The following is a 57,671-nucleotide window of genomic DNA, read 5'->3' on the forward strand; positions in this document are numbered from 1 at the left end:
GTTCGTACGAAGTACCTTTTACAGAATCGAGGTTTTCTTATGATCCAGAAACAAAAACCCGAATTGGTCACCACTGCAGCGAATGTGGTGGAAGTTGAGCGGATGTTTTTGGCGGGAGCTGACGCCGTCAGCATCGGCCATGAGCGGTTTGCATTGCGGCAGCCAGGCAGCTTCGAGCCAAAAGAGCTTGCTGAAGCCAAAAAGATTGCTCAATCGCACGGAGGTAAGTTGTATGTCGTGGTCAATGCGTTGCTGCATCATGACGAGGTGTCTGACCTGCAAGACTATCTCAAAGAGCTCGCAGTATTACAAGCAGATGCGATCGTGTTCGGCGATCCCGCCGTCCTAATGACAGCGCGGCAAGCGGCACCTGGGATACCGCTTCATTGGAACACGGAAACGACATCCACGAACTACCGGACCGTCAACTATTGGGCGGCAAAAGGAGCGACACGTGCGATTTTGGCCCGCGAGCTATCGCTTGAGGCGGTGCTTGCAATCAAGCGAAACACCGACATCGAAGTGCAAGCACAGGTACACGGAATGACTTGCATTTTCCACTCCAAACGAGAGCTGGTCAGCAATTACATGCGCCACCAAGGCAAAGACCCTGTACAAGAGCTCCATCACCAAGAGCGCAGCATGTTCGTGAAAGAGGACAACCGCGATGAGCAGCAGTATCCGATTTTTGAAGATTGCCACGGAACGAACATCATGAGCGCAGAAGATATTTGCATGCTGGAGCATTTGCCCACGATGATGCAGGGCGGCATTGACGTTTTCAAGATCGAAGGGATCTTAAAGCCTGTCAGCTACAATGAAACCGTCGTCTCCATCTATCGGCAAGCGATCGACCGTTTGGCAGAAGACCCGAAGGCTGGCATCGACCCACAATGGCTTCAGCAACTAAGTCAAATTCAGGACAAGGATCGTCCGCTCGGTACAGGCTTTTATTTCAAGCAACAGATCTACTAAGGAGGAAACAAACCATGTCCACGCAGATTGCAACTGCCGGATTCCCCAGCAAGAAACAATTGAAAAAGCCAGAGCTGCTCGCCCCGGCGGGGAATCTGGAAAAATTAAAATTCGCGGTGCTGTATGGTGCCGACGCCGTTTATATCGGCGGTCAAAAATTCGGGTTACGCTCGAAGGCAGGCAATTTTTCGTATGATGACATGAAAGAGGGCGTCGCATTCGCCCATCAGCATGGCGCCAAGGTGTTTGTCGCAGCCAACATTATTGCCCATAATGAAGATTTTGACGGGATGGCGGAGTATTTTCAAACGTTGTATCAGCTCGGCATCGATGCCGTCATTGTCGCCGATCCGGCGATTGTTGAGGTTTGCAAGCAGGCAGCGCCCAAGCTGGAAATCCATTTGAGCACACAAGCGTCTACGACTAACTGGCAGGCCGTCCAGTTTTGGGCGGAAGAAGGTATAGCCCGTGTGGTTTTGGCGCGTGAAGTCTCGATGGAAGAGATTCGGCAGATCAAGGCACATACGGACGTGGAGATCGAGGCGTTCATCCACGGGGCGATGTGCATCTCCTATTCGGGGCGCTGCGTGCTTTCCAACCACATGACGAACAGGGACGCCAACCGTGGCGGTTGCGCCCAGTCGTGTCGCTGGAAGTACGATTTGTTTGAAGAGGTGGAGGACGAAGAGGAAGCAGCTCTCCCGATAATCGGGAAAAAAGAGCTGCCGCTGTTTTCCGAGAACGATGACGAGTTTACGATGAGCTCCAAAGATTTGTGCATGATCGAATCGATCCCGGAGATGGTAGATGCGGGTGTGGAAAGCTTGAAAATTGAAGGTCGGATGAAGACCGTCCATTATGTGGCAACTGTTGTCAATACGTACCGTCGTGTGATCGATGCATACTGTGAAAATCCCGATGAGTTCGTCTTCAAGGACGAATGGCGCGAGGAAATTTTAAAAGCGGCGAATCGCCCGGTGACGACAGCCTTCTTTTATGGCAATCCTTCCGAGCAGGATCAGATTTTCGGCGTACCGCCCAAAATGGCCAAGTACGATTTTGCCGGGTTGGTGCTCGAGTACGATGCTGCGACACAAATCGCAACGATTGAGCAGCGCAACCGTTTTGAAGTCGGGGCGGAAGTCGAGTTCTTCGGTCCGAAACGAGATAATTTCGTGCAGCAGGTGACAGAGCTTTGGGATGAAGATGGCAATCAGTTGACAGATGCGAATAAAGCGATGCAAATCGTCAAAATGCGCGTATGCCAGCCTGTTTGCCCATACGACATCATGCGAAAAGAGAAAAAATAAGCGTTCGCGCAATTTGCCAAGAAAAGGCATAGCGCGCCGAAACGTTTTTGTCCAGGTATCCGTCTAACTGATGGGCCGCTTGTTGCCAAAAATAGGCACAAGGGCGAATCGATCAGTGTGGGGGATACCTGTTTTTATGAAAGCGAAAAAATTAGTCAGTGTTTTATGCGGAGTGAGCTTGCTGGCTGCTCCTATCATGAATAGCAGTGCAGCTTCTGAACCTAGCCCTGCAGCGGCAGAGCAGGTTCAATCGACTGAAAAGTTGCTCTCTTCTGCCATGAGTGAATACCGCAGCAACGACAGGACACTAAGTGATGCGACAATAAAAGAGATCATGCGTCAGAAGGAGAGCGTGCTGCCGATCGCGAGAAAAGGGATCTTGATGGAAGCCAATCGACTGCGCTTCCCGATAGCTGACAGTGATGCGTTGTACGATGAGTGGAGCTTTTGGCTTGAGGTTGCACGGCAACTGCACGATGAACGGCTGCTTCCGGATTTGTTACATTGGACCGATGACAGGCGCTCGATCCCCAATCCATTTCGGTTAGGCGAGGTAATCGATGGGGTGCTCCCAGCTGGCAAAGAAGGGACTCTGCTCCCGCTTTTGGATAAAGCTACGGAAGAGGGCGCTGAAGTGCTCCTATCGCTCTATGCAAAACGAGTACAGGTGTCAGCGCAACAAATCCAAGATTGGCTAACAAATTATGCCAAATCGCCGAGCATTGGCGGTATCGTGAGCGTGATCGCTGGATTACCGGACGGACAGGAGCAGCTGAAACAGCAGTTTGGCAAAACACCTGGGGCTCATGAGCTTGATCGGGCCATCATAGGGCGTATCGACTACGGGAAAGATCGCAAGTGGGCAAGCGAAGTGGCGAAAGCGACAGAAGACGCCTATATCGAGCAAACGATCGATATGACGCTGGCTTACCATCACGGCGATCCAGACGCAGTCAAGCGGCTATATAAAAGCGGAGAGAAGGGCGGCTATCAGGTTCTACTGACCGGACCTGTGGAAAAGCTGATCGTCGCGCGTTATCCGGACGGCATGCTGGCAAAAGGGATCAAGCAGTATGAAGCGATCACGGGGAAACCGTACTTTTTCGGTGGCGAAAACGAAGAATGGTACCGTGCAAAAGGAGCGGATTATGATAAGCCGCAGGCGGGAATCACCCAATGGCAGGCGTTTATCCGTGCCTATCCGAACCATCCGGCGGCAGATGATGCGGCTTATCGGCTGGCTCGCTGCTACCAGATCGCAGGCCAATACGATGAGGCGCTGATCTGGTTTGAGCGAGCATTGAAGAGCGGCGATGCTGATATGTGGTACGATGCATCCGGCCAATTTTTGTTTGTGTTGGATGTAAATACAGGGCAGGATGGTTTCGCCAAACTCGAAAAAACGGAAATGCCTGAATGGAAGCAAATTTGGGTTGCCTATTCGAAGGCTGTTGAAACATTGCGAGCGAATCAATTCGAGCAAGCGGCTCGAGAACTGCAAAACCTGATCACACGTTATGATGGCAAGGAAATATTCGCTGACTCTGTTTTGCAGTATGTGTGGTATGACCGTATGGCAGGCGATACATTCTGGTATCATGTCAAACAGCAGCTGACGTCGGTCCGGAAACTTGCGTCGCTTCAGGAAGCAGCTAATCAGGCGAAAGGAGCGGACAGGGCAAGGAAACAATATGAGCTTGCCGCAGCCATTTTTCATGACGAGTTCACGTACTATAACTACCTGTGGCATGGTGAGAGGCAAACCTTTTTTTGGATCGGCCAAATCCGTGAAATGGAATATGACGAATCGCTTGACCGATATATCGGCAGATTCAATCACTTGGTGCAGGCAAAACGACAGTTCGATTTGATCCAGCTCGACCAAGCCGATCCCGAGACAGGGGCAAAAGCACTGTTCTCACGCGCTTTGTGTGACAGCAAGCTGACACAGTACGGGCAGGAAGTAAGCTTTCATAGTACGCGTGCGGCTTTGCTGACGGACCTAGTTGATACAGGCGAGCAATTGCTCAAGCGTTATCCGGATTCAGAATTAGCGGACGACATGCTCTTGCTGATGTATCGTTACAACAACGATGACGCGCTAATACAGCGACTCCTGACCCACTATCCAAAAAGCGATTCGGCTGCAGAGGCGAAAAAGCTTCAGTCCGAAAAGAATACAACAGCAGGCGGTCAGCAGCAGCCAAGTCCGTTTCTAAGCAGGCTGCCGTACCAGCAATTATCGCAGGATGACTGGAAATTACCTGCTACCGTTGCGAAGTGGTATGCAGAGAAAAAGCCTTCAGACAAATTGATGGAAGCGGTCATAGAAGAATCGGGCTGGACTTATTTCGCGATCAAGCCGGAAAAAGGAAAAGTCCCGACAATTAGCGGATTAGAAGTTGACCATAATAATACTTATGTCTACTATTGGCTTTCTGACCCGTCAAAAACGAACGTACGTTCAGACCAAGATTGCGTGCTGATCCGTGTTCCCACCCGCTTTTTGCCTAAAGGGGAGATTCGTTTCCGCCTTGCATAGCGCTGCCGGCGGCGAGCCGGATTGCCTATACATACCGGAAATTACGGATTCATTGGCATGACCCCTTTCCATGTGATTGATTTTCAAATGTGCATGGAGACTAACGGATGGACATTTGGACAAACTACCGAAGAAGTCCTACTTGAGGAGGGGTATCATCATGAACGAGCCAATCATCGTTGCGTGGCAAGCGCGAGACGGATTCCACAGATGGCAGGAATGCGAAAACCAGCATATCGCAGAACTCGCGTTGGAAAATGCCAAAGCGGACGGCGCTCAGCAAAATGTGTGGGTGTTTGAGGTGTCCCAGTCGCATAAAGGTGCTGATGCAGCAAGCTGGGTGCAAGGATGGAACCATACAAACGCGTAATGAAACGATAAAGAAAAAAACGTGCCCTTTCAACCGGTCCGGGGAAAGGGCTGTTTGTTTGCATATGTCCGTATCCTCACCAGAAAGAAGGCTTCACAACCATCAAGCCTAGCATCAGCAGCACGAGGAACAAATACCCGTATAGGGCTCGTTTCAATCGCTTTACGTGCGCAGGTCGTTCGGCCGGTTCTGCGTCTGTCAATGCTCGCAAAATCGGAGAAAAAGCGCGGGCAAAAAAGTAGAGGGAGCCCACAAGGACGATCAGTGTGAGCAAAATCCATGATGTTCGAAAATCCCAGCCACCAAGCCAAATCAGTAAGACCCCGGTGGTGACAAGCACATGGCCCGCATGCTTGGACAGTTGGACACAAAAACGGAACAGGCCGATGAAGACGGCAAGCTCGTTTTTTTCCATTCGCGCGACCTTTTTAAAAAATGGGAAAAACACAAAAAACGGTCCGATGGAAAGCATCGCGCTGAGAATATGGAGAAAAACAATCCAGCGATACATAACCGGACCCTCCTATGAATAATGGTAAGAGTGCAGGACAAGGGATTGCTCCTGCACTAGTTGAAACATTACACGAGGCGGAATTGGTGCACCCACATTTTCATTTGTGGAAGCCAAGGCATACCGGCGTGAAGGGAAAGTATGTATTGTTTGTACTCCTCGACATTGGCGAAGCCTTCGGTTTGCGCATCCGCATCGGTCAGCTCGCCCAGCGTTTGTTCGTAAACGGCATAGACCTCATAGCGCTTTCCTTGCAATTCCATGATTTCGCCCGGATCCGCATAGCGACCGTTGCGACGGGTAGCGGTTTTGGTGCCGTTTAGCACACGTTGTACGTCTTCCTCTTTTGTGACCAGTCGGTCGATGGAACAGGTTTTTGGTGGCAATGGTGTATTCATCGTAATCCTCCTTCGATTGCTTGGAATCATTTGGTCAGAGACCCACTACTGATTGTACACGAATCGCGGACAACTTGCATGCAGCAGAAAAGTAAGGTAGATTTAAAATTATTGAATCGAAAAAAATTTTTTGGGGAAGGGATCTGCCATGAAATTCTCAGAATACCCGTATCAACGTCCAGATCAGAACGATATAGAACGATCCATGAAAACAATGGTGGAAGCATTCTCGAATGCGCAAAGCTTTGAGGAGCAGGACCAGATCTTAGGTGAAATCACCAAGGTTCGCAACCATTTTGAGACCATGCGCGAAATCGCTTCCATCCGACATACGATTGACACCACTGATACTACATACCAAGCAGAACAAGATTATTTCGATGAAGTGCAACCGATTTACCAAGGGCTCGTCACACTGCTGTATAAAGCACTGACATCGTCCCGCTTCCGTCCGCAGCTCGAAGAAAAATGGGGGAAGCAGCTATTCACGATTGCCGATTTGACATTAAAAACATTCTCGGACGATGTCATCGAGGATTTGCAAAAAGAAAACAAGCTCGGAAGCGAATATGTAAAGCTGATGGCATCGGCCAAAATCATGTTTGCCGGGGAAGAGCGCAACCTGTCCCAGCTCATTCCGTTCACAGAGTCTACGGAGCGTGAAACACGCAAAGCGGCGATTGAAGCTTCCTTTGGGTTCATGAAAGAACATGAGACAGAACTGGATCGCCTTTATGACGAGCTGGTGAAAGTCCGCACGCAAATTGCCCGCAAGCTTGGTTACGAAAACTTCATCGAGCTCGGTTATGCGCGTATGACCCGTTCCGATTACGATGCAGCGATGGTGGCCAATTTCCGCGAGCAGGTGCTGACCCATATCGTTCCGATCGCGACGAAGCTAAAGCAGCGCCAGCAAGCGCGAATCGGCGTGGATGCGTTCAAGTTTTACGATGAAAAATTCTCCTTCAAGACCGGAAACGCGACGCCAAAAGGCGATCCTGAATGGATCATCGCCAATGGCAAAAAAATGTATGAGGAACTGTCCCCGGAAACAGGCACATTCTTCAACTACATGCAGGAAAACGAGCTGATGGACCTTGTCAGCAAGAAAGGCAAAGCAGGCGGCGGCTACTGCACCTACATCAGCGAGCATGCGGCTCCGTACATTTTCTCGAATTTTAACGGCACATCAGGCGACATTGACGTGCTGACGCATGAAGCAGGCCATGCGTTCCAAGTGTTCGAGAGCCGGAAGTACACGCTGCCGGAATATGCTTTCCCAACCTATGAAGCATGCGAAATTCACTCGATGAGCATGGAGTTTTTGACATATCCGTGGATGGAGCTGTTCTTCAAGGAAGATGTGGACAAATACAAATTCAGCCATTTGAGCGATGCGCTTGAGTTCATCCCGTACGGCGTTGCAGTCGATGAGTTCCAGCATTTCGTCTATGGCAATCCGGATGCGACACCTGACGAGCGTAAGCAAGCATGGCGCGACATCGAGCGCAAATATTTGCCGCACCGCGACTACGACGGCAACGATTATCTCGAGCGCGGCGGTTTCTGGCAGCGTCAGAGCCATATTTATAAATCGCCGTTCTACTACATCGATTATACGCTTGCCCAAATTTGCGCGTTCCAATTTTGGAAACGCTCGAATGAAGACCGCGGAGCTGCATGGCAAGATTACCTTTCCCTTTGCCAAATGGGCGGAAGCAAATCATTCTTGGAACTGGTGGCGGCGTCCAAACTCACCTCGCCGTTTGAAGATGGCTGTGTCGCATCGGTCACCGGCTTTATCGAAAACTGGCTGAACCAGGTGGATGACGCCAAGCTATAAACATCAAAATCATTCAGCGTGCCAACCAAAAGCGGTTTTGGCACGCTTTTTTGTGTGTAAAAGAAGCTTTTTAATGCCAATCCATGATCGAACAGCCAGGTGCAATGGGGCTGGCAGTTTTTGCGCATACTAAAGTTTGTTGATTTATCGAGTCGTGAGCCATAAAATTGATGTTGATAATCATTATCAATGTAAAGGAATTGAAATACATAACGTAGCATAACCATCGATGGAGTGACGAAAAGGGAGGCTATCACATGGACTATCGCATTGAGAAAGATACGATCGGGGAAATTCGCGTACCAGCTGATAAACTGTGGGCTGCGCAAACGCAGCGCAGCTTTGAGAACTTTGCGATCGGCACGGAAAAGATGCCGATGCCGCTCATCCGGGCTTTTGGCATTTTGAAAAAAAGCGCGGCGAAAGTGAATCTCCAGCTCGGCAAGCTTCCGGCAGAAAAGGCATCCGCAATTATACAAGCTGCCGATGAGGTCATCGCAGGAAAGCTTGATGAGCATTTTCCGCTGGTCGTCTGGCAAACGGGCAGTGGCACCCAATCCAACATGAACGTCAACGAGGTCATCGCCAATAAAGGTAATCAGTTTTTACAGCAAAACGGCACCGATTCGCGCATCCATCCGAACGATGACGTGAATCGTTCACAAAGCTCGAACGATACGTTCCCGACCGCCATGCATGTAGCTGCGCTGATCGCTGTGGAGACCCAAGTGCTCCCGGCCATCGCCAAGCTGCATGCGACATTGCGCGACAAGAGTGAAGCGTTTGAGGACATCATCAAAATCGGACGGACGCACCTGCAAGACGCCACGCCAATCACACTGGGTCAGGAAATTAGCGGCTGGGCCCGCATGCTGGAAAAATCGCAGAATATGATCAGCCAGGCAGCCGAGCAACTGCGCGAGCTGGCGATCGGGGGAACAGCGGTAGGGACGGGTATCAATGCCCACCCCGAGTTTGGTGAACGGGTCGCGGCCGAAATCAGCAGTGAGACAGGGACACACTTCACGAGCGCCCCGAATAAATTCCACGCGCTCACAAGCCATGATGAAATCGTTTTTGTACATGGCGCGTTCAAGGCGTTGGCAGCCGACTTGATGAAAATCGCCAATGATGTGCGCTGGCTTGCAAGCGGACCGCGCAGTGGCATCGGCGAATTGACGATTCCAGCCAACGAACCTGGCAGCTCAATCATGCCAGGTAAAGTGAATCCAACACAGAGCGAAGCATTGACGATGGTAGTGTGCCAGGTCATGGGGAACGACGCGACAATCGGATTTGCTGCAAGTCAAGGGAATTTTGAACTAAACGTGTTCAAGCCGGTCATTATCTACAACTTCCTGCAATCGGCACGCCTGCTTGCTGACAGCATCCATTCCTTCAATGATCATTGCGCAGTGGGTATTGAGCCGAACACCGCTGTCATACGCGGACATTTGGAGCGCTCGCTCATGCTGGTGACGGCGCTCAACCCGCACATCGGCTATGACAATGCGGCAGCGGTCGCCAAAAAGGCGCACAAGGAAGGGACTACGCTGAAGGAAGCTGCGCTCGCAAGCAAGCTGCTCACGGAAGAAGAGTTCGACCGGATTGTACGCCCCGAGCAGATGATCGCGCCGAAGGCAGATTAAGAATGATAGCAAAAAAACTGCACCCTCCGTTCTGGAAAGGTGCAGTTTTCGTTTTATTAAGAGACGGTTGTCGTACGAGTTTCGTTCAATGCTTTTACTGCCTCAAGTAGACGGTCGACCTCTTCTTCGGTGTTATAGAGCGAAATCCCTACGCGGACCAGCCCACCTTGCTCTTCCAGCTGATACACTTCATAAATGCGCATGGCATAAAAATGTCCGCCCCAAACGAACAAGCCTCGTTCGCCCAGGTAAGCCGCTACATCGCCTGAATTCATTCCGGCAACGGTGAAGGAAATGGTCGGAGCGCGCAGCCCATCGCCAAACGGTTGCCCGAAAATCTGGATATGATCCATTTGGGAAAGACCATCATATAGCTTTCGAGCGAGCGCATCCTCGTAATCATGCACCAAAGCCATGCCGGTGAGAAGCTGCTGTCGCAGGGTTGCTCCCACTCCCACAGCTGCGATATATTCGATGGCAGCGGTCACACCGGCAAGCGCGGCGAAATTGGGTGTGCCCGTTTCAATCCGGTAGGGGGCAGCATCATCCTGTGCCCGCAGCTTATCGGTAGGCAAAGTGTCAAGCAGCCCTTCACGCGCGTAGAGGATGCCGACATGTGGGCCATAAAACTTGTATGCAGAGCATAGCAAAAAGTCACAGTCAAGTTCGATGACGTCAATCGGAAAGTGGGGGGCAAAATGGACGGCATCCACGATCAACAGTGCATCGATCGCATGGGTCAACTCGCGAATCGTCGCGAGATCGTTGACCGTCCCGAGCGAGTTGGATGAACATCCCACCGCGACGATTTTGGTTTTGGGGCTTAGTTTGCTTTTGAAATCTTCCATATCGATTCGCCCGTCCACGGTGATGGCGACCGAGTGTACGATTGCGCCGCGTTCCGCAAGCGTTTGCCAAGGGCCTCGGTTCGCCTCATGGTCCAGATCGGTGATGACCACCTCGTCACCAGGTGCGATCGTGCGGGAAAGTGCACGGGCCAGCGCAAAAGCAAGCGAGGTCATGTTGGCGCCAAACGAAATCGAAGCTGGTGAAGGAGCACCCAACAGAGCAGCGGCGGCTTCACGTGTCCGATCAACGATCTGGTCGGTTTCCGCGCTAGTAACGAATGGACCATGCGCATTGGCGTTGCACGTCTCATAATAGTGGGAAATCGCTTGAATCACTTGGCGCGGGACCTGTGTGCCGCCCGGTCCGTCAAAGTAAGCAGCCTGATAACCCGACACTGTGCGGGAAAGGGAAGGAAAATCCTTGCGTAGTTCCATGACAGCAAAAGACATATCGCTTCACATCCTAGCCGATTATAGTCAATCGTCTATTTGTTTCGTCACACTGCACACAAATCCTCTAATTGTATTTCAAATAGTTTGAAAATAATCACTACAGGTTTCAAACAGCGGATAAAGTTCCATACTTACTATTGTATAGACGAAAATAGTTGCGATATAATGGGGGATAGCATTATTTTCTTAGATTTTGCCAGTTCCAGCAGAGTGAATAATCTTGTATGTATATGCAGATTGTTCTTTATCATTATCTACTCGTTTTCGCTAGAGTCCAGGTTGGAGGTACTTTTTTATGAGTCAAGAACAAACCAAAACAGCAGTGTACGACCACCGCGCCATTGAACAGAAATGGCAGAAATATTGGGAAGAAAACAAGACTTTCAAGTTGGTTGATGACGAATCGAAGCCGAAGTTTTACGCGCTCGACATGTTTCCGTACCCATCGGGAGCGGGCTTGCATGTAGGACACCCGGAAGGCTATACGGCAACGGATATCGTTTCTCGATACAAGCGGATGAAAGGGTTCCAGGTGTTACATCCGATGGGCTGGGACGCGTTCGGCCTTCCTGCTGAACAGCACGCTCTCGATACCGGAAAACACCCGCGTGACATTACTTTCAAGAATATTGACAACTTCCGTCGACAAATCAAGTCGCTCGGTTTCTCGTATGACTGGGACCGTGAAATTTCGACAACGGATCCAGAGTACTACAAATGGACACAATGGATTTTCCTGCAGTTGTACAAAAAAGGGCTGGCTTATGTTGATGAGGTCCCTGTAAACTGGTGCCCGGCGCTTGGTACGGTACTGGCAAACGAAGAAGTCATCGATGGCAAAAGCGAACGCGGCGGCCATCCGGTCATCCGCAAACCGATGCGTCAATGGGTACTGCGCATCACCGCTTACGCTGAACGGTTGCTCGAGGATTTGGAAGAGCTGGATTGGGCGGAAAGCATCAAAGAAATGCAGCGCAACTGGATCGGCAAGTCGAGCGGGGCAGAGTTGGATTTCCCAATTGAAGGAACCGACAGCGCTTTGACCGTATTCACAACCCGTCCGGATACGCTGTTCGGGGCTACGTATTGCGTCATCGCACCTGAACACAAGTTCGTGGCGGAAATCACGACCGCAGCGCAAAAAGAAGCTGTCGATGCTTATGTGAACAAAGCGTCGTTGAAGAGTGATTTGGAGCGCACGGATTTGGCGAAGGACAAAACGGGCGTCTTTACAGGAGCGTATGCGATCAACCCGGTGAACGGCGCACGCCTGCCGATCTGGGTAGCGGATTACGTATTGGTTAGCTACGGTACCGGTGCGATCATGGCAGTTCCTGCGCACGATACGCGCGACTGGGAATTCGCGAAGCAGTTTGATCTGCCGATCGTCGAGGTTGTCTCGGGCGGCAATGTCGAAGATGCGGCTTACACATCTGACGGCGCACACGTGAACTCCGAGTTCCTCAACGGCTTGCAAAATAAAGAAGCCATCGAAAAAATGATCGCTTGGCTCGAAGAAAACGGCAAAGGCACAAAGAAAGTGACGTACCGCCTGCGCGACTGGCTGTTCAGCCGCCAACGCTATTGGGGAGAACCAATTCCAATTCTGCACTTGGAAGACGGCACTATGAAGCCGGTTCCGGAGGATCAACTGCCATTACTGCTCCCTGATGTTGATTCCATCGCTCCATCGGGCACAGGCGAATCGCCGCTGGCCAACGTGGAAGAGTGGGTTAACACCATTGACCCGGAAACAGGGATGAAGGCTCGCCGGGAAACCAACACCATGCCGCAATGGGCGGGAAGCTGCTGGTACTACCTGCGCTACATCGATCCGAGGAACGATAAGGAGCTGTGCTCTAAAGAGCTGCAGAAAAAATGGCTGCCAGTCGACTTGTACATCGGCGGTGCAGAGCATGCCGTGCTCCACTTGCTCTATGCTCGCTTCTGGCACAAAGTGCTGTACGATATCGGCGTAGTCGATACAAAAGAACCGTTCCATAAACTGGTAAATCAAGGTATGATCCTCGGTTCCAACAACGAAAAAATGAGTAAATCCCGCGGAAACGTCGTGAACCCGGATGATATCGTTAACGAATTCGGCGCGGATACGCTGCGTATTTATGAAATGTTCATGGGGCCGCTCGAATCGTCCAAACCTTGGAGCGAGACGGGGGTAGAAGGTTCGCACCGCTTCCTGACGCGCGTATGGCGCATGTTTTTCCCGGAAGAAGGTGTGTTGAATCCAAAAATCCAGAACAAAGAAGGCAGCGACAGCTTCAAGCGCGTCCTGCATAAAGTCATCAAAGCCGTGACGAACGACCTGGAAAACCTGCGCTTTAATACGGCGATTAGCCAGTTGATGGTTTTCTTGAACGAAGCAAACAAAGAGACCGTTCTGCCGAAAGCATACATGGAGAAATTCCTCCTGATGCTCGCGCCGCTGGCTCCGCACATCGCAGAGGAGCTGTGGTCCTTGCTTGGCAATAAAAACACGCTCACTTACGAAAACTGGCCTGAGTACGAGGAAGCTTTCACGATCGATAATGAAGTAGAGATCGTCGTCCAAGTGAACGGCAAAATTAGAGACCGTCTGGTGATTCCAAATGGCTTGGATCAAGCGGCTGTAAAAGAACAAGCACTCCAGCTGGAACTCGTAAAAGAAGCGATCGAAGGCCATGAGATCAAAAAATTCATCGTCGTTCCAAATCGTCTGGTTAATATCGTCATTGGGTAGATAGCCGATGCGCTGGCTACTCTGTGTATTCATTGGGGCAAGCAGCTACGGCATCTTGCCCCCTTTCGCGAAACTGGCATTCGCAGCGGGCTTTAGTATTCCGGGCTGTATCCTTTTCTAGCCTGCTCGTCCATGAGACAGTCACCTGCCTGCAATGTGTCGGTGTGCTGGTCATCATGGTCGGGATCGCCGTGCCAGAGCTTGTCGCAAAAAAGAAGGGCGTTGTTCAATTAGAGGTAAATACGTAAGCCTGAGGCAAATGTCTCAGGCTTTTGCGCTTGTTCGACAGAAACGCATGCACGACCCTCTTCATAAAATGAATGCAAGGGGGGAGATGCTATGCTTTCCATTGGAGATATGCTCAGCTTTAAATATCAGGATGCTCGTGGAAAAAGCTTTGAGTATGTGGCGTATGTGGAACGAATCGTCGAAGAGAAAAGCTCCTACAACGTGTACGTTCCCTCCATTAACAAGTATTTTTTTGTCCCATTTTCCATCGCGCAGCCATTGACGGATTCCTCGATCACGACAGAGGATTTATATGCATTGGCACATCTCGCCGTTGATACGGATGATCGGCTGTGGTTTGATGAAATTATGGGTCGAATTGCAAAGACACAATAAGGGGGGAGAAGGAAGGATGGGAGATTGGCTGGTGGGGATTCTATGCAGCGGTCTTGTCGCTTGGGTGGCATGGCGCAAGCAATCGCTTAGTGTTTCCGGGGCAATTTCGGCACTAATCGTCGGGACCATCCTGTTTGCTGTGGGAAGTCTGGCCTGGTTCGGGTCCATGATCTTCTTTTTTGTGTCATCGTCGCTTCTGACCAGATGGAAACATCGGGCAAAGGCTCGTCTCGAGGCAACCTATGAGAAATCCGGTCGACGTGATGCGGGACAAGTCGTGGCGAATGGAGGGTTTGCCACGCTACTCTGCATCGCGTATGCCTGGACACCCGAACCGTACTGGCTCTATCTGTTCGTTGGCGTGATGGCGACCGTAACGGCAGACACGTGGGCGACGGAGATCGGCGGGCTAAGCAGTCAAAAACCATTTTCGATACTTAGCGGGAAGCGGGTGGAAGCAGGGACTTCAGGCGGCATTACAGCGATCGGTTTGCTTGCCTCTGCAGCAGGCGGACTATTGATCGGTGCGGTTTTCTGGCTGTTCGCCTGGATTCGTGGTGACGTGTGGATCATGCATGTCGTAGACGGCTGGCGATGGGTTGTAGCGGGATTACTCAGCGGTACACTCGGTTCCTTGACTGATTCGCTGCTTGGAGCCGCTTGGCAACGTAAAAACAGATGCATGGTCTGTGGAAAAGAGATGGAAGCATCCTTCCACTGTGGACAGGCTACCCGTCAGAGCAGGGGATTCAAGTGGCTTGGCAACGATGCCGTCAACATGGTCAGCTCAGCCGTTGGCGGAGTCGTGGCTTTTCTGCTCATGAATGGGTGAAATTAACATTCTTTCCTGGGAAAGCGCAGAAAGAAGCAAAAACCACTGCGTTTCGACAGCAACATGCAGAGTCCGGATGCCCGTTTTGTCCATTTCATGGAAGCGAATACTGAAAAATTCGTTTATAATGGACCTTAGGCGGACTTGTGCCGATTTTACATAATAGGAGGAATTTCTACATGGAATACATACGCATTACGAGCATTGAAGACCCGTTGTTTGCAAAAATGCACCAATTCATGCAATCGGTATTTCCCGCCGAGGAAGTGTTGGAATTCTCTTTGTGGCAGGAGCCTCTTCAGGACCAAGGGCTTCGCGTTTATGTAGCGGTTCATGAGGGTGAGGTCGTTGGTGCGACCGAATACCGTTATTATCCTACGATGAATGTCGCCATGACCGACTTTACCATCATCGGTAAACCAGGATTGAGCATCGGCCGGTTTTTGGCCAAAAATCGAGAGGCAGATCTGTTGGAATGGGCGAAAGCGAGCGGCCAGACAAGCCTGGGCATGTTCGCAGAAATTTATGATCCTTATCGGGTAGAAGAGCATTCCTTTGGTAAAGTGAAGGCGATGGACCCGTTTGTACGCCGCGAAGTGCTGTCCCATCTCGGCTACAAGCGCCTCGATTTCCCTTATGTGCATCCTTCATGGGAGAACGACGGAACAGCTGTCGAAGGACTTGACCTCGGTTTCATGCCAACGGATGATTCCATGACAGAACTGCCTGCCTCACTCATCGTGACGTTTTTGACGACCTATTACACCGTGCTGTCGAACAAGCCACAAGCATGGCTTGACATGATCGAGTCGCTCAAGCAAAAGGAAACCGTAGCGTTGAAAGGCTTGTAAACTCCTGTGGGCAAACACCTAATGAGCGCGTTTGCATACGATATGCTATCCGCGTAGGATGAATTGCCCTAAGGAGAGATTGCAATGGAAAATCAGGAACGCCACTTTTTTGCAGGAGGGAACACAGCGAAAGGCTTTCGCCATTTCTATGGCTCCATTCTGCAAGGGATTGATCCGCTCTTCCTTTTGACGGGCGGCCCTGTAGCCGGTACGTCCGATATCATTCGCATGGTCGGGGAAGCGGCATTGGATCGAGGTTTGAACGTCGAATGGATTCACACCCCGCTTAATCGGGAGCGGTATGACGGAGTGTTGATTCCCGCACTCCAAATGGGTGTGGTGGATAACTCGGCCCCTTATTGCTATGAACCGGTGGCGCCCGGTGTGATCGAACATATGATTCATGCTGAGTCTGTCTGGGATTCGAGCCGTTTGGCTGTCCACAAAGACGAAATCGTGCGATTGTCCCAAAGCGTGTCAGATTATCGCAGGCAGGCGACACAAACGTTTGCCAAAGCGCTGCAAATCCATGACGATTGGGAGCATTTGTATATTTCCAACATGAACATGGATGCGGCAACTGAGGTGACGCGGGAAATGATTCAAACGCTGCTCGGTGAGGAGACACAACAGCGGTCACCCCGCATCCGCCATCAATATTTCGGAGCTGCGACTTGCATCGGGGCCGTCGATTATATTCAGGATTTGACCAAAACGATAACAAAAAGATACTTCATCAAAGGCCGACCCGGATCTGGGAAATCGACCATGCTGAAAAAAATCGTGTCTGCAGCTGATCAAAAAGGCTACGACGCGGAAGTTTTCCACTGTGGCTTCGACCCGAACAGCTTGGATATGGTAGTCATTCCGGAACGCAGCGTCGCGATCTTTGACAGTACGGCACCACATGAATATTTCCCGGATCGAGAAACCGATGAAATCGTCGACATGTACACGAGAACAATTGTGCCGGGGACGGACGAACGTTTTGCTCGTGAGCTCACGGAAATCAAGAGCAAATACGCGGGCAAAATGGGCGAGGCAACCAAGCTTTTGGCAAAAGCAAATGAACAGCAGGAGCGGTTGATTGCCCTGTATCAGGCTGCCTCCGATCTGGAAGTAACGGCAAATCTGGCCAAACAATTGATTCGCAAAATCGATGAGCTGATGTAAACGCATCAGCTTTTTCTTTTGCACTCCAACGCTGTCTTATATTACAATAAATGGGAAGGTTATTTCGGTTGGACAAGTCAGATTATTCATACGACTCATGCAATGCATGAACTTGAAACGATAGATCGGCGCAACAAGCGCCCATGCTTGAAAAAATGGAGGGGCTCACATGGATCAATCTGCAAAAATGACATCCCGTTTTCCCGTCGATGAGAAAAAACTGATGAACGTTTTGCGCAGTCTGATTGAAATCAATTCGGTGAATCCGTATTTGTCTCATGATGGACCTGGGGAGTCGGAGATCGCGGAATATATCCAAGGTGTCCTCCAAGGTATGAATCTGGAAGTCCATACCCAGCAGCTGACAGATAAAGCGGTCAATGTAATCGGTATCTGGCGGGGAACGGGAGGCGGGAAATCGCTGCTGCTCAATGGGCATACGGACACGGTAGGCGTATCCAACATGCAAATCCCTCCCTTCGTGGCCGAAGTGAGGGAAGGTAGGGTATACGGTAGGGGCAGCTGTGACATGAAGGGAAGTCTCGCTGCGATGATCTTAGCTGTCGACACACTTCAGAGAACGGGTTATCAGCCGGCAGGCGATGTCATCTTGACGTTTGTTGCGGATGAAGAATATAAAAGCATTGGAACGGAAGCGCTGGTCAAAAGCTACAGCGCCGATGCGGCAATCGTGTGCGAGCCCTCCGATCTAACGGCGGTAGTAGCGCACAAAGGCTTTGTTTGGATTACCGTGGAGGTACATGGCAAGGCGGCGCACGGAAGTCGACCAGCCGAAGGGATCGATGCTATCGTGAAGGCAGGGAAGCTGCTGGCTGAGCTAGAGACGCTTTCGCGCGATCTGGAGCGGAAGCAGCATCCGATTTTGGGGGTTCCGTCCATCCATGCCTCGTTGATCTCAGGCGGTACCGAAATCTCCACCTATCCTGATTATTGTCGCATCGAGCTAGAACGACGTACCATACCGGGTGAACAGCTCGTTGATGTGACAGTGGAATTGGATGCGTTGTTTCGTCGCTTAAAAGAAGCCGATGACCAGTTCCAGGCATCCTATGAAATTACGTTTGTGCGCGAACCGTTTGAGATCAGCGACGATGCGCCGATCGTACAGACGCTGCAAAGCGCCTATCGAAATTATTTCGGGGAAGAGCAGCTGATTGCAGGCTTTTCGGGTTGGGCGGATTCCTCGCTGATTCACGAGGCAGGCACCCCTACGGTTATTTTCGGACCCTATGGCGCGGGCTTGCACGGAGCGGTGGAATACGTCGATTTTGATAGCGTGGTTCAGATGACAAGTATATTGGCCGGAGTTATTCGAAGCTTTTGTCAGGGAGAGAAGTAGCAGTGCGGCTTTCGGAATTGACGTAGCGATAATGCGCCTCAGCTGACACAGTTGGGGAGCTGTGGCGCATGTCGTTAGCGGAAAATTCGGCTCATGAGTATGTAACTTTTAGGGGAAATAGCGCGCTACCATGTGATGAGAACACACGCAAAAAAAGACTATTGGGATGCAGGCCACATTAATTCATTGATCGTTAACCTGAAAATATGTCATGATGGAAATACACGACACGATACTACTTATCCTGCTTTTATAGTTCTCAGAGCGGGGCGATGAGAGGAAAGGACAAATATGAGTGAATCAATCCAACGATTGCATGCGATCAACCGCCTTAGCCGAGCTACTTACTCACTCACTTCTGCTGATGGTCGACTTCGAGGTCGAGCCACTCGAATTCCTGGTGCGATTTCATTGGCACATGCACGAGCACTAAAAGTATTAGCAGTCGAAGGGGAATTATCGATAAAGGATTTGGCTACCCATACGGAAACGACTGCTTCTGGCGTCACGCAACTGGTTAATGGTCTCGAAACGAACGGATATGTTGAACGAATTCGTTCGAGTCAGGATCGGCGAACGGTTACGGTTAAGCTTACCCCTAAGGGAATGGCACGTCATCAGGAAAGGGATCTTATTTTAAATCGACTGTTACAGGAATCATTGACTGATTTTACAACAGAACAGATTGAACAAGCTTCGGATATCATTACAAGACTGTGTACCGTTTTTGATGAGCTATGACGCATACCAACGGGAGCAGTCCCAATGTTCCGATATCCCATCGGTGCCTCTACATACAAAAATAAGAGGCCCCAACCTCGATTCATACTGCACATGTGGTTCTACAGCAGAACAACCACGTTCATGCCCTCCCGGACGATTCCGTCTTTGATCAATCCATTTTTCCCACGTTTGCATGGGATATCTCTTTGATGAGATGTTATTGACATCCTGTCACTATGATTCGGATGGACTGCAGGCATGACCGTTGTAAGCGAGTATGACCGTTTATTTCCTTCTTCTACGAATTCAAAGTTGTTTCTGGTAAGCCCCTTTAAACAAAGGGGCTATTTCCTATGGCATGAGTCTAAAATTGATACGATGTCCACCAGAAAATGTATATACAAATTTATTTTGTGAATTGTCAGTTTTATTATTGACATTCCCACGGTAGGTGCTTACTATTTGATTAAGCGCTAATTTATTTAGTACTAAACTAAAAGTGAGGGGCTGACTTACTTGACTCAACGATCAGAAGGACAGAAGTGGGTACTCGACATCGCGCTCGCGCTTGGCGGCTTCGATGCTTTGCATCCGGAGGCAAAACCTACAATGGAGCAGCTCGGCCATGACCACACTGATTTCGACAAAGTATTTGCGATGGTCAAAAGCGGAGCCATGTTGCCGAAAGCGTGGGCTACGATCGCTTCACAAGCGCAAGAGCGAGCAGAGCACTATGAAAAGAAAGGTTTTCAAGCATCAGCTATCGATCTTTATCGAAGAGCAGCGGTCATGTGGGGAAGAGCGCAATACTCTTTCTTTGCAGATGATCCTCGAAAGGCCATTTTCCGCGGTAAGTGCAACGATTGTGTTGCATCCATTTCCCGATTGTCGAATCAAAGAGTGCAGCGGATCGTTTTAGATTTTGAAGGAAAGCAAATTTACGCCATTCTTCATCTGCCTGCAGGAGACGTACAAAATGCACCCGCTGTCATTCTCGCACCGGGGATGGACATGATTAAAGAAGACTATCTGTTTGCTGCACAACAATATTACACGTCCCGCGGTATCGTGGCACTGTCCATCGAAGGGCCTGGTCAGGGGGAGACGGTATCGAATGGCCTAAAAGTAGACCTTACGAACTATGACAGAGCAGCGAGCTGCTATATCGATTTCCTGTCTCAACTGCCCGAGGTAGATTCCACACGCATTGGCTTTTTTGGGATTAGCATGGGTGGATATTGGGGAATGAGGGCTGCTGCACATGATCCGCGAATTGGGGCACTGGTTACGTTTGAAGGGGTGTACGGGGAATTCGAAACGATATTTAATCGTGCCCAACCGAGCTTTAAGGCTAACTTCATGTACATGTCGGGCTTTCATGATGAAGAAACATTTGATGTCCAGCTCGGTTCAAAAATGAAATTGTGGGACATCGCAAGAAAAATCAAATGCCCAATATTTATGGGAATTGGAGAATTCGATGAGCTTACTCGATTGGAAGAAGCGCTGGCATTGTATGAATTACTCCACTCGCCAAAGGAAATGAGAGTGTATGAGAACGAATTCCATCCTCTTGGTGGTGTAGCCGCAGAAATTTTCCGTTTTGGTGCGGAATGGGCAGAACGAGCACTCAATGGTGAGTTTGCATCGGATCGTGATGAGCGTGCTTTTGTTCATCGCAATGGGCGTGTAACGGAAGGTTCGGCTGCACCCACATGGTGGCTTGGGGCGAAACCGATCGAGATTGAGATCGCGGAAAAAACATACACGACAACATAAGGCGATTGCTGTATAAACGAACGAATACATGTACGTTCTGCAACGAACCAATACACGTTTTGATCCAAAGGGAGTGGGTGAACAAATGGGGGAAACGATAACGATTGCGCCTGATTTGTTGGCGATTCTGTCTAGCAAAATAAACAGCATTTCGAAACAAATGTCGTACACGCTGCAGCGAAGTGCCCGATCCAGTGTCATCAGCAGTGCGCGTGATTTTTCCACCGCCATTTGCGATGGAACCGGGGATGTCGTCGCTTTACCAAACGGGTTTCCGGTCCATGTGGCGAACATGAGCGTGACGGCAAAGGCGATCTTCGAGTTTCATCCACCGGAATCGCTAGCACCTGGGGATGCGATCCTAAACAATTCTCCTTATCATGGAAACACACATATGGCGGACCATACGATTATCGTGCCTGTTTTCCATGAAGGCGAATTGATGTTTCTTTGTACGATCAGAGGGCACCAGGCTGATATAGGAAACAGCATCCCAACTACTTATCACGCGACTGCAAAAGATATTTACGAAGAAGGTGCATTGTGCTTCCCGTGTGTGAAAGTGCAAAAAGACTATGAAGATGTCACTGACATTATACGAATGGCACACATGCGGATTCGCGTCTCTGACGTATGGTATGGTGACTACTTGGCCATGATCGGTGCAGCTAGAATTGGCGAGAGAGAATTAACGAAATTGATCGAAAAATACGGAAAAGAAACAATTAAATCGTTTTGTCGAGAATGGCATGCGTATGGGAACAGACGAATGGCGGAAGAAATTAAAAAGCTTCCCGCTGGCACGTGGTACAACGAGTCCCAACATGATCCCATTCCTGGAATTTTGCCAGATGGCTTGCTGGTAAAAGTAAAAGTGACGATCGATCCGAGTGAGGCGGTTATCGAGGTGGACTTTACCGATAACGCTGACCCGATCGCGTGCGGTTTAAACTTATGCGAGGCAACGGTCCTATCCGCTGGGCGTACAGGGGTGCTAAACGTGATCCCAGCTGATTTGCCTCTATGCGAAGGGACATTTAGCCGAATAAAAGTGAAAATGCGCGACAGTGGCGTCGTGGGGAAAGCAAGTTTGCCGTTTTCTTCCTCGATGGCAACGACGAATATTGCAGATCGTGCGATTTTAGCCGTTCAGTGTGCGTTTAATGAAGTGAGCGAAGAATTAGGAATGGCAGAAGGATCTGTCATTCAACCGCCTTCTTTATCCGTGATTTCAGGTTATGATTCGCGGTACGGGCGATCATTTGTGACCCAGCTTATTTCAGGATCAACAGGAGGTATGGGCGTAAATGGGCATGACGGCTATATTGCTTACTGCACCTGCAACGGTGGGATGATGGAGTGGAATTCAATCGAGGTGATAGAACAGAAGTATCCGATCCAATATTTGATGCAAGAAATCATTGAAGACTCCGGTGGTGCAGGGAAATGGGATGGATCTCCGGCAACGAAAGTCATCATGAAGCCGCGAAAAGACAAAGTGACCTTCATCTACGTTTGTGATGGGAAATACAATCCACCTCGTGGCGCGCGTGGTGGTCATGACGGATCACCTGCGAATGCCGCGATGTATCACGTTGCGCAAGGTTTGGAATCCAAGGTGGATTTACCGATGTTCCATAGTATCGAGCTAGGTCCTGAAGAAGCACTCATTTCTGAAATCAGCTCGGGTGGCGGATATGGTAATCCGTATGAGCGTGATCCGGAGATGGTTAGATTTCGGGTAAAAGAAGGCTGGGTATCCCGACAAAAAGCAAAAGACGTATACGGTGTCGTGTTCGAAACGGAGGAGTCGTTCCGAATTGATTACAAGGAAACGGAAGCGTTGCGAAAGGAACGGAAAGGTGGGGTGAATTCATGAGCGTACGAATTTGCACAGATATCGGAGGCACTTTCACGGATATCGTCGTTGTCGACGAAAAGGGAAACGTAAACATCTTTAAGGCACTGACAACACCGGAAGATCGTGTGAATGGGGTTATAGATGGACTTACATTAGCTGCTGAATTTTATGGGAAACCCATAGACGAGTTCATGGGATCTTGTGAATATTTCGGGCACGGAACTACGACCAGTACCAATGCGTTGATTGAGGGAAAAGTAGCAAAGGTTGGTCTGATTTGCACAACAGGATGCCGGGATGTTCTTTTGTTTAGAGAGGCTGGGAAAGATAACCCGTTTCAATGGTACCTGGATTACCCCGAACCGTATGTACCGCGTTCGTTAACGATTCCGGTTCACGAGCGGATCAATGCAGAGGGTGGCATCGACATCCCGCTCCAAGAGAGTGATGTTAGAAACGCCGTACGCAAACTGAAAGAGAATGACGTGGACGTGATTGCAGTTTCGTTACTATGGTCGTTTGTCAATCCTGTGCATGAGCTGCGAATCGGACAAATCATTGAAGAAGAGTGGCCAGGCAAAACTTATACCTTGAGTCATCGGGTAAACCCACGAATACGTGAATACAGAAGAACGGTAAGCACGGTGATCGATGCATCACTGAAACCACTCATCACCAATTATGTAAGCACTTTCGAAAAACGTCTGCGCGAAATCGGATACAAGAATGAACTTTCCTTACTGACTTGCTCAGGGGGAATAACGTCTCCTCAAGAAATGATCGAACGGCCGATCTACAGCGTGGATTCCGGCCCTGCGCTGGCACCGGTATCAGGCAAGTTTTATGCAAAAAAAGAATTGAATAAGGAACATGTCATTACATGCGATATGGGCGGGACAAGTTTTGATGTCAGTCGAATTACCGACGGCGTCATAACTATATCGAATGAAACGATGATTCAAAGCGAAAAGGTTAGCATCTCAAAGGTGGATGTCAAAACCATTGGAGCGGGTGGCGGAAGTATCGCTTGGGTGGATGAAGGTGGGTTAATCCGCGTTGGGCCGGAAGGTGCAGGTTCCGTTCCAGGACCTGCTTGCTACATGAGAGGAGGAGAACGGGCAACTGTTACCGATGCCAATCTCCTACTTGGTTATCTCGATGAAAGTTACTTTCTCGGCGGGACCATGGAAATCGATAAGCGTTTGGCGCAAGAAGCCATACGCAAGCATGTAGCAGAACCTCTCAACTTGGATGTTTTGGAAGCGGCCTATACCATTTACAATACGGCAAACCATATCATGACGGAAGCGGTGCGCGACATCACGGTGTGGGAAGGTGTCGATCCGAAGGAATACGTTGTCGTAGCAGGGGGCGGAGCAGTAGGGATGCATATTATTCCGATCGTTTCCCAATTAGGGTGCCTTGACGTGATTCTACCGAAAACAGCTTCGACGTTGAGCGCTTTTGGTGGTGTCGTAGCTGACGTAGACCGCGAATTCAACCGAAGCTACATTACGACCTCTAACAGCTTCAACTACGAAGGAGTAAATGACGTTTTGCAACAGCTGGAAGAAGAGGCTCGATCATTTTTGCAAACGGTTGGAGTCCCGGAGGAGAAGCAGGTTCTTACGTTTTCTGTTGAAGCTCGCTATCTCTTCCAAGAAAGAGAAATATCCGTGCCGATCCACAGAAATTCATTTGCAGATTCTCAAGATGTGCAAGAGCTGGTTGAGCAATTCCATACCAAACATGAGCAGACTTTGGGGTCGAAAGAAAACGGGCAGAAAGTAGAGTTCGTCGTGTGGAAAGTGACTGCAAAAGGGATCACTCCTGAAATTCAGCTGGAGAAACAGAGCGATTCAGGAGAGAGACCGGATCCGGAGGCGATCAAAACTCCGAGAGCAGCATACTTCAAAGAACTCGGTGGAATGACCGAAGTAGCGATTTACGCTGGAGAAAAACTGAAAGCCGGCAACAAAATTATAGGGCCGGCAATTATTGAAGAGCCGACAACCAACCTTGTCATCGTCCCAGGCAGTACCGTTACAGTTTCACGGTACGGCAATTACCGCATCGAAATAGCAACTATTGCAGACTGAATATTCAGTCAAATAATGCAGCTTCTCTCTCATCTCTTTTAGGCTCACTGTGCTAGATTTCTCCCGAGAAAGAAAAGTGGTTGTTTATGAAATGGAGGAGTTACCCATGAGCAAGGAATTGGAGAATGCACTGTCAACACAACCCTCACTACATGATCAGACGCAAGGCCAATCCGCCCTTGGCACAAAAAAATCAACAAAAACGATCACTTCGCTCGTCATCTTATTTTGTTGGCTCACGATTTTTTCAGAAGGGTACGATTTAGGGATTTACGGGGCCGTTCTTCCTGCTTTGATGAAGTCGGAATGGGCGTTGACTCCTGCTGCTGCCGGAGCGATCGGAAGCTACGCGTTGATCGGCATGCTAATCGGCTCGATAACCGTTGGGGCCATTACCGACATGATCGGACGGAAAAAGGTGTTGATTTTTTGCCTATCCTTGTTTTCGATCACGATGGGTTTAGCCGCGATGTCGACAACACCGGAACTGTTTGCCATCTTTCGTTTTATAGGCGGGATCGGGATCGGGGGCGTAATTCCAAGTGTCTCTGCACTAACGGTTGAGTATTCTCCCCCTCATCGCCGTCAACTCAACTATGTGATTATGAACACAGGCTATGCAACAGGTGCCATTTTTGGCTCGTTGGCAGCGGTTTTTTTCCTGGAACAGGTCGGGTGGCGATTTATGTTCTGGCTCGGTGTCGCGCCTCTTTTGATAATCCCTTTTTTGGTGAAGTACTTACCGGAGTCTATTGGTTTTTTGTTGGTGAAAAACCGAAAAGCGGAAGCCGAGGTGCTTGCAACTCGTTACCAGCTATCACTGGAATCAATTGAGCAAGTAACCCAAGGTAACCTGCAAAAGGAAAAAGGGCGCTGGGAAGGAGTAAAAAAACTGTTTCTCGCAAAGCGGAATGCCCAGGCAACACTCGCTTTTTCGATTATCTTTTTCTTAACGTTCTTAACTATTTATGGTTTGAATACGTGGTTGCCCAAGCTTATGCAACAAGCAGGTTATCCATTATCATCAAGTCTCGTTTTTCTATTGGTATTCAATCTAACGGCAGTTGTTGGTTCCCTTGTCGGGGGAGCGTTTGCGGACAGGTTCACGGCCAAAAAAGTAATCGGACTTGCATTCTTATTGGCCGCGATCAGCATTTGTCTTTTGAGCTTCAAGCCTGCGAGCATGGTTACTCTCTACTGCTTGATCGGTTTGGCGGGAGTCGGTTCTGTTGGGACTACCGGTTTGTTATCCGGGTACGCAACCAGCTATTTCGGTTCCGAGATTCGCGCAACTGCAGTCGGAACCGTCGTAGGTCTGGGACGAATCGGGGCAGCATTGGGACCTGTTTTGGGGGGGATCATGCTATCGCTTAACATTCAGCTACAATGGAGCTTTTACATTTTTGCTCTGGCAGCAGTAATGGGTGCAATTACGCTATTTTTTATACCACGAACGGAAAGGTTAGATTGAAAATAAGATCCGGCTAGCAACTTCAACCGTTGCGGCGATGAGGAGGTATCACAATGAGCGGATGGAATTACACGAATTCATATGAATGGATGGAACGGGTAACCTCACAAGAGCCTTTGATTGTAACGTGCTGCTGCAATGGAGGTGTCCAAGGGAAAGAAGCGCACCCAGGGATTCCGGAATCGCCTGAAGAAATTGCGGATTCCGTCTATGAAGCGTACAAAGAAGGGGCATCTGTCGTTCATGTACACGGGAGAAATCCAAAACGCTTGGGTGAAACCACAATGGATCCGGAGGTCCTTCACCAGATCAATGGCTATATTCGTGAAAGATGCCCCGACATCATCATCAATAACACGACGGGCGGCGGTCCAACTTCCACGATGGACGATCGGATTCGTTGTCTGGAAGCCATGCCAGAAATGGCCTCGCTGAATATGGGGCCGGATATGTCGCGTTTCGTGATTAAGGAAAGAGACCAGTCGTATGGGCATTCGCATCCAGCACAGGAGTATGATATTTGTGTCCCGTTTACGTATGGGTTCATCGAACAATTGGCTGAAAAAATGCTGGAGAAGGGCATTATTCCCGAGATGGAAATGTACCATTCCGGACAATTTTGGGTTGCCCAAGACTTAATCACAAAAGGATTAATCAAAAAGCCCTATTTGTTTCAATTTGTGATGGGCTACCAGACCTCTACCTACCCGACACCTGAAAACCTTATACATCTAGCACGCGAATTACCAGACGGAGCACATTTCGCTGTAGCTGGCATAGGGAAATATCAATGGGCGATGACCACGTTTGCGATCCTTCTTGGTGGGCATGTACGGGTCGGCCTTGAAGACAACATCTATCTGAAACGAGGGCAGAAGCTGAAAAGTAATGGGGAAGCAGTGGCAAAAATCGTGCGGATTGCAACAGAGTTGAACCGTGACATTGCAACACCGGCCCAAGCAAGGGCGATGTTAGGCGTGTCTGCAATTCCGAGTTCCTACTAATTTGCACAGTTGCTATAAACCACTTGATCGGAAGGATAAGGAGTCTCTAATCCTTCCGATCTGGGCACAACGGAATTGATGGAGGTCCAGAATGAACATTTATTCGTTCAATGGCAAGACGCCTGAAATTGCAGAAGGCGTTTTTATCGCACCCACGGCATGCATTATTGGGGATGTCACCATTGAAGAGGGGAGTAGCATCTGGTTCGGGGCAGTGCTGCGCGGAGATGTGGGGCCGATTCGAATCGGGAAACACACGAGTATCCAAGATAACTGCGTGATTCATATGACAGTAGCAGGTACGTACATTGGCGATCATAATACGATCGGACACGGTGCCATTTTGCACGACTGTTCCATTGGACATCACAATGTAGTCGGCATGAACGCAGTCATTCTCGATGGCGCTGTCATTGAAGATGAATGTGTAATTGCGGCAGGGTGTGTCGTAGCTGGTGGGAGCAGGTTTCCAAGTCGACGGCTGATAGCCGGAATGCCGGGACAAATGAAAAAAGAGCTATCCGGTTCCTCATTATGGTGGGTCCAAGAGAGTTCAAAGGAATATACCAAGCTAGTGAAACAATATGACGCTTCACATAAGTTTACAAAGCTAGAAGAGTAGATGAAGTGAAAACGGGTTTGACCTTCCCCTTAGGGGATACCTTACACTATACGTAAACAGTCGTTGGTGCACACGTTGAATCCGAAGGGGAAGAAAAATGATGAACATCAAAGAAGTAGCAGAGAAGACCGGTTTAACGAAGAAAGCCATTCGCTATTATGAAGAAATAGGAATCACATTCGGTATATGACGATATGGTGATCTCGTTAAACAAAAGCTTACGGAAAGTATTCACAGACGTTTTCGGTCAGTTTGTTGAAATCTCCCTGTACCCTTTTTTGAATGAGGTCACGATCGACACACCAGAAAAAAAGCGCTTGTTCAGCAACTTGTGAGTCTCCTTGATGATACTCCTGCGATACCGGAGGATCATTACATCATTCAGTTGATCATGTCTGATGATCAAGTGAGCATCAGCAAACTCAAGGAAACCACTGCAAGCTTCTACGCAGGCATTTTGCACGATGACCCAGCGGTACTGCAGGGCGTAAAGGCGAAAATCTTCGACCAAATCGATAAAATGCAACATGATCCGCTGTATCGAAAACAAATCGCCGAAACGTTGGAGAAGTCCAAAGACTTGCCGAATTTGACTGTCGGCTCCTTATTTAGTGATATTTTGGAGCAAGTAAGCCCAAGCTACCGAAAAGTCGCGGAAACGCTGAAACGAATCGATCACGAGGTAAACGTTGAGCTCGGAATCGATTACAAGCAATTGTTGCAAGACTTGGTCAACCACAAATAATTTCACGGAGGTCCTTTGGGGATCGCAAAAAAGTAACTTATTAAAAAGGCAGCGGTGGTTTTGGGACGACATTGTCAGTCCTGAAACGCCGCTGCCTTTTTTTGCAAAGACTTGTCCGCCAATCACCGTTTCGATTCGTGCAGCTTGAAGTCCTCCAGCTTGCGATAAAGCGTTGTCCGTGAGATTCCCAGTTGCTTTGCCGTCTTACTGATGTTGCCTTTATGGTGCAGGAGCGTCTGAACGATCTGATCCTTTTCTGTTTCGCTGCTCACTTTTTTAACATCGCGTACGCTTGCATTCGTTTTTTCTTGGTATCCATACGGCATTAAGGCGGCACCCTGAAGCAAATAGTGCGGCAGATGCTCTTCGCTAATGTAGCTGGTCCCTTCGCTTAAGTAAAAAGCTCGCTCGATTACGTTTTCCAGCTCGCGGACATTTCCTGGCCAGTGATACTGGACCAATCGCTGCAGCGCTTCGCGGGTGAACGACTTCATGCCTACCCCTGTGCGGATGGAGAGCATGTTGACAAAATGGTGGGCAAGCTCCGGCAAATCTTCCAGACGCTCGCGCAGTGAAGGAAGCTCGATGGTGAAGACGTTAAGCCGATAGTAGAGATCGCCGCGAAACGAGTTGTTTTGCATCATTTCTTGGTGGATCGCTCGATTTGTTGCGGCGATCACGCGCACATCAACCGGAATGGAAGAATGCGCCCCCACGCGGGTCACTTCTTTTTCCTGCAAAACACGTAGGAGCGTCGCTTGCAGCTCCAATGGCATGTCGCCGATTTCGTCAAGAAACAGCGTCCCACCGTTTGCCGCCTCGAATTTTCCGGGGCTGCCGCCTTTTTTGGCGCCGGTAAACGCTCCGTCCACATATCCAAACAGCTCTGCACTGATCAGTTCACGGGAGATAGCCGCGCAGTTGATTGCGACAAATGGATGGCCACTGCGCTCACTTTCGTTGTGGATTGCCCGGGCGAACAGCTCCTTGCCAGTCCCACTTTCGCCGAGGATCAGAACGCTGGCGTTAGTTTTCGCTGCTGATTTGACAAGTGTCATCGCCTGAAGGAAAGGTTCGCTTGTGCCCACCAGCTTTTTTTGCAACGGATTTGCGGCAGACATGCTTCGTTCGGAATCGGCGGCGAACAACGGTAACCGCTTGAGACAGACCAAAGCGTGGTTTTCCGCAGGCGTGACGCGCACCTCCAGCACTTCATCCGCGCTTTCTTTTTTCAGAACGGTTTTTGTTTCGCTGGGCAAATTATCGCAAACATATTGTAAAAGATTGGGCAGCGATTCATGCTTTTCATCGAGCAGGCGCTGTGCTGCCTCGTTTTGATAGATGATTTTGCCTTCCTGCATGACGTACAAGCTGTCCGGAATCAATTGTGCCACCGTGTCGAGCGTCTGCTGCAAGGATCGGCCGCTTTTGCGCTGCTCGATTAGATTCGTACTTGTTTTCACCAAATACGTGAGAAAACCCGTGATCATATCGACTTGTTTCGTTTCTCCAGCCTCTTGAGACTCCAAAAAGACTCCCAATACCCCTTGCAGGCTGCCGACATCGCCCTGAACGGGGATTCCGATGCTGATCCAATCGGCAAGCTCTGCTGCGCTATGCTCTTCACCGCGCACGGTTGCTACGAGGTGACCCGATAACGCGAGGCCGATTCCCGAGTATTTGAGGGGAGGCGTCGACCAGCAATTCGAGCCAGGTTGAAGCAGCGAGGAAATTCTCCACTTGGCCGTCTCTTCATGGCTAAACACTGCAAGCAGTAGTCCTTGGCTGTCAAAAAGGGCAAAGGTGTAGGGGAGAAACGTCGTTCCTTTTTTCAATTCCTCGATCAGCTGCTCAAAAGGAGCAAGCTTTTCCTGCAGCAAATCGTGGTCGATCGGATCGTACTCCATCTTCTCAAGTGTCGGGTTGGTATAAAACGGGACTGGCTGAATCGGTTCTTCCGACTCCCAAACGATCGTGAACTGACCGTTCGCACCGACCCGACCGATGCGGGATGTAAGCCACAGATGGTGATTCGACTTGTCGACGGTAATCTTTCCTTGCGGTGCCTGGATGCTGATGCCTGGCAAGCTGCGGCGTAAATGGGCGGTGTCGATGACCCTAGTTTTGTTCAATGCTTCCGCGAGCAAGAAAACACAGTTGTATGCATTCTCCATAGCGGAGCTGACGATATCGGTGCCGTATGTGCGCCGGTATTCGGTCAAAAACGATTGGTTTTCTCGTGTTTGCACGCTGCTGAAATAAGGGAAGGTCGTGTAGTGGCCGACCGCATGCTCACTGCTGATGGCGGCGACTTCCGATTCGGCGGTGATCGCGCTGGCAATCGGTTTTTTGAAGCCAAACTGATGGTATTGCTGATAAAAGGCAATTACACTGTCGCCGACCAATGTCGAGAAGACGACATCCGGCTTTCGCTCTGCGATGTCACGCAGCACCTTTTGATACATTTGGTTGCCCAGCTCGCTGTAGTGCTCGCCGACGATCGAGCCGTTGTTGGACTCGACAAGATAGCGGATATGGCCAGTCATTTCCCGTGGATAGAGATAGTCCGAACCGATCAAGTAAAAACGTTTGCCTAGATTTTCAATGATCCACGGGATGAAATGGAGCAGCTGCTGGTTGGGGAGAGGCCCGCAGTACCATACATTTTTGTGCTGCTCGCCACCTTCGTATTGGGTAGGATAAAACAGCAAGGCGTCGTGCTTCTCCAGCACAGGGATGACCGTCTTGCGGCAGACAGAGGTATACGTACCAATCAAGGCAACCACTTTGTCGGCTAGAATCAATTTTTCTGCCTTTTTGGCGGCAAGGTAAGGGTCGGATGCGATATCCTCGACGATCGGCAGCAGCCGTTTTCCTTTGATACCGCCTTGCTCGTTGATTTGCCGGATCGCAAGCAGTGCAGCTTGATATTGACCGCGTTCCGTAATGCCGGTCGTACCGGTAAGGGAACACAATATTCCGACTTTGATCTCCGTACCGAATCCTGCACTCATCCTCTCACCTCTATCGATCGTAGTTGAGCCGTTTTGACAGGCTCTTCGCATTAATAAATGATTAACCATTCGTATGATCATGGTGTTGAGCTTTAGTGACCTTATTTTCACATATGCATTTCGAATTCGTCCATCTTTTTCGTTGAAAAACGAGGAAGTGAACATAGTGTTCATGTTTGCAATTGTCCCATTTTTGTTCACTCGCTGATCAACGTGACAAGGAGGAAGGAGAATCAGCGGAATTCCACAGTTTCCCGGGATAAACAGTGCGTGGAATGTCCGAAAGTGTCCACGAAGTAAACGCGTTACAGTTAACAGTCAGGTTACATATTGTCCACTTTGTTGTACGATGCGAGCCGTTTTCAGCAACAAAGGATGTAGATGATGACGCCCGTTGCACTGGCATGCTCTTTGCTCTAGGTAATAGGCAAAAGGAGGGAGGCTATGCTCGGGATTACACTTTTGTACGTCGGCGCGGTTTTGCTGGTCAACGGTATGATGCTGCTTGGGAAAGTAAGCGGCAAGGGAGCGGCGATGATGAATCTGTTAACGGGTGGGATCACCTTGATTATGAACGTCAGCACCATTTTGAAAGCGCTACCGCAAGATGCAAGCGCCTATTTTACGGCAGCTACGGGCCTTTTATTTTCTTTTACCTATCTGTACGTCGGCGTGAACCAATTGCTTGAGCTGGATGGTCACGGGCTAGGGTGGTATTCATTGTTCGTAGCGGTTACGGCAGTCCCAACGGCTGCACTCTCATTTGCGAACGGCGATGTGCGGTTCGGCATAATTTGGCTCCTGTGGGCGTTTTTATGGGCGCTGTTCTTTTTATTGCTGGCACTGGAAAAACCGATCGCACGCTTTACCGGCTATGTTGCGATTACGGAAGCGGTAATCACGTGTTGGATACCAGGATACTTGCTGCTGATTGATCGCTGGTAACAGCACGTGCATAAAGGGAGGTGAGCACGATGTAGGCGAGGTTGACACGGTCGCACGTATACATGTTTTTCGCTAGTATTCGAAACCTTGAGGGGAGTGTATGGGAATGAGACATGGGGACATCTCGAGCAGCAACGATACGGTAGGGGTAGCGGTGGTCAATTATAAAATGCCCCGTTTGCACACGAAGGCAGAGGTCATCGAAAATGCGAAGAAGATCGCTGACATGATCGTCGGCATGAAACGCGGTTTGCCTGGCATGGATCTGGTCGTTTTTCCTGAATACAGCACGATGGGCATCATGTACGACGCTGATGAGATGAATGCGACCGCCGCCTCAATTCCGGGGGAGGAAACCGAGATTTTCGCCGATGCTTGCCGCCGAGCCAATACATGGGGCGTGTTTTCGCTAACGGGTGAGCGCCATGAAGACCACTCAAACAAGCCTCCTTACAATACACTCGTGCTGATTAACAACCAGGGTCAAATTGTTCAGAAATATCGCAAAATCATTCCTTGGTGCCCAGTGGAAGCGTGGTACCCCGGCGACACGACCTATGTGACTGAAGGGCCAAAAGGTATGAAAATCAGCCTAATCATCTGCGACGACGGCAATTATCCGGAGATTTGGCGAGACTGCGCGATGAAGGGCGCGGAGCTGATCGTCAGATGCCAAGGGTACATGTATCCGGCTAAAGACCAGCAGGTCATGATCGCGAAATCGATGGCGTGGGCCAACAACTGCTATGTGGCGGTCGCCAATGCCGCGGGCTTCGACGGTGTCTACTCCTATTTCGGTCATTCGGCGATCATTGGCTTTGACGGACGGACATTGGGCGAATGCGGGGAGGAAGAGAACGGCATCCAGTACGCAGAGCTTTCGCTGTCGCAAATTCGCGACCAACGCAAAAACGGCCAATCGCAAAACCATCTTTTCAAGCTGCTGCACAGAGGGTACACCGGCAAGCTATTGTCGGGCGAAGGAGAGAAAGGCGTTGCCGAATGCCCATTCGATTTTTACCGCACATGGGTTATGGATGCCGAGCAAGCACGCGAAAATGTGGAAAAAATCACCCGCTCCACAGCAGGTACGGCAGAATGCCCGATCGAAGGCATTCCGCATGAAGGCAAAGTGCAGGAAACGGGTGCAAAGTAGACCGCTGATGCTCATCGTCGCCAAACGGTTCACCGAAAGGAGGGAAAAAGGTGCCGTTTATCAATGACAAGCTGGAGTATTTGACGAAAAAGCAGGAGGAGCAGCTGGCGGAGCGAGCGGTCGCTAGGGAATTGGAAGGACAGCAAAAATCTGCGATCAAGACGCGATTTCGGTTCGAGGTACCCGATGTGCTGGCACGCATGCGAAGCCGGATAATCGGTCAAGAGCATGCGCTTGCTGCCATCGAAAACATGCTGAAAGTTGTAAAAACGGATATAAGCGATCCGGAAAAACCACTTTATGTCGGCCTGCTTCTCGGGCCTACCGGGGTAGGGAAAACCGAGACGGTCAGGGTGCTAGCAGAAGCCATTCACGGCAAGCGGAACAGCTTTTGTCGCGTGGACATGAACACATTGTCTCTCGATCATTATGCTGCTGCATTGACGGGGGCACCGCCCGGCTACGTCGGCAGCAAAGAGGGAGCCACAGTCCTCGATAAAGAGCTGATCGAAGGCACCTTCAGCAAACCGGGACTCATATTATTTGATGAAATCGAAAAAGCAAGCGACCAAGTGTTCCAAACTCTACTGAACATTTTCGACAATGGCCTGCTCCGATCTACGACCGGCCAAGATACAATCAATTTTCGCAATACGATCATCTTGATGACAAGTAACCTGGGTGCTAGGGAGATGGATCAATTTACGAATAGCAGGGTCGCTTTCTTGCTGAAAACGATCGGCTTTTATGTGAATCCAAGCAATTGGGGAAAACAGGGCACACAGATTTTGGACGGTTTGATCAAAAAGAAGCTCGAGCAAACGTTCAAGCCCGAGTTCATCAACCGGATCGATGAGCGAATCACGTTCAAGTGGCTGGAGCGAAACCGCATGGAGGAGATAGTTGAGACGTTCGCCGGCCAGCTCGGCCAGCGTCTACAAAGACATGGATGTTCGCTTCAGTTGGAACGGTCTGCTGTCGACTTTCTGATCGAGAACGGCTTTGACAAGCGATATGGCGCCCGTGCGATTAGAAGGGCGATGAAACAGCATATCGAGCTGCCAGTTGCCGAGCTTTTGCTAGCTAGTCAGGTGGATATGAAAAACGTCGTGCTACTTGCGAGAAAAGGGACAGATGGAAGCAGAATCAACATCACGGCGGAGCGGGCCGAAGGACTGGAGAACGGTAAGCTTGCTATGACAGGAGAACCATAAAGATACAGTACGGCAACAACTAGATAAGATACGGTGTGGAGAGAAAACGCCACGTCCGCGCGATGGAGTGCGAGCGTGGCGTTTTTCGTATGTTCACCCCTTCTCAATAAACGTAGGTTATGTTACCGTTTCGAGTAATCCACCCATAAACCACAGGAGGGGCTGTCATGGAATATGATCTGATCAAATCACACCTGCTTTCGCTTGAACGAACGCTGCTTCAGCCGGATGTCCGCAAAAACACCGAAGAACTGTCGCGGCTCCTCGCCGACGATTTCAAGGAATTCGGAGCGTCCGGCCGAACCTTCAGCAAAGAGCACATCATCGAGAGCTTGGCTCATGAAGCGATCGAACGGATGGTGATCCAAGCATTTGAACTGAAGCTGCTCGCTCCCGAAATCGCCCTGGTGACCTATCGGATCGAAAAGCTGGACTCACGAAAACAGTCTCTGCGCAGCTCGATTTGGCAGAGACATGAAGGCAGCTGGCAGATGGTATTTCATCAAGGAACGCCGTCCGCTACGTGAGGAAGAAGGGGAAGCTACAACGTCCGCTGCCGGGTTTTATGACATATGTTCTGGAGGAGGTCTGCGTCTACGTTTTCCGCCGCGCTAAGTACGCATTCATGTACAGCTTTTCCCGGTCCACATGGTAATCGAGGTATTTGCCCGGATTGGTTGTGATCCCGATCAATTCATTTTCAGCGAGCATGAAGTCGTACTGCTTCATTTGATCATCCAAATATGCCTGTAAAAAATTGAGCGGATGCGGATCTGGATAGAGGCGAGGCACATTCGCAAGCGACTTAGCCCCGTGCGAATAATACATATAGTTACCTAAAATGAGCGCGTTTCCCTTAAGATAGTGCTGCAGCCGCTCCAATGGATAGGTATGGTGGAATAGAGAAAAGTCATTGAACGAAATCGTATCGAGGAACAAATCGACACTGTCGTAGCGAATCGGCAGCATCATGTCACTGTTGACGATGTAGAGCGCCTGCAAGCCGGGATTGCTCTGCTCGATTTTGCTTTTCAGCTTCGTCATCATCGTCACGCCGTTCCCCGCGAAAATATATCGGGTATCCGCCGGCATGGAAGCAAAATATTTCGGCGGTAACACGTACACGTCCACATTTGTTTCCAGCACGACGCGATTTGCCAGCCGATCCTGCATCAGCCTGCGGTAAATCCATAGGCTGCCTTTTTCCCACAAGCTCACCAGGCTTGGATCCAGGTCTTCCAATGTGTTCTGATCGTACAAGTAATACTGGAGCTTGGAAGGATCTAGCGAGGGAGAGGTGGTTATCAGGATCCCTTCGCGGATTTCGGCCTGATAGCCGCAGGGACAATCCAACTCAGCGTGAAGCACGTACTGGTTTTGAATATAGGCATCTCTTAAATTCAACGATTTTTGGCAATGCGGGCAGGCGAGCAGCGGAATGAACGCAAGCGGCACGCCTGTGCGGTTTTCACTTGGGGAGAGCGGGCCGACCGCCTCAATTTTTTTCGCCAGCATATCGATGGAATGGTCGAGCTGATCGCGCTCTTCTTGTAGCTGACGCTGTTTTTCTTGCAGCAGCGTGACATAAAAATGCAGATCTTCAATATCGGAAAACTGGGTAATGCGGCGAAGTGACAACACTTTATGAATCTCTTGCAGCGTGAACCGCAGCTTTTTGAGCTCGATGATCATTTGCATGTCTTCCATGCAGTTTTGGTCAAACTGGAGCTGACTCTCTTTTTTATTCGGAATTAAGAGACCGAGATCGACATAGTATCGTATCGTATCGATTGAGATGTCAAAGTGCTTGGCAAAGGCACCGATTTTCACGTGAATTCCTCCAATCCCTTGTCCTTTCTATTGTATCGAAAACATGGAGCATACTCCATGTTTTTTTGGATATTGGCTGAATTTTCGTATTGATATCAAGACGGCTTGAGCATGTACATTATTGTTTAATCAACATACCGCGGAAGTGTTTGCACGAGAAGCACCATTTGTGTAAGCGGTTTTCCGTGAGGTTGGATAGCAAGAACGGCGCAAGGGAGGGGTTTTTGGCGTAGAGGGAGTTGTAAGGGTTACCAATTGAATAGATGCTTGATACAGCCAAACCAACCGTCAGAAGGAGTTGTTTCGATGCAGAATCAATCCTCACTTAAACGTACACTGACGCTTACTCCCGTTGTTTTGTTTGGGTTAGCGTACATGGCACCGATGACTGTATTCACAACCTATGGGGTTGCTACCCAGATTTCGCAAGGGATGCTGCCGCTCGCGTATTTGCTCGCACTGGTGGCCATGATCTTCACCGCTTACAGCTATGGCCGCATGGTGAAGGCTTACCCGGTTGCCGGCTCCGCGTATACCTACACGCAAAAATCGATGAGCCCGCACGCAGGTTTTCTGGTAGGGTGGGCCGTGCTGATGGACTACTTGTTTTTGCCGATGATCAACTATTTGGTGGCAGGGATTTATTTGGCCGAAGCATTTCCATCTGTTCCCCAGGGAGTCTGGGTATTACTGTTCATCGTTGTCATCACGCTGATCAATATTTTGGGTATCAAGCTGACGACCAATATCAATACGATATTGATCGTTTTTCAAACATTCGTCATCATCCTTTTCATGGCATTTTCCATCAAGGGCATCATGAATGGAATGGGAACCGGCACATTGCTTTCGATCAATCCGTTCGTGAACGGGTCGGTGCCGCTGTCAGCGGTCATCGCGGGTTCATCGATTCTCTGTCTTTCCTTTTTGGGCTTTGATGCCGTCTCCACGCTATCGGAGGAAACAATCAATTCAGAGAAAACCATCCCGAAGGCAATTTTGCTGGTAACTCTGATTGGTGGCGCTTTGTTCATCATCGTGTCGTACGTCGCGCATATGGTGTACCCTGATTTTAATTCCTTCAAAAACCCTGATTCCGCTGCGTCGGAAATCGCCGAATACATTGGAGGCGCGCTGTTCGGTTCCGTCTTTATCGCAGGGATGCTCACTGCCTGCTTCGCGTCGGGTTTATCCGCGCATGCGAGCGTGTCCCGCCTGCTTTATGCAATGGGGCGCGACGGCGTGATTTCCCAAAGGCTGTTCGGCTATATCCATCCGAAATTCAAAACACCTTTCTTCAACATCATCTTGGTGGGCGCGTTCGCTCTCGTCGGTCTATTTGTCGACCTGGTTACGGCAACATCGTTTATCAATTTCGGCGCTTTGGTGGCGTTCACGTTTGTCAATCTGTCCGTAATTGCGCATTATTATATTCGACACAAAAAACGGGCAGGGACGGATATGCTGAAATATTTGATCTGTCCGCTGATCGGAGCTTGCTTTAACTTGTGGCTGTGGACCAATCTTGATTCGCATTCCTTCATGCTGGGCTGCATCTGGATTGTCATCGGAATCGTTTACCTCGCGTTTTTGACGAAAATGTTCACCAAAAGGCCGCCAGAGATGAATTTCGACGAAAGCGAGTACCAAGCCTAACGAAATAGGAGTGAAAAGCCATGTCAGAAAAACACGCAGCATATGCAGATTATGTACTAGCAAGCAACGCAATCTTTACTGGATTGGATGATCAACCGATAGCGGGTGCAGTGGCGGTCAAAGGAAATCGCATCCTCGCCGTGGGGGAAGCAAGCGAGATCGCAGCCTATGTCGGACCTGACACGAAGCGGTACCAGTACGGAGACCAACTGATCATGGCTGGCTTCCATGATTTCCACATCCATCTGTTGCTCGGCAGTTTGCAGCAGCAGTGTGTGCATTTGCTCAGCGCCAAATCCGAGGAAGAGGCGGCGCTGATGGTGAAGGAATACGGCGACAAAAACCCGGATGAACCGTGGATCATCGGCTTCAGCTGGTACCACCTGTTTTGGGATAACAAGCAGCTGCCGCATCGGTCCACGCTCGACAAATATTTTCCGGACCGCCCTGTATTTTTGTTCAATGCGGAATGCCACGGCGCATGGCTCAATTCCAAAGCGTTGGAGCTCGCTGGTATTACGCGGGAAACTCCGAATCCGCCATCCGGAGAGATTGCGCGCGATGAGAACGGAGAGCCGACCGGCTTCCTATACGAAACAGCGATGGCATTGGCGAAAGAAGCGTTCAACTTCCCACGCGATCGCAGAATCAAGCTGCTGCAAGGCTTCCTGGATCATGCTGCCAAGCTCGGCGTGACGTCCGTTGCGGACATGTTCCCATTGGTGACGATGGAGCTGGGCGACTTAGAGATGTATCGTGAGTTCGATGAGACCGACCGCTTGACGACCCGCATTCACTTCCTGGTGGAATTGAACGAAGACCTTTCCTATCCGAAACGTTTGCGTGACGAATACAAATCGGAAAAGTTGCAATTCTCCGGTCTGAAAAACTTTCTGGATGGTGTGCCTGCGACCTATACGGCATACATGCTGGAGCCTTATTCGGATAAAGCGGATACCGTAGGCTACACGTTGATGCCGCCGGAGATGATCGAGGAGTGGACCGTGAATGCTGACCGTGAAGGCTTCCGCATTCGTTACCATGCTTGCGGCGATGCGGCTGTTCGCCTGGGTCTCGATTGCTTTGAAGCGGCGCAAAAGGCGAATGGCGTGCGTGATTCTCGCCACACGATCGAACACGTCGAGGTGATTCATCCAAGCGATATTGAACGATTCGCCAAGCTCGGGGTCATTCCGTCGATGCAGCCAGAACACATCGCCGCTGCGGAAAAATACGAGGAGAACGCGTACCGCAGCCGTTTTGGCAGCGAGCGTATTCCGTACACATGGCCGATTAACTCCTTGCAAAAATCCGGTGCAAAGCTGGCGCTCGGCAGCGATTTCCCTGTAGTGGGGCTGGAGCCGATGACAGAACTGTACCGCGCCGTTACACGCCTGCATAATGACGGGCAGCCGGTAGGGGGATGGAATCCGCAGGAGCGCATTACGCTGGCGGAAGCGCTGCGAGGCTACACGATCGGCTCGGCATACGCGAACTTCCGCGAAGCGGAGCTTGGTACGCTGGAGCCTGGTAAACTTGCGGATATCATCGTGCTTGATCGAAACCTGTTTGCGATTGATCCGGAAGAATACCGTGAGACAGAGGTTAGCCTGACGATGATGAACGGCAAAATCGTGTTCGAAAAATAAGATTAGAAAACCTGGCTGCGCCATGCCTTTTGGCGGAGCCGCGGTTGCCCTTATACTGGATAGGAATTTTATAAATTCCTATCTGTACAAAAAAAGGATTAGGCGCAAATGCCCTAATCCTTTTTTCTTTACAGGTAACGTTTTACTCCGTAGAACGGGTAAATTTTGTGCATGTAGATTTCTTTTTCGAGACGAACGTCATCGCCATTTGCATGGACGATCATGCCATCTCCCAAATAAATCGCTACGTGCGAGACTTTTCCCTTATGTAAGGAATCATAGAAAAGCAAATCGCCCGGTTGTGCCTGTTCGAATGGGACTTCCGTACCGCCTTGGAACTGTTCGTCGGACGTACGGGCCAGCTTCACGCCGAACTGTTGGAAAACGTATGAAGTGAAGCCGCTGCAATCAAATCCATCCGTTGTCGTACCACCGAGCACATAGCGCGTTTTCATCAGTGGTGCGATGATATCCTGCAGCTTGTCGGCATCCATTTTGCTTGGAGTGACAGCCGCAGTATCGCCGGAAGCCGACTTCACGGAAAGGAATTGTGTTGCGACAAAACCTTCGATGTCTTTGTACGAAATCCGCGTCCATTCTTGACCATAGTCGACGATGTGGACGGTTGTTCCGAAAGAAAGCTTGTCCACGATTTTGCTGTCGATATCCGGAGCGGAGCGGACATTCAAAATGTCAGCATTGACTTTCATCTGCTTTGGCGGCTTCGGTTGGTCAGCATCTGGTTTGGCTGGTTTAGCTGGCTGATCTGCAGCGATGTCGGCAGGAGGTTTTTCCTGACCGGCAGCAGGCTGTCCGCCAATCGCCGGCTTATTGCCGACTTCCAACGTCTGACCGATTTGCAGATTGTCAGAGTTCAAGCGATTCATGTGCATCAATTCATCAGTAGAAGTTTGGTATTTTTTTGCAATCTGGAACAAAGAGTCTCCCTTGACAACGGTGTAAGTGGATGCTGAGGCGGGAGTAACCGGCAAAAGCAGCACTAGTGTTGTCAGAGAGAGTAAGGTTGTTTTCCGATTGAGCATTTGCGCCTCCTTCTCTCGAAACCTATCATTTCATTGAAAATTTTACCGCATATTGACGTTTGAATCTATCTTTTCGCGCAAAAATAGGAAAAATTTCATATGTTCGCATCGCCAAAGTTCGTAGATTCCCAAGTTTGGCCTGCGCGATTCTCGCAAAAATACGCTATAATGTCTGGAAATGGTAAAAATTTTGCTGATTAGTGAGGGTGAATATGCAAAGTATCCTGTATACCCACATTCAAGCCATCCTGGATGCTTCTCATGATGGAATTATCGCTGTCGACAAGAACGCAAATATTGTGTTGGTGAACAAAATCGCCATAGAGATTCTTGGTCTGCCTGATAAAATCGTCGGCGAAAAGATTTCGAAATATATCCCCAATTCCGACATGTTGCGAATTCTCTCAACCGGAAAGCGCGAAATCGGGGATATCGCCACCGTCTTGAATCAACAAATCATCATCAACCGGTTGCCGATTATCGTCGAAGGTGAAATCATCGGAGCCATCTCCACCTTTAAAGAGATCACGGACATTCAAAAAATCGAAATGCGTATCCGCAAAAAATTTCTAGAAAGCGGGCTGGAAGCGAAATACCGGCTGGAGGACATCGCAGGCGATTCTCCAGTCTTCACGGAAATCAAGGAGCTGGCGCGCAACTTTGCCCAAACGGATGCGACCGTGCTGATCCTGGGCGAATCGGGGACGGGAAAGGAGCTGTTCGCGCAAGGGATCCATTTGCAGAGCCAGCGGGTCAACGGACCGTTTGTGGCCGTCAACTGTGCGGCGCTTCCGGGCAACCTTTTGGAAAGCGAGCTATTCGGCTATGAAGACGGTGCGTTCACTGGTGCTCGCAAGGGAGGGAAGCAGGGCTTATTCGAGCTTGCCCATGGCGGGACGATATTCCTCGATGAAATCGGAGAGATGTCGCTGCCGATCCAAGCGCTGCTCCTTCGGGTCCTTCAGGAAAAAAAGGTGCGTCGGATTGGCGGCGAAAAGATCTTTCCCGTAGATGTGCGCGTGCTGGCAGCGACCAACCGTGATCTGGAGGAGCTGATCGAGGAAAAGCTGTTCCGATCGGACTTGTATTACCGGTTGAACGTGCTGACGCTGGAAATACCGCCGCTGCGGGAGCGTCTTACCGATATACCCGCACTTTGCACGAGCATCATCCACGAGTTCAACGACAAAACAAACAAGAAAGTAACGGGAGTCGACGCGCAAATCTATGAATTGTTCCAGCAGTACCATTGGCCTGGAAACGTTCGCGAGCTACGCAATGTGATCGAGCGGATGTTCCTGCTGGCCCAGGACAAAACGCTTGGGATCGCCGACGCCCAATTTTTCAAACGGAAAGCGGAGGCGACAAAATTGCGCGTGGCCATGCAGCGGGAGAAAAAGACGGTGCAGTCCGAAGAAGAGATGATTGCATCCGTACTGGAACGTGTGCACGGAAATAAAACGGAGGCGGCCCGACTGCTGGGGATTGACCGGACAACCTTGTGGCGCAAATTAAAACGGAAGTAGGCGAGTACAGCGTGCGTTTCCAATCGCGAGTGAGTGTTGCATTCATGTTGTGGAAGTTGCATGAATGTTGCACGTGTTGCAACGGTGATTACCTTGTTGCGGTCGCGTTGCAATGATGTTGCATAATTACTGCAAAACCGTTTAGGAAACGCATGTTGCGTGGAAACGCTTACAAACTGGCGAAAGAAAAACGGGTGAAATCACTGTGTTTTTGTCAAATTAATAAGAATTTTCTAAATTGGCATCCTTCTTGCTATTTAAAAAGAGCAACACCAGCCAAAAAGGGGATAGTCACATGAAACAATACGAGGTAGCGGTCATTGCAGGAGATGGAATCGGGCCGGAAGTGATGGCTGAAGGTTTGTCCATCTTACAAACGGTGGAAAAACTACATGGCGGTCTCTCCTTTGCCACTCGCTCGTATGAGTGGAACTGCAGCTATTATTTACAGCACGGGCGAATGATGCCGGCTGATGGACTCGAACAGCTCCGCGATCACGATGTGATTTTACTGGGTGCAATCGGTGCTCCAAGCGTTCCTGACCATGTCTCGGTTTGGGAGCTCATCCTGCCGATTCGCCGGGCATTCCAGCAATATGTGAATCTCCGTCCCGCCAAGCTTCTAAAAGGGTTGGACAGTCCACTTCGCTACAAAGGGCATGAAGAGCTTGATTTCGTCATCGTCCGGGAAAATACAGAGGGCGAATACTCCAATATGGGCGGCAGATTGCACAGCGGTACGCCATATGAGCTGGCCGTTCAGAACAACGTGTTTACCCGCTTCGGTATCGAACGGATCGTACGCTATGCGATGGGGCTAGCGGAATCGATGGGCCGCAAACGGGTGACGGCTGCAACAAAATCCAATGGAATCAACTACTCCATGCCGTTCTGGGATGAAGTGGTGCGGGACGTGCACAAGGAATATCCCGAGGTTGACCTGTCGCTTTGTCATATTGACGCGTTGGCCGCTTATTTTATTAGTAGACCTGAGAGCTTCGACGTTGTTGTCGCTAGCAACCTGTTCGGCGATATTTTGACGGATCTCGGCGCCGCGATCGTCGGCGGTTTGGGGCTCGCGCCATCCGGCAACATCAATCCGGAGCGAGAGTATCCGTCGATGTTCGAACCGATACATGGCTCCGCTCCCGATATCGCAGGCAAAAACATCGCCAATCCGATCGCGACGATTTGGAGCATCAGCATGATGATGAACCATCTCGGCTACCGTGATCTGGGCAAGCTGATTCTCGATGCCATCGAGGATGTGCTGGTGGAAGGGAAGGTGCGCACCCCTGATATCGGCGGGCGGGCAACGACACAAGAGCTTGGTAACGCGATCAACGAAAAATTATTGGCACATGCCTAATTTATAGGAGGGGATTCGCATGGATACACACATGAACGCTGCTGTCAAAACTTATGGCCTCTACTTGGGCGGTGAATGGCTGACGACTGCCGATACCATTCCGGTGACACACAAATACACCGGTAACGTGATCGCACATATTTCCCGTGCACAACAAAAGCATGTCACCGATGCGGTCACATTGGCGGAGAAGACATTCAAAGCGTCTAAGCTGACTCCGTTTGACCGATACAGCATTTTATTGAAAGCGGCCGTCCTAACGGAAATCCGCCGCGAGGAGCTGGAGCTGTCGCTCGCCCGCGAAGTCGGCAAAACGCTGAAGGACGCGAAAGGCGAGATCGATCGAGTGATCAATACGCTGCGCCTATCCGCGGAGGAAGCGAAACGGATTAGCGGTGAAATGGTGCCGCTGCACGCGACGCCAGGATCGGAAAATCGGCTCGGCTTTGCGATCCGCGTGCCAAAAGGGGTCATCGGCGCGATCACGCCGTTTAACTATCCACTACTGTTGAGCACGCACAAGGTCGCGCCAGCCATCGCAGCGGGCAACACCGTCGTGCTTAAGCCGGCTACCTCGACGCCGATCTCCTCGTTCCAGCTTGTAGAGATTTTGGAAGAGGCCGGTCTGCCAAAAGGGCATATTAACATCGTGACAGGAGCGGGCAGCGAGGTTGGTGATTGGATGCTCGCAGATGAGCGGATTGCCATGTACACGTTCACTGGCTCCGCAGAGGTTGGTAAGCGAATCAAGGAGCGAAGCGGCTTGCGCCCCGTCTCACTCGAGCTTGGGAATAACTCACCGAATATCGTGCACAACGACGCAGATCTGGAGCAAGCAGCCAAAATCATTTCGACCCGCAGCTTCCATAATGCCGGGCAAGCGTGCATCGCGGTTCAGCGGATCTTGGTACAGGAAGACGTTGTGGCTGAATTTACAGAAAAGTATTTAGATTTCGTCAATGGACTTGTCGTCGGTGATCCGGAAAACTCGTCTACAGATGTGGGACCGATGATCAATGAAAAGGAAGCAATCCGCACTGAGCAGTGGATAGAGGAAGCGGTCGCGCAGGGAGCGAAAATTTTATGTGGCGGAAAACGCGCAGGGGCGGTAATATATCCTACTGTACTGTCCGAAACGACGCCCGAGATGAAAGTGAACTGCATGGAAGTGTTTGCACCGGTGGTCACGATCATTCCTTACAAAACGATTGACGAGGCGTTTGACATTTCCAATCGCTCCAGCTACGGCCTGCAAGCCGGGATTTTCACCACCAATCTGCAGATCGCTTTCCAGGCGGCTCGCACACTCGAATACGGAGGCGTCATCATCAATGACGTGTCGACCTATCGCAACGATGTGATGCCGTACGGCGGTGTGAAAAACAGCGGACTCGGCAAGGAAGGCCCGCGCTATGCCATCGAAGAAATGACCGAACTGCGCATGGTCGTCGTAAATCTGTAGAGACGGGAGAGGACGTACGAATGCTCTTACAAGACAAAGTTGCGATCATAACCGGCGGAGGCTCAGGAATGGGCAAAGCCATGTGCCAATTGTTTTCACGTCAAGGAGCGAAGGTGGTTGTCGCCGATCTGAATGCCGAGGCGGCTGAAGCGACACGCCAGGAGCTGCCGGGCGATGCGCTCGCGGTTGCCGTTAATGTCGCGGATGAAGCGATGGTTCGCAATCTGGTGGAAGAAACGGTCCGCGTGTTCGGACGTGTCGATATTCTGGCGAACAATGCGGGTGTACCGATGTCTTTTTTGCCCATTGAGGAATTGACGGTTGAGAGATGGGATACGATCATGAATGTAAACACCAAGTCCATTTTTTTGACCAGCAAATATGTGGTACCGATTATGAAACAGCAAGGCGGCGGCGTGATTCTCAACACCGCGTCGATCGCGTCCATTCGCGCGCGTCCGGGCCTGCATGCGTACTGCGCGTCCAAAGGCGCTGCCGTCATCTTAAGCAAGGCGCTGGCGATTGAGCTCGCCCCTTACAAAATTCGCGTCAATGCGATCAATCCGGGTCCTGCTGACACGCCGATGCTGAGCAAGTTCATGAATGGCGATCAGGCGGACATCGAACGTGATACGAAAGAAATCTTTATCGATAGCGTGCCACTGGGCAGCTTGATTTCGCCTGAAGACATCGCCAATGCTGCTCTCTACCTAGCAAGCGATATGGGAAAAATGGTCACAGGTGAAGTGTTGAATGTTGATGGAGGACGGGGGATTTAATATGACACAAACACCGCTCATTCGGGTCGAAGGTGTCTCCTTTGGCTATACGGTGAATCAGTCGACAACCATTCCTGTGTTGAAGGATGTTTCCTTTCAGGTGAATCCAGGTGAATACTTGGCGATCATCGGACATAACGGATCGGGCAAATCGACGCTTTCCAAGCATTTAAACGGCATTTTGACACCGCAGAGCGGGGATGTTTGGGTCGGGGAATACAATACGCGAGATCGCGCACAGCGCAAGGCGATCCGTCAAAAGGTCGGGATGGTGTTCCAGCATCCCGATAACCAGATCGTCGGTACGATTGTGGAAGATGATGTGGCGTTTGGCCTTGAAAACATCGGCGTTCCTGCGGAAGAGATGAAAGAGCGGATCGATTATGCACTCAACGCGGTCGGAATGGAGAAGTTCCGCAAAAGGCCGCCTCACCATCTCTCCGGTGGACAGAAGCAGCGTATCGCCATCGCGGGGATCATCGCGATGATGCCGCAGGTGCTGGTGCTTGACGAAGCGACAAGCATGCTCGATACGTACGGACGCCATGACATTTTGACAGTTGTTGATTCGCTACATGAAAAAGGCATGGCGATCGTCACCGTCACCCATCATATGACAGAGGTAACGAAAGCAGACCGCGTCATCGTGATGGAAAAAGGGGAAATTGTGATGGAAGGTACACCTCGGGACGTGTTCCTGCGGCAAAAAGAGCTGGGGGAGCTGCACCTCGACGTGCCGGATGCTAGCAAAATCGCTGCGCTGATTAACCAATCGTTCCCTGCTTTCGCACCGAATGTCATTACGAAGAGCGAGCTGATCGATGAAGTGAAGCGCGTCGGGACAGGGGTGGTTCATTCATGAGCGCTATTCTTTCGGTAAAAAACCTGACCCATATTTATATGAAGGGAACGCCTCTTCAGCACCAGGCGCTGTTTGGCGTCGATGTCGAGGTGAACGAAGGCGAGTGCATCGCGATCATCGGCCATACCGGCTGCGGGAAATCCACACTTATTCAGCATTTTAACGGGCTGCAGCTACCGCAGGGCGGGAGCGTCGTCATCGATGGAGTGGATTTGTCCAAGCCGAAGCTTGATGTCAAAAGTCTGAGACGAAAAGTCGGGCTTGTTTTCCAAAATCCGGAAGACCAGATTTTTGAAAAGATCATCGGGGATGATATCGCCTACGGTCCCTTGAAGATGGGGCTGCCAATGAAGGAAGTCGTCTCCCGCGTACGGTGGGCGATGGATATGGTCGGTCTTGATTTTGAAGAAATGAAAGACCGCGTCACGTTTGCTTTAAGCGGCGGCCAAAAACGAAAAGTAGCGTTAGCTGGCATATTGGCGCTCAAACCCAAGATCATCGTGTTGGATGAGCCTACCGCAGGGCTTGACCCGTATTCGCGCAACGAGCTGTTGGCGCGGATCAAGCGGCTGAACAAGGAAGAAAAGGTGACGGTCATTTTCGTCTCACACAATATGGAGGAAGTCGCGTTCATGGCGGATCGCGTTTACGTCATGGCGGGCGGAAAAGTCGTGCACAGCGGCACACCGCGAGAAATTTTCAGCAACAAAGCATTGATGCGCGAACACCATATCGGCATGCCTGAATCTGTGGAGATTTTACATGAGCTGCAGGATCAAGGCTATGCGGTGAAAACGGGCTCGTTCGAAGTGCACGAGGCTGCGCGCGAAATACTATCGATCTTACCAACGGCGAAGGGGTGAGGCAGATGTCGGCAGAATTCGAATTGACACGTAACATTACGATCGGCCAGTACATCCCGACCGGGTCGTTCATCCATCGTCTCGATCCGCGCTTCAAGTTGGCCGCGTTTACTATCCTGATCATCGCGATCGCCATTTGCGAATCGTATTTGGGCAATCTGTTGGCGCTTGCGTTTTGCACGTACTTATTTTATGCGTCCAAAATCCCGATCAGCTACGGATTGTCCGGGTTGAAGCCGGCGATTCCGTTCATCATCATCCTGGCAATGATGCAGCTATTGTTTATGGGGGAAGCGGTTACAGCCAACAAAATTTATTTACAATATGGCATCATCAAAATTTCCGATACAAGCATCCGTCTTGTCATTGTATCTACCTTGCGCTTTGTAGAAGTGATTTTCTTGTCCAGCGTACTGACGCTCAGTACTTCAACAACCGAAATCACACACGGGATGGAACGTCTCTTGGGACCGTTGGAAAAAATCAAATTTCCGGTTCACGCGTTCTCGCTTGTCATTACGATCGCGATCCGCTTCGTTCCGACCTTTGCGATGGAAATGGAGAAGCTGATGAAGGCGCAAGCGTCGCGCGGGGCTGACTTTGGCACAGGCCAGTGGTGGCAAATCGTAAAGCGCACGAAGGACACCTTTCCGATCATCATTCCGCTGTTTAACGTGGCGCTCGCCCGCGCGGAAGATCTGGTGCTTGCGATGGAAGCTCGGTGCTACGTGCCTGGCGAAAACCGTACCAAATATGTTCGGTACAAAGCGAATGCGACAGACATGTTGGTACTGCTCGCAAGCATTGCAATCGCGGCTGTATTGCTTTGGTATCCTTATCCGTTTTAAGCGGGATACTGAGGTATACACATAAAAAATAATAAGGAGGAGTCAAGATGGAAAAAGGCTTAACCGTACGTAAAATCGTGATCGCGGGCGTGCTCGGCGCGATTGCGATCTTGCTCGGGGTAACCCGCCTCGGCTACATCCCTGTGCCGACTGCAGCAGGCAATGCGACCATCATGCATATTCCAGCTGTCATCGGTGGAATTATGGAAGGCCCGTTGGTCGGTTTGTTGATTGGACTTATTTTTGGTGTATCTTCTTTCTTTAACGCAACGGTGCCTTTGTTCAAAGACCCGCTGGTTGCTATTTTACCGCGTCTTTTCATAGGTGTTGTGGCATTTCTCGTATATGTTGGTTTGCGCAGAGTCAATCAGTATGTGGCGATTGGGGTAGCAGGCTTTTTTGGTTCGATGACAAATACCATTCTTGTGTTGGGGATGGCTGTTGCACGCGGCTATATGCCGGCTGACGTCGCAATCGGCGTAGCAGTTGCCAACGGCCTGCCGGAGGCGGTAGTTGGTGTCATCGTTACGCTCGCGGTTGTAGCTGCATGGATGAAAATCGGTTCCGGGCGCAAACGCTCGAAAATTTCGGGTGACATGTAATGGCGCTTACTGGAACGATTGTAGATGTGAAAGGCATTAAAGTAGGACAGGTGCAGAACGAAGAAGCGCTGACGGGCTGCACCGTCCTTCTCATGGAGGAGGGAGCCGTGTGCGGAGTTGACGTGCGCGGCTCGGCTCCCGGGACAAGGGAGACGGATTTGCTCGATCCGAGCAACTTGGTTGAGCAAGTACATGCGATCGTCTTGACGGGCGGCAGCGCGTTTGGCCTTGATTCCGCTTCAGGGGTTATGAAGTATTTGGAGGAGCACGGCATCGGACTAGATACCGGCTTTGCCACAGTGCCAATCGTACCGGCAGCCTGTTTGTTCGATTTGCCGCTTGGGAACCCGAAAGTGCGACCGGATCAGGAGATGGGCTACTTGGCAGCTTCGATAGCATCTGTGGATAAAGTCGAGCAAGGAAATGTTGGCGCGGGAACCGGCGCATCGGTCGGGAAAATGTGTGGCTTTGCTCATGCGATGAAAGGCGGGCTCGGCTCGGTTGCGCGCGTTTATCCGAATGGATTGGTCATTGGTGCAATCGTTGCGGTGAATGCAGTAGGCGAAGTGCGCGATATGCATACGGGCGATGTGCTCGCAGGAGCGCTTGATGAAACTGGTAAGTTTCAAAATATTCTAACGTCTGTTATGGGGGACGGCTTCACACCGATCCCGAGCGGGACGAATACCACGATCGGCGTGGTTGCGAGCAACGCTAAGCTGACTAAGGCGCAAGCGAAAAAAGTCGCGCAAATGAGCCATAACGGGTTTGCCCGCACGATTTATCCGGTGCATACGATGTACGATGGCGACACGATATTTGCTATCGGCACGGGCGAGATCGAGGCGAGTGTCGATTTGATCGGAACGCTTTCGGCAGATGTGCTCGCCGAGGCTGTGATGGAAGCGATCAAGCATGCGGAAGGTGCAGGCGGACTGCCGTCCTATCGCGACAGAAAACAAGCATAGAGCCAGTGAAAAGGGGAGAGGAAAAGTGTCACTTGACAAAGTCGGTTCATTTGTAGAAGAAGCGGAAGTAGTAGCTCTAACCCAAAATCTGATTCGCATTCCAAGCGTATACCGTCCGGGAGTGCCGGGCGGGAACGAGGAAAAGGTTGCGCTGTTTGTCGTTGATTATCTCAAAGAAATGGGCTTGACTGTGCATTATGAAGAAGTCGTGCCAGGCCGTCCCAATGTCATTGCCATCTATGATTCAGGCAAACCGGGCAAAACGCTGCTGTTCGAAGGGCATACGGACGTGGTAACTGAGGGGGACCTCGATTCGTGGAGTTATGATCCGTTTGGCGGGACAATCGAAAACGGCCGAATCTATGGCCGCGGTGCCTGCGATACCAAAAACAACCTGGCAGCAGCCATCTGCGCCGTAAAGGCGATTCAGCGTTCCGAGCTGCCGTTTACCGGCAAGATCATCTTGTGCATACCTTGTGATGAAGAAAGCATGATGATCGGCATCAAAGATTTCATCCGCCGCGGTTGGGCCGATGGGGTAGATGGCGCGATCATTTGCGAACCGGAAGAAAATCAAATCTGCATCACACAAAAAGGGGCCATGCGGGCGATCTTGCGGGTGTACGGAAAAATGGCGCACGGTGCCATGCCGCTGACCGGTATCAATCCGAATACGCGTATGGCCCGCGCCATCGTCGCTCTCGACGAGCTGGAACGCCAAGAAAAAGAACGGTTGGGCTGCCATCCGATGCTCGGTTACCCCAGTATCACGCCGACGATTTTGCAGGCACCGGTAAAAGGGGATGCACAGATCAACGTGGTCCCTGACCAATGCATGACAACGCTCGATATTCGCACGGTTCCGGGCCAAGATCATGCGGTTTTACGCCAGCAAATGGAAGACATACTGGTCGCATTGTCCAAAGACGACGATCATTTCCACGCAGAGCTGGAAATCATCGAGGAGCGACCATGGACGGAGACGGACATCAATGATCCGATCGTACGGGCGGTTGCGGAATCCTACAAGGCGATCACGGGAAAAGATCCGATCTACAACGGAGTCCCGGGCGCAACTGACGGAACATTCTTGCATTTGGCTGGAGTCCCAATCATCACTACGGGCGCGGGCGATCGTCATGTGCCGCACCATGCCGATGAATATGTCGACATTGCGGAATTGGTTGAGACCACCAAGCTGTATGCACGTGCAGCACTGGTCTTCTTAAACGAATAACCGAGTAAAAAGGAGGGACTTTGCTGAGTCTCTCCTGTATTGCATTAAAGTTTGGAAGCGCTTACACAATTGATGTGATTGCATTGACAAACCTTTCGCTGAATGATTATAATACATTGAAAATTCAAAGTTATCTCACACCTGTATAAGAGGTGTGGGACATAAGTAGGAGGGGTTTTTCCAGCTCTAACGGAAGTCGCAGTTGTTTACCAGTACATAAGGGGGAAATAAGATGGTAAAAAAACGTAGTCTTCTACTCGTAGTGGTTTCGCTGGCATTGCTCGTCCTCTCAGCTTGTGGCGCCAAAACCGTCGATCAGAGCAGCCAAGGCGCAGATGGACAGGCAGGGGCGGGTGACCAGTCGCTCGAACGGGTCAAATCTGCGGGGGTCATCAATGTCGGCATCGAGGGAGCATACCCACCTTTCAACTTTTACAACGACAAAAACGAGCTCGTCGGATTCGACGTAGATATCGCCAATGCGGTCGCTGGCAAGTTGGGCGTTAAAGTAAATTTTGTCCCGACTCCGTGGGATTCGATTATCGCGGGACTGTTGGCGAAAAAGTACGATATCATCATCTCCAGCATGGGCATTACGGATGAACGGAAGCAAAAAGTTGATTTCACCGAGCCTTACTATCATACAGGCGGTCAGTTGTTCGTACCTAATGATTCGACGATCACCGACCCGACCAAAATCGAAGGACTCAAAATCGGCGCGTCGATCGGATCGACGTTTGAAGAGAAAGCGAAAGAGCTCAAAGTTGATCTCGTCACCTACAAAACCGACATGCTGACCTTCCAGGATATGCTCAACGGACGGATCAAAGGCGTGATCACGGATAAAGCCGTCGGTGCAAACATGATCAAGGAGAAAAACTATCCGTTCAAAGCGCTGGGCGATGTGCTGTACAAAGAGGAAGCGGCTTTCACGGTACGTAAAGACGAGGGATCGCTGAAAGAAGAGTTGAACAAGGCATTGAAAGAAATTCAGAGCGATGGCACCTACGAGAAGATCAGTAACAACTGGTTCGATAAAGATATTCGCTAGAAGGGGCTGCATCTGAATGCTTGATTTCTCTCTGGTTACCCAATTCTTCCCTTTTCTGCTTGAAGCATCGTGGCTTACCCTTGAACTCACCGTTCTTTCGACCATCCTCGGGCTTATCCTGGGCTTGATCGCTGCTTTGATGAAAATATCCAACTCCAAACCATTGATGTGGCTGGCAGATTTCTATCTCTGGGTGATAAGAGGAACGCCGGTCCTGGTTCAAATTCTACTGATGTATTTTGCCCTCCCTCAATTCGGGATTCAACTCGACGCCTTCGTCGCTTCGGTTCTTGCGCTGGGAATCAATGCGGGTGCTTATATCGCTGAAATTTACCGAGGCGGTATTTTGTCCGTGCCAAAAGGGCAGGTAGAAGCAGCCGAATCGCTCGGGATGACCTACCCAACGATCATGCGTCGCGTCGTTTTGCCGCAAGCACTTCGCGTCAGCTTTCCGGCATTGGGCAATCAAGCGATTTCCATGCTGAAAGATTCATCGATGGCTTCTGTCATTACACTTCCTGAACTGATGATGACCTCCCAGCGTTTCGCCGCAACCAACTACGCCTTTTTCGAATTTTACATTGTCGCCGCTGGGCTTTATTTGCTCATGACCACCATTCTTTCGTTCTTCTTGAACAAAATGGAGAGACGCATGTCTCAAAGCGAGCGATAGGAGGGGGAAACCATGAGAAATGAAGCACAAGCTACCGGAATGGAAAAGCGGGAAGCGATCATTCGCGTTGAGGATCTTCACAAAAGCTTTGGCAATCTGGAAGTGTTGAAAGGCATCGACATGTCGATTCATCGTGGGGAGGTCGTGTCACTGATCGGCGCCAGCGGTTCGGGCAAAAGCACGCTATTGCGCTGTCTCAATCGTCTCGAAACCATTACGAAAGGCAAAATCACGATCGACGGCATCGAGCTGAACGAATCATTGAAAAACATCAGCCAAATCCGGCGGGAAGTCGGCATGGTATTCCAGCAGTTCAACCTGTTTCCGCATATGACGGTATTGCAAAACGTTATGGAAGCTCCGATTCAGGTGAACAAGGTGAGCAAGGAAGAGGCGAAAAAAATCGCGGTCAATTTGCTGGCGAAGGTCGGTTTGGCCGAAAAGCAGGACGTGTACCCACGCAAGCTGTCGGGCGGACAGCAGCAGAGGGTCGCCATTGCCCGCGCACTTGCGATGAATCCTAAGATCATGCTGTTTGATGAACCGACCTCCGCCCTTGACCCCGAGTTGGTGGGGGAAGTATTACAGGTCATGAAGCAGTTGGCTAAGGAAGGCATGACGATGGTCGTTGTGACGCACGAAATGCAGTTCGCACGAGAAGTGGCCGATCGGGTCGTCTATATGCACAACGGCTTGATTGAAGAGGAGGGGGACCCGCAGGACGTGCTGGTGAACCCAAAAAGCGAACGGCTCAAGTCGTTTTTGCGCCTGATCAAATAAGTGAAGGGACAGCTCCCGATGATGCCAAGACCATCGTCGGGAGTTTTTTTCGTGCAAAAAAGACGCTCACCACAACCGGGAGCGTCACTCGTTTGACAAAGCACGTCAAACATTTGTCAAGCAGTCATATTACAAATTCAATACGAGCTTTTCACAGGATGCACGAGAGACACAGGTCATCATCTGGTTATGCTGTGTGCGTTCGCCGTCAGTCAGGACGGTGTCGTAATGGGCAACGGTTCCCTCAAGCACCTCAACCGCACAGGTACCGCAGCCTCCGACTCGACAGGAATAGGGGGCGTGGATTCCAGCCTGATGCAATGCTTCGAGCAGACTCTGTTTCTCCTCAACCGTGATTAGCTTGTTGCTTTTGCGCAGCTCCGCAACAAATGGGCTGCGGGTAATAGGTGTGATCGGCGTGAACAGTTCAAAATGGATACTTTTTTCCGGATAGCCGAAGCTTAGAGCTGCTGCACGGAATTGGCTGACCATCGTCTCCGGCCCGCAAAAATAGACATGGGTGCCGATCGGTTGGCCAGCCATCACCACAGGCTGCAAGCGAGCTGCAGGACCGTCTGCCGAAAAATAAAAGCGGCAGGAATCGGGATATTGAGTCTGTAACTGCGAATAAAACGCGCATTGCTCCTGTGATTTGGCTGCGTAGTGCAATTCAAACGTTTTACCTACTCGAGACAGCTCTGACATCATCGACAAAAACGGGGTGATCCCGATTCCGGCGGCAATGAACACGTGATGGCGGGCACGAAAGCTTGGCAAGAAATGATTTTTAGGATAGCTGATGGAAAGCTCGCTGCCTACTTCCACAGCCGTATGTAAGTACAGGGAGCCGCCTCGGGAATCTGCATTCTTCTGGACTGCAATTTCATAGGACAAAAGCATATCTACCGGATCGTTAAGTAACGAATAGTGGCGCTCCAGCATGCCAGTTTGTGTAGGTAGGAAGGTTGTAATATGGGAGCCGCTGCTAAAGGCAGGAAGAAGCTCCATTGTTTTGGCGGTAAGGGTGAAGCGTTTTACCGTTTCGGTTTCCTGAATGATCCGAGTTACAATGACTGGTATGTTTACGTGCATCAGTGCCAACCCTTTTCTATCGGAGGAATGTGCAGTTTACCTGCGTTATTGAATCGAAGTATAGCCGAGATAGGCTTGCAATCGTTTGGAAAAATGATCGGAGACGGTCAAATGGATTCCGCAGAAATCGCAAAAAAGTTCCAACTCCTGCTGGACTTCATTCATCTCCTGGCAAGCAGAGCAGTACACTTGCTTGGACATGGGGCCGAATCCGCGGCACTCCATCTCATCATCCGAAAAACCAGCTTCTTCAGCCAAACGGAGCAGCGGTTTCTGCAAATCCCATGCAGTGTAAACATACAGGTAGGTCCCGATTTGTTGATTGGATAGCAGCTCTGCGAGGCCAGGCTGGCCCAAGCTCCCTTTGCCTACATGATGAACCTCGAAAGGAAGATTGCTTTCGGACAATTGCTTGCGCAGCTCATGGGAGGCAGGTTCGCCCGCTGCATCGACCAACAGGACACATCTTTGTTTTTGCATCGGTCAGCACCCCGCTTCATTGAAGAGATTGTGGAGATAATTGATCGTTTGCCCGCGGAACAGCTTCATTCCTTTGTAATCGGCGATGAAATCAGGCAGTTCCACCAAGACGTGATAGAGTTGTTTCGCATAATCACGGTTTAGAGAGAGCTCTTGCAGGGAAATCAAATGCGTGTGGATCGTAAAAAGGACGGCATGCGTGCGCGGGAGACGGAACAGCTTTTGCACCTCCACACGCAGGTACACTTCTTGTCCTGCATTTTCTGCCGTAATTTCCTTGCGCTTTTGTCCCCACAAATGGAACGTTTCGAGCGAGGAATCAAGCTTATGCCCTGCGTTCAATGACCAGTTGCGTCTGACCCAAGGCTGGCCATTTTCCAATCGCATGATGAAATTGCGGATTTTTTCGTCCAGCCTGTCCGCGGAAAAGCCGGGTATTGGAGTGTGGATCTCAACGAAATTCATCCCGAGATTAAATTGAAGTGACCAGTTGGCGGGAAAACAGAGCTGACCGGCATCGAGAAACAGATCGTTGTCACGCTGGCCCATCACAATCAAATCTTCTTGTACATGGCGGCCGACGAAATCGAGTGGCTCGATCGGCAGCGTGCCGGCATCCCCGAACATAAAGGTGGCGGTTTCATTCAGAATATGGTTGGTAAACGTCCAAAGGTTTTCTTTCTTATCTAAAGTGAAGGAAGCTGGATACGTTTCTGCAAGATGATGGAGGACAACGCTTACAACTTCCCATTGCGCCTGTAGCGTATGTGGCAGCGATTGGTAGCACCGGCTATGGCAGTCGGTTAACAGCTTGCGCTTCAAGGTGATTTCGTCTTCATACTCGGGTGTCACCTCGATCGCGATTGGTGGATCAAGCAACAGCGAGTTGTTGGAATAGCGATACACATCGCTCGAAAAAGGGTACGGGAAACGCGATACTTTGTCAGAAGACATGGCTACACCTCTCCTTCTTTTACAGAAAATTACCCATATTCCCTCAATTATACCGATTCCTACACTAAGTTGAAATGTTTCCGTTACAAACTTCTGTATTTTTTGTGACTTGCAAGCTTTCCCATAGAAATTGCAACGAACCTGGTCTATACTACTATCGGACCCTATTACGTAAAGCGAGGATATTCGACAGATGAGAACAAAATGGCAAATAGTAAAACGTCTCCTATTCGCGACTTGCTGTTTCGGCCTCTATTTCGTGTTGTCGACAGCGGCCATCAGCTTATACGGGCCGTTTGAAAATATCCGAAGCACGATTGTTGGGATGGTGCTGACAAGCCGCCATCCATTCGTGATCACTCCTTTCTTCTCCAAGGAGACACTGGCCAAATACCAGCCGGTCGGACTTGACCAGATGGATCGCGGAACCGATACAGCAGGCAACTTTTCGAATATAAGCGATGAGGGGATTGAAGAGATCCCGATCAAAACGTCGAAGTTTACCGGGACGATGCTGGTTGTAAAAGACCCTAAGCGCGTTCATGTGGGCGTGACGAAGCATTTAAATCACGTCGGACAGACCGTCAGTGAGATGGTGAAGGACACCAATGCAGTGGCAGGCGTGAACGCAGGCGGATTTTTTGATAAAGAAGGGTTGGGCACCGGCGGGACTCCCATGGGCTTGACCATTTCCCGCGGTTCTTATGTGAGTGGGGACAAGAAGGCGATTCAGCCGGTGATCGGCATTACGAACAAGGGGGCCCTCGTCGTCGGTAAATATACGTATGATGAGCTCGAACGGATGGGAATCAAGGATGCGATTTCATTCGGGCCCGAG

At 50.3% G+C, this 57,671-nt stretch carries 50 protein-coding genes (1 of these 50 only partly in view); 41 read left to right on the forward strand and 9 right to left on the reverse strand.

The window, feature by feature from the left end:
• Nucleotides 1-39 precede the first annotated feature (39 nt).
• The 4 genes from EDM56_RS20415 (at nucleotide 40) to EDM56_RS20430 (ending at nucleotide 5,197) form a co-directional block, all read left to right on the forward strand.
• Complete coding sequence (locus tag EDM56_RS20415; protein ID WP_122919766.1) at nucleotides 40-975, forward strand: peptidase U32 family protein; 936 nt, start codon at nucleotides 40-42, stop codon at nucleotides 973-975.
• A gap of 14 nt (nucleotides 976-989) precedes the next feature.
• Complete coding sequence (locus EDM56_RS20420) at nucleotides 990-2,285, forward strand: peptidase U32 family protein (RefSeq protein WP_122919767.1); 1,296 nt, start codon at nucleotides 990-992, stop codon at nucleotides 2,283-2,285.
• Nucleotides 2,286-2,421: 136 nt separating this feature from the next.
• Entirely contained in the window at nucleotides 2,422-4,827 is a 2,406-nt protein-coding gene (locus EDM56_RS20425) for a tetratricopeptide repeat protein (RefSeq protein WP_122919768.1), read from the forward strand.
• A gap of 160 nt (nucleotides 4,828-4,987) precedes the next feature.
• Complete coding sequence (locus EDM56_RS20430; protein WP_122919769.1) at nucleotides 4,988-5,197, forward strand: hypothetical protein; 210 nt, start codon at nucleotides 4,988-4,990, stop codon at nucleotides 5,195-5,197.
• Between the two features lie 76 nt (nucleotides 5,198-5,273).
• Here the strand turns inward: EDM56_RS20430 and EDM56_RS20435 are convergent, their stop codons facing one another.
• Both EDM56_RS20435 and EDM56_RS20440 read right to left on the reverse strand, forming a co-directional pair.
• On the reverse strand, nucleotides 5,274-5,708 hold the full coding sequence (locus tag EDM56_RS20435) for a DUF2269 family protein (protein ID WP_122919770.1): 435 nt from the start codon (nucleotides 5,706-5,708) through the stop codon (nucleotides 5,274-5,276).
• 68 nt (nucleotides 5,709-5,776) lie between these two features.
• A complete protein-coding gene (locus tag EDM56_RS20440) occupies nucleotides 5,777-6,106 on the reverse strand; it encodes an ASCH domain-containing protein (RefSeq protein WP_122919771.1) in 330 nt (109 codons plus the stop codon).
• Between the two features lie 148 nt (nucleotides 6,107-6,254).
• On the opposite strand from EDM56_RS20440, the gene EDM56_RS20445 reads away from it, so the two are divergent.
• Both EDM56_RS20445 and fumC read left to right on the forward strand, forming a co-directional pair.
• Nucleotides 6,255-7,949 (forward strand): M3 family oligoendopeptidase, encoded by a 1,695-nt coding sequence (locus tag EDM56_RS20445; protein ID WP_122919772.1) that lies wholly within the window; start codon nucleotides 6,255-6,257, stop codon nucleotides 7,947-7,949.
• A gap of 257 nt (nucleotides 7,950-8,206) precedes the next feature.
• The gene (gene fumC, locus EDM56_RS20450) at nucleotides 8,207-9,598 is read left to right on the forward strand and encodes a class II fumarate hydratase (RefSeq protein ID WP_122919773.1); all 1,392 of its coding nucleotides are present in this window, start codon (nucleotides 8,207-8,209) and stop codon (nucleotides 9,596-9,598) included.
• 56 nt (nucleotides 9,599-9,654) lie between these two features.
• Here the strand turns inward: fumC and EDM56_RS20455 are convergent, their stop codons facing one another.
• Complete coding sequence (locus EDM56_RS20455) at nucleotides 9,655-10,896, reverse strand: cysteine desulfurase-like protein (RefSeq protein WP_122919774.1); 1,242 nt, start codon at nucleotides 10,894-10,896, stop codon at nucleotides 9,655-9,657.
• A 298-nt stretch (nucleotides 10,897-11,194) separates the two neighbouring features.
• Between EDM56_RS20455 and leuS the strand changes: the two genes are divergently transcribed.
• From leuS to EDM56_RS20530, 15 genes are all read left to right on the forward strand, one after another.
• A complete protein-coding gene (gene leuS, locus EDM56_RS20460; RefSeq protein ID WP_122919775.1) occupies nucleotides 11,195-13,636 on the forward strand; it encodes a leucine--tRNA ligase in 2,442 nt (813 codons plus the stop codon).
• A gap of 339 nt (nucleotides 13,637-13,975) precedes the next feature.
• Complete coding sequence (locus EDM56_RS20465) at nucleotides 13,976-14,260, forward strand: hypothetical protein (protein WP_122919776.1); 285 nt, start codon at nucleotides 13,976-13,978, stop codon at nucleotides 14,258-14,260.
• A gap of 16 nt (nucleotides 14,261-14,276) precedes the next feature.
• Nucleotides 14,277-15,092, forward strand: a complete 816-nt coding sequence (locus EDM56_RS20470) for a DUF92 domain-containing protein (RefSeq protein WP_122919777.1) — start codon at nucleotides 14,277-14,279, stop codon at nucleotides 15,090-15,092.
• A 179-nt stretch (nucleotides 15,093-15,271) separates the two neighbouring features.
• Nucleotides 15,272-15,943, forward strand: coding sequence for a GNAT family N-acetyltransferase (locus tag EDM56_RS20475; RefSeq protein WP_122919778.1), 672 nt, complete (start codon nucleotides 15,272-15,274; stop codon nucleotides 15,941-15,943).
• An 84-nt stretch (nucleotides 15,944-16,027) separates the two neighbouring features.
• On the forward strand, nucleotides 16,028-17,116 hold the full coding sequence (locus EDM56_RS20480) for a PRK06851 family protein (protein WP_122919779.1): 1,089 nt from the start codon (nucleotides 16,028-16,030) through the stop codon (nucleotides 17,114-17,116).
• Between the two features lie 169 nt (nucleotides 17,117-17,285).
• Nucleotides 17,286-18,476, forward strand: coding sequence for an ArgE/DapE family deacylase (locus EDM56_RS20485; RefSeq protein WP_246009467.1), 1,191 nt, complete (start codon nucleotides 17,286-17,288; stop codon nucleotides 18,474-18,476).
• 291 nt (nucleotides 18,477-18,767) lie between these two features.
• Complete coding sequence (locus EDM56_RS20490) at nucleotides 18,768-19,217, forward strand: MarR family winged helix-turn-helix transcriptional regulator (protein WP_122919780.1); 450 nt, start codon at nucleotides 18,768-18,770, stop codon at nucleotides 19,215-19,217.
• 498 nt (nucleotides 19,218-19,715) lie between these two features.
• Complete coding sequence (locus EDM56_RS20495) at nucleotides 19,716-20,978, forward strand: alpha/beta hydrolase (protein ID WP_122919781.1); 1,263 nt, start codon at nucleotides 19,716-19,718, stop codon at nucleotides 20,976-20,978.
• 85 nt (nucleotides 20,979-21,063) lie between these two features.
• The gene (locus EDM56_RS20500) at nucleotides 21,064-22,857 is read left to right on the forward strand and encodes a hydantoinase B/oxoprolinase family protein (RefSeq protein ID WP_122919782.1); all 1,794 of its coding nucleotides are present in this window, start codon (nucleotides 21,064-21,066) and stop codon (nucleotides 22,855-22,857) included.
• A complete protein-coding gene (locus tag EDM56_RS20505) occupies nucleotides 22,854-24,938 on the forward strand; it encodes a hydantoinase/oxoprolinase family protein (protein WP_122919783.1) in 2,085 nt (694 codons plus the stop codon). Before EDM56_RS20500 ends, EDM56_RS20505 begins: the two co-directional genes overlap by 4 nt.
• A 106-nt stretch (nucleotides 24,939-25,044) precedes the next feature.
• Nucleotides 25,045-26,409 carry an MFS transporter gene (locus EDM56_RS20510; RefSeq protein ID WP_122919784.1) on the forward strand — a complete coding sequence of 455 codons (1,365 nt, stop codon included), beginning with the start codon at nucleotides 25,045-25,047 and terminating at the stop codon, nucleotides 26,407-26,409.
• Nucleotides 26,410-26,462: 53 nt separating this feature from the next.
• Nucleotides 26,463-27,413 carry a beta-keto acid cleavage family enzyme gene (locus EDM56_RS20515; RefSeq protein ID WP_122919785.1) on the forward strand — a complete coding sequence of 317 codons (951 nt, stop codon included), beginning with the start codon at nucleotides 26,463-26,465 and terminating at the stop codon, nucleotides 27,411-27,413.
• Between the two features lie 91 nt (nucleotides 27,414-27,504).
• Complete coding sequence (locus EDM56_RS20520; RefSeq protein WP_122919786.1) at nucleotides 27,505-28,035, forward strand: gamma carbonic anhydrase family protein; 531 nt, start codon at nucleotides 27,505-27,507, stop codon at nucleotides 28,033-28,035.
• A gap of 97 nt (nucleotides 28,036-28,132) precedes the next feature.
• Nucleotides 28,133-28,225 carry a MerR family DNA-binding transcriptional regulator gene (locus EDM56_RS20525; protein WP_122919787.1) on the forward strand — a complete coding sequence of 31 codons (93 nt, stop codon included), beginning with the start codon at nucleotides 28,133-28,135 and terminating at the stop codon, nucleotides 28,223-28,225.
• A gap of 141 nt (nucleotides 28,226-28,366) precedes the next feature.
• Nucleotides 28,367-28,780, forward strand: a complete 414-nt coding sequence (locus EDM56_RS20530) for a hypothetical protein (RefSeq protein ID WP_148040408.1) — start codon at nucleotides 28,367-28,369, stop codon at nucleotides 28,778-28,780.
• 122 nt (nucleotides 28,781-28,902) lie between these two features.
• Here EDM56_RS20530 and EDM56_RS20535 read toward each other — a convergent pair whose 3' ends face one another.
• The gene (locus EDM56_RS20535; RefSeq protein WP_122919789.1) at nucleotides 28,903-31,794 is read right to left on the reverse strand and encodes a transporter substrate-binding protein; all 2,892 of its coding nucleotides are present in this window, start codon (nucleotides 31,792-31,794) and stop codon (nucleotides 28,903-28,905) included.
• A gap of 444 nt (nucleotides 31,795-32,238) precedes the next feature.
• Here EDM56_RS20535 and EDM56_RS20540 point away from each other — a divergent pair, with 444 nt between their 5' ends.
• The 4 genes from EDM56_RS20540 (at nucleotide 32,239) to EDM56_RS20555 (ending at nucleotide 35,636) form a co-directional block, all read left to right on the forward strand.
• A complete protein-coding gene (locus tag EDM56_RS20540) occupies nucleotides 32,239-32,739 on the forward strand; it encodes an AmiS/UreI family transporter (protein ID WP_122919790.1) in 501 nt (166 codons plus the stop codon).
• 106 nt (nucleotides 32,740-32,845) lie between these two features.
• On the forward strand, nucleotides 32,846-33,895 hold the full coding sequence (locus EDM56_RS20545; RefSeq protein WP_122919791.1) for an aliphatic amidase: 1,050 nt from the start codon (nucleotides 32,846-32,848) through the stop codon (nucleotides 33,893-33,895).
• Nucleotides 33,896-33,945: 50 nt separating this feature from the next.
• Nucleotides 33,946-35,109, forward strand: a complete 1,164-nt coding sequence (locus tag EDM56_RS20550; RefSeq protein WP_122919792.1) for an AAA family ATPase — start codon at nucleotides 33,946-33,948, stop codon at nucleotides 35,107-35,109.
• A 167-nt stretch (nucleotides 35,110-35,276) separates the two neighbouring features.
• Nucleotides 35,277-35,636 (forward strand): nuclear transport factor 2 family protein, encoded by a 360-nt coding sequence (locus EDM56_RS20555; RefSeq protein ID WP_122919793.1) that lies wholly within the window; start codon nucleotides 35,277-35,279, stop codon nucleotides 35,634-35,636.
• A gap of 67 nt (nucleotides 35,637-35,703) precedes the next feature.
• Here the strand turns inward: EDM56_RS20555 and EDM56_RS20560 are convergent, their stop codons facing one another.
• Nucleotides 35,704-36,939, reverse strand: coding sequence for a MerR family transcriptional regulator (locus tag EDM56_RS20560; RefSeq protein WP_183192537.1), 1,236 nt, complete (start codon nucleotides 36,937-36,939; stop codon nucleotides 35,704-35,706).
• A gap of 306 nt (nucleotides 36,940-37,245) precedes the next feature.
• Here EDM56_RS20560 and EDM56_RS20565 point away from each other — a divergent pair, with 306 nt between their 5' ends.
• Entirely contained in the window at nucleotides 37,246-38,595 is a 1,350-nt protein-coding gene (locus tag EDM56_RS20565; RefSeq protein ID WP_122919795.1) for an APC family permease, read from the forward strand.
• 20 nt (nucleotides 38,596-38,615) lie between these two features.
• Complete coding sequence (locus EDM56_RS20570; protein WP_122919796.1) at nucleotides 38,616-40,244, forward strand: amidohydrolase; 1,629 nt, start codon at nucleotides 38,616-38,618, stop codon at nucleotides 40,242-40,244.
• A gap of 128 nt (nucleotides 40,245-40,372) precedes the next feature.
• Here EDM56_RS20570 and EDM56_RS20575 read toward each other — a convergent pair whose 3' ends face one another.
• On the reverse strand, nucleotides 40,373-41,287 hold the full coding sequence (locus EDM56_RS20575) for a C40 family peptidase (RefSeq protein ID WP_122919797.1): 915 nt from the start codon (nucleotides 41,285-41,287) through the stop codon (nucleotides 40,373-40,375).
• A 212-nt stretch (nucleotides 41,288-41,499) separates the two neighbouring features.
• On the opposite strand from EDM56_RS20575, the gene EDM56_RS20580 reads away from it, so the two are divergent.
• The 13 genes from EDM56_RS20580 to EDM56_RS20640 all read left to right on the forward strand — a co-directional run bounded on the left by EDM56_RS20580 (nucleotide 41,500) and on the right by EDM56_RS20640 (nucleotide 54,307).
• Nucleotides 41,500-42,813, forward strand: a complete 1,314-nt coding sequence (locus tag EDM56_RS20580) for a sigma-54 interaction domain-containing protein (RefSeq protein WP_122919798.1) — start codon at nucleotides 41,500-41,502, stop codon at nucleotides 42,811-42,813.
• A 295-nt stretch (nucleotides 42,814-43,108) separates the two neighbouring features.
• Nucleotides 43,109-44,182, forward strand: a complete 1,074-nt coding sequence (locus EDM56_RS20585) for a tartrate dehydrogenase (RefSeq protein WP_122919799.1) — start codon at nucleotides 43,109-43,111, stop codon at nucleotides 44,180-44,182.
• Between the two features lie 19 nt (nucleotides 44,183-44,201).
• Nucleotides 44,202-45,644 (forward strand): aldehyde dehydrogenase family protein, encoded by a 1,443-nt coding sequence (locus EDM56_RS20590; protein ID WP_246009468.1) that lies wholly within the window; start codon nucleotides 44,202-44,204, stop codon nucleotides 45,642-45,644.
• A 20-nt stretch (nucleotides 45,645-45,664) separates the two neighbouring features.
• Entirely contained in the window at nucleotides 45,665-46,423 is a 759-nt protein-coding gene (locus EDM56_RS20595) for an SDR family oxidoreductase (RefSeq protein ID WP_122919800.1), read from the forward strand.
• A gap of 1 nt (nucleotide 46,424) precedes the next feature.
• On the forward strand, nucleotides 46,425-47,285 hold the full coding sequence (locus EDM56_RS20600) for an energy-coupling factor transporter ATPase (protein WP_122919801.1): 861 nt from the start codon (nucleotides 46,425-46,427) through the stop codon (nucleotides 47,283-47,285).
• Entirely contained in the window at nucleotides 47,282-48,148 is an 867-nt protein-coding gene (locus tag EDM56_RS20605; RefSeq protein WP_122919802.1) for an energy-coupling factor transporter ATPase, read from the forward strand. Before EDM56_RS20600 ends, EDM56_RS20605 begins: the two co-directional genes overlap by 4 nt.
• Before the next feature lie 5 nt (nucleotides 48,149-48,153).
• Entirely contained in the window at nucleotides 48,154-48,996 is an 843-nt protein-coding gene (locus EDM56_RS20610) for an energy-coupling factor transporter transmembrane component T family protein (RefSeq protein ID WP_122919803.1), read from the forward strand.
• Nucleotides 48,997-49,043: 47 nt separating this feature from the next.
• Entirely contained in the window at nucleotides 49,044-49,598 is a 555-nt protein-coding gene (locus EDM56_RS20615; protein WP_122919804.1) for an ECF transporter S component, read from the forward strand.
• Complete coding sequence (locus EDM56_RS20620) at nucleotides 49,598-50,566, forward strand: P1 family peptidase (RefSeq protein ID WP_122919805.1); 969 nt, start codon at nucleotides 49,598-49,600, stop codon at nucleotides 50,564-50,566. The genes EDM56_RS20615 and EDM56_RS20620 overlap by 1 nt, the downstream gene beginning before the upstream one ends.
• Before the next feature lie 25 nt (nucleotides 50,567-50,591).
• Nucleotides 50,592-51,803 (forward strand): M20 family metallopeptidase, encoded by a 1,212-nt coding sequence (locus EDM56_RS20625; protein WP_246009469.1) that lies wholly within the window; start codon nucleotides 50,592-50,594, stop codon nucleotides 51,801-51,803.
• Nucleotides 51,804-52,035: 232 nt separating this feature from the next.
• Nucleotides 52,036-52,854 carry a transporter substrate-binding domain-containing protein gene (locus EDM56_RS20630; protein WP_122919807.1) on the forward strand — a complete coding sequence of 273 codons (819 nt, stop codon included), beginning with the start codon at nucleotides 52,036-52,038 and terminating at the stop codon, nucleotides 52,852-52,854.
• A 16-nt stretch (nucleotides 52,855-52,870) separates the two neighbouring features.
• Nucleotides 52,871-53,527: an amino acid ABC transporter permease gene (locus EDM56_RS20635; RefSeq protein WP_122919808.1), complete on the forward strand. Its 657-nt coding sequence runs from the start codon at nucleotides 52,871-52,873 to the stop codon at nucleotides 53,525-53,527.
• Nucleotides 53,528-53,584: 57 nt separating this feature from the next.
• Nucleotides 53,585-54,307 (forward strand): amino acid ABC transporter ATP-binding protein, encoded by a 723-nt coding sequence (locus EDM56_RS20640; RefSeq protein WP_122920021.1) that lies wholly within the window; start codon nucleotides 53,585-53,587, stop codon nucleotides 54,305-54,307.
• 129 nt (nucleotides 54,308-54,436) lie between these two features.
• Here EDM56_RS20640 and EDM56_RS20645 read toward each other — a convergent pair whose 3' ends face one another.
• From EDM56_RS20645 to EDM56_RS20655, 3 genes are read right to left on the reverse strand one after another with little or no spacing between them, the layout of a single operon-like run.
• On the reverse strand, nucleotides 54,437-55,399 hold the full coding sequence (locus EDM56_RS20645; protein ID WP_122919809.1) for a PDR/VanB family oxidoreductase: 963 nt from the start codon (nucleotides 55,397-55,399) through the stop codon (nucleotides 54,437-54,439).
• Nucleotides 55,400-55,444: 45 nt separating this feature from the next.
• A complete protein-coding gene (locus EDM56_RS20650; protein ID WP_122919810.1) occupies nucleotides 55,445-55,879 on the reverse strand; it encodes a dimethylamine monooxygenase subunit DmmA family protein in 435 nt (144 codons plus the stop codon).
• A gap of 3 nt (nucleotides 55,880-55,882) precedes the next feature.
• On the reverse strand, nucleotides 55,883-56,833 hold the full coding sequence (locus tag EDM56_RS20655; RefSeq protein WP_122919811.1) for a heme-dependent oxidative N-demethylase family protein: 951 nt from the start codon (nucleotides 56,831-56,833) through the stop codon (nucleotides 55,883-55,885).
• Nucleotides 56,834-57,026: 193 nt separating this feature from the next.
• Between EDM56_RS20655 and EDM56_RS20660 the strand changes: the two genes are divergently transcribed.
• A protein-coding gene (locus EDM56_RS20660) for a phosphodiester glycosidase family protein (protein WP_122919812.1) crosses the window boundary here: on the forward strand, nucleotides 57,027-57,671 show its 5' portion. Its footprint extends 321 nt past the window's final position; 645 of the gene's 966 nt are visible here — the first part of the coding sequence; it begins with the start codon at nucleotides 57,027-57,029; the stop codon falls past the right edge of the window.

Origin of the sequence: Brevibacillus fluminis (assembly GCF_003710825.1) — a bacterium.
Lineage (GTDB): Bacteria > Bacillota > Bacilli > Brevibacillales > Brevibacillaceae > Brevibacillus_D > Brevibacillus_D fluminis.

Coding starts and splice junctions, on each gene's coding strand:
- EDM56_RS20415 (WP_122919766.1), top strand. CDS start 40: ATGATCCAGAAACAAAAACCCGAATTGGTCACCACTGCAGCGAATGTG.
- EDM56_RS20420 (WP_122919767.1), top strand. CDS start 990: ATGTCCACGCAGATTGCAACTGCCGGATTCCCCAGCAAGAAACAATTG.
- EDM56_RS20425 (WP_122919768.1), top strand. CDS start 2,422: ATGAAAGCGAAAAAATTAGTCAGTGTTTTATGCGGAGTGAGCTTGCTG.
- EDM56_RS20430 (WP_122919769.1), top strand. CDS start 4,988: ATGAACGAGCCAATCATCGTTGCGTGGCAAGCGCGAGACGGATTCCAC.
- EDM56_RS20435 (WP_122919770.1), bottom strand. CDS start 5,708: ATGTATCGCTGGATTGTTTTTCTCCATATTCTCAGCGCGATGCTTTCC.
- EDM56_RS20440 (WP_122919771.1), bottom strand. CDS start 6,106: ATGAATACACCATTGCCACCAAAAACCTGTTCCATCGACCGACTGGTC.
- EDM56_RS20445 (WP_122919772.1), top strand. CDS start 6,255: ATGAAATTCTCAGAATACCCGTATCAACGTCCAGATCAGAACGATATA.
- fumC (WP_122919773.1), top strand. CDS start 8,207: ATGGACTATCGCATTGAGAAAGATACGATCGGGGAAATTCGCGTACCA.
- EDM56_RS20455 (WP_122919774.1), bottom strand. CDS start 10,896: ATGTCTTTTGCTGTCATGGAACTACGCAAGGATTTTCCTTCCCTTTCC.
- leuS (WP_122919775.1), top strand. CDS start 11,195: ATGAGTCAAGAACAAACCAAAACAGCAGTGTACGACCACCGCGCCATT.
- EDM56_RS20465 (WP_122919776.1), top strand. CDS start 13,976: ATGCTTTCCATTGGAGATATGCTCAGCTTTAAATATCAGGATGCTCGT.
- EDM56_RS20470 (WP_122919777.1), top strand. CDS start 14,277: ATGGGAGATTGGCTGGTGGGGATTCTATGCAGCGGTCTTGTCGCTTGG.
- EDM56_RS20475 (WP_122919778.1), top strand. CDS start 15,272: ATGGAATACATACGCATTACGAGCATTGAAGACCCGTTGTTTGCAAAA.
- EDM56_RS20480 (WP_122919779.1), top strand. CDS start 16,028: ATGGAAAATCAGGAACGCCACTTTTTTGCAGGAGGGAACACAGCGAAA.
- EDM56_RS20485 (WP_246009467.1), top strand. CDS start 17,286: ATGGATCAATCTGCAAAAATGACATCCCGTTTTCCCGTCGATGAGAAA.
- EDM56_RS20490 (WP_122919780.1), top strand. CDS start 18,768: ATGAGTGAATCAATCCAACGATTGCATGCGATCAACCGCCTTAGCCGA.
- EDM56_RS20500 (WP_122919782.1), top strand. CDS start 21,064: ATGGGGGAAACGATAACGATTGCGCCTGATTTGTTGGCGATTCTGTCT.
- EDM56_RS20505 (WP_122919783.1), top strand. CDS start 22,854: ATGAGCGTACGAATTTGCACAGATATCGGAGGCACTTTCACGGATATC.
- EDM56_RS20510 (WP_122919784.1), top strand. CDS start 25,045: ATGAGCAAGGAATTGGAGAATGCACTGTCAACACAACCCTCACTACAT.
- EDM56_RS20515 (WP_122919785.1), top strand. CDS start 26,463: ATGAGCGGATGGAATTACACGAATTCATATGAATGGATGGAACGGGTA.
- EDM56_RS20520 (WP_122919786.1), top strand. CDS start 27,505: ATGAACATTTATTCGTTCAATGGCAAGACGCCTGAAATTGCAGAAGGC.
- EDM56_RS20525 (WP_122919787.1), top strand. CDS start 28,133: ATGATGAACATCAAAGAAGTAGCAGAGAAGACCGGTTTAACGAAGAAA.
- EDM56_RS20535 (WP_122919789.1), bottom strand. CDS start 31,794: ATGAGTGCAGGATTCGGTACGGAGATCAAAGTCGGAATATTGTGTTCC.
- EDM56_RS20540 (WP_122919790.1), top strand. CDS start 32,239: ATGCTCGGGATTACACTTTTGTACGTCGGCGCGGTTTTGCTGGTCAAC.
- EDM56_RS20545 (WP_122919791.1), top strand. CDS start 32,846: ATGAGACATGGGGACATCTCGAGCAGCAACGATACGGTAGGGGTAGCG.
- EDM56_RS20555 (WP_122919793.1), top strand. CDS start 35,277: ATGGAATATGATCTGATCAAATCACACCTGCTTTCGCTTGAACGAACG.
- EDM56_RS20565 (WP_122919795.1), top strand. CDS start 37,246: ATGCAGAATCAATCCTCACTTAAACGTACACTGACGCTTACTCCCGTT.
- EDM56_RS20570 (WP_122919796.1), top strand. CDS start 38,616: ATGTCAGAAAAACACGCAGCATATGCAGATTATGTACTAGCAAGCAAC.
- EDM56_RS20575 (WP_122919797.1), bottom strand. CDS start 41,287: ATGCTCAATCGGAAAACAACCTTACTCTCTCTGACAACACTAGTGCTG.
- EDM56_RS20580 (WP_122919798.1), top strand. CDS start 41,500: ATGCAAAGTATCCTGTATACCCACATTCAAGCCATCCTGGATGCTTCT.
- EDM56_RS20585 (WP_122919799.1), top strand. CDS start 43,109: ATGAAACAATACGAGGTAGCGGTCATTGCAGGAGATGGAATCGGGCCG.
- EDM56_RS20590 (WP_246009468.1), top strand. CDS start 44,202: ATGGATACACACATGAACGCTGCTGTCAAAACTTATGGCCTCTACTTG.
- EDM56_RS20595 (WP_122919800.1), top strand. CDS start 45,665: ATGCTCTTACAAGACAAAGTTGCGATCATAACCGGCGGAGGCTCAGGA.
- EDM56_RS20600 (WP_122919801.1), top strand. CDS start 46,425: ATGACACAAACACCGCTCATTCGGGTCGAAGGTGTCTCCTTTGGCTAT.
- EDM56_RS20605 (WP_122919802.1), top strand. CDS start 47,282: ATGAGCGCTATTCTTTCGGTAAAAAACCTGACCCATATTTATATGAAG.
- EDM56_RS20610 (WP_122919803.1), top strand. CDS start 48,154: ATGTCGGCAGAATTCGAATTGACACGTAACATTACGATCGGCCAGTAC.
- EDM56_RS20615 (WP_122919804.1), top strand. CDS start 49,044: ATGGAAAAAGGCTTAACCGTACGTAAAATCGTGATCGCGGGCGTGCTC.
- EDM56_RS20620 (WP_122919805.1), top strand. CDS start 49,598: ATGGCGCTTACTGGAACGATTGTAGATGTGAAAGGCATTAAAGTAGGA.
- EDM56_RS20630 (WP_122919807.1), top strand. CDS start 52,036: ATGGTAAAAAAACGTAGTCTTCTACTCGTAGTGGTTTCGCTGGCATTG.
- EDM56_RS20635 (WP_122919808.1), top strand. CDS start 52,871: ATGCTTGATTTCTCTCTGGTTACCCAATTCTTCCCTTTTCTGCTTGAA.
- EDM56_RS20645 (WP_122919809.1), bottom strand. CDS start 55,399: ATGCACGTAAACATACCAGTCATTGTAACTCGGATCATTCAGGAAACC.
- EDM56_RS20650 (WP_122919810.1), bottom strand. CDS start 55,879: ATGCAAAAACAAAGATGTGTCCTGTTGGTCGATGCAGCGGGCGAACCT.
- EDM56_RS20655 (WP_122919811.1), bottom strand. CDS start 56,833: ATGTCTTCTGACAAAGTATCGCGTTTCCCGTACCCTTTTTCGAGCGAT.